This is a genomic window from Synechococcus sp. Lug-A, from assembly GCF_024345655.1.
Classification (GTDB): Bacteria; Cyanobacteriota; Cyanobacteriia; order PCC-6307; family Cyanobiaceae; genus MW101C3.
The window spans coordinates 1-56282 of sequence record NZ_JAGQBN010000020.1; the positions used below are offsets into that span (position 1 = coordinate 1).

Annotated in this window: 54 protein-coding genes and 3 pseudogenes (1 of these 57 running past the window's edge); 31 read left to right on the forward strand and 26 right to left on the reverse strand. The window is 67.0% G+C overall.

The window, feature by feature from the left end; all coding sequences use genetic code 11:
- Positions 1 to 51 precede the first annotated feature (51 nt).
- The 11 genes and pseudogenes from KBY86_RS13260 to KBY86_RS13310 all read left to right on the forward strand — a co-directional run bounded on the left by KBY86_RS13260 (position 52) and on the right by KBY86_RS13310 (position 13585).
- Entirely contained in the window at positions 52 to 933 is an 882-nt protein-coding gene (locus tag KBY86_RS13260; protein ID WP_399221581.1) for a transglycosylase SLT domain-containing protein, read from the forward strand.
- Between the two features lie 83 nt (positions 934 to 1016).
- Entirely contained in the window at positions 1017 to 1274 is a 258-nt protein-coding gene (locus KBY86_RS13265) for a hypothetical protein (RefSeq protein ID WP_255100386.1), read from the forward strand.
- 9 nt (positions 1275 to 1283) lie between these two features.
- Positions 1284 to 2102, forward strand: coding sequence for a methyltransferase domain-containing protein (locus tag KBY86_RS13270; RefSeq protein WP_255141460.1), 819 nt, complete (start codon positions 1284 to 1286; stop codon positions 2100 to 2102).
- A 26-nt stretch (positions 2103 to 2128) separates the two neighbouring features.
- Positions 2129 to 3046 carry an oxidoreductase gene (locus KBY86_RS13275; protein ID WP_255141461.1) on the forward strand — a complete coding sequence of 306 codons (918 nt, stop codon included), beginning with the start codon at positions 2129 to 2131 and terminating at the stop codon, positions 3044 to 3046.
- Positions 3043 to 4308 (forward strand): extracellular solute-binding protein, encoded by a 1266-nt coding sequence (locus KBY86_RS13280; protein ID WP_255100389.1) that lies wholly within the window; start codon positions 3043 to 3045, stop codon positions 4306 to 4308. The genes KBY86_RS13275 and KBY86_RS13280 overlap by 4 nt, the downstream gene beginning before the upstream one ends.
- A gap of 10 nt (positions 4309 to 4318) precedes the next feature.
- The gene (locus KBY86_RS13285; protein WP_255141462.1) at positions 4319 to 5539 is read left to right on the forward strand and encodes a mechanosensitive ion channel family protein; all 1221 of its coding nucleotides are present in this window, start codon (positions 4319 to 4321) and stop codon (positions 5537 to 5539) included.
- Between the two features lie 145 nt (positions 5540 to 5684).
- Entirely contained in the window at positions 5685 to 5990 is a 306-nt protein-coding gene (locus tag KBY86_RS13290) for a hypothetical protein (protein ID WP_255141463.1), read from the forward strand.
- A 93-nt stretch (positions 5991 to 6083) separates the two neighbouring features.
- Positions 6084 to 7267: pseudogene (locus KBY86_RS13295) on the forward strand (IS5 family transposase).
- Positions 7268 to 8037: 770 nt separating this feature from the next.
- Positions 8038 to 10086 carry a diacylglycerol kinase family protein gene (locus KBY86_RS13300; RefSeq protein ID WP_255141464.1) on the forward strand — a complete coding sequence of 683 codons (2049 nt, stop codon included), beginning with the start codon at positions 8038 to 8040 and terminating at the stop codon, positions 10084 to 10086.
- 691 nt (positions 10087 to 10777) lie between these two features.
- Positions 10778 to 12071, forward strand: a pseudogene (locus KBY86_RS13305) (diacylglycerol kinase family protein).
- Positions 12068 to 13585, forward strand: coding sequence for a metallophosphoesterase (locus tag KBY86_RS13310; RefSeq protein ID WP_255141465.1), 1518 nt, complete (start codon positions 12068 to 12070; stop codon positions 13583 to 13585). The pseudogene KBY86_RS13305 and the gene KBY86_RS13310 overlap by 4 nt, the downstream one beginning before the upstream one ends.
- Positions 13586 to 13657: 72 nt before the next feature.
- On the opposite strand, the gene KBY86_RS13315 is transcribed toward KBY86_RS13310, so the two are convergent.
- Positions 13658 to 13978, reverse strand: coding sequence for a hypothetical protein (locus KBY86_RS13315; protein ID WP_255141467.1), 321 nt, complete (start codon positions 13976 to 13978; stop codon positions 13658 to 13660).
- Between the two features lie 116 nt (positions 13979 to 14094).
- Here KBY86_RS13315 and KBY86_RS13320 point away from each other — a divergent pair.
- Both KBY86_RS13320 and KBY86_RS13325 read left to right on the forward strand, forming a co-directional pair.
- A pseudogene (locus KBY86_RS13320) lies at positions 14095 to 14636 on the forward strand (transposase); the annotation flags it as partial.
- 364 nt (positions 14637 to 15000) lie between these two features.
- A complete protein-coding gene (locus KBY86_RS13325) occupies positions 15001 to 15174 on the forward strand; it encodes a hypothetical protein (RefSeq protein WP_255141509.1) in 174 nt (57 codons plus the stop codon).
- A gap of 161 nt (positions 15175 to 15335) precedes the next feature.
- Here the strand turns inward: KBY86_RS13325 and KBY86_RS13330 are convergent, their stop codons facing one another.
- The 7 genes from KBY86_RS13330 to KBY86_RS13360 all read right to left on the reverse strand — a co-directional run bounded on the left by KBY86_RS13330 (position 15336) and on the right by KBY86_RS13360 (position 20598).
- Positions 15336 to 15848, reverse strand: a complete 513-nt coding sequence (locus KBY86_RS13330) for an HPP family protein (RefSeq protein WP_255141468.1) — start codon at positions 15846 to 15848, stop codon at positions 15336 to 15338.
- Complete coding sequence (locus KBY86_RS13335) at positions 15845 to 16120, reverse strand: MSMEG_0570 family nitrogen starvation response protein (protein ID WP_255141469.1); 276 nt, start codon at positions 16118 to 16120, stop codon at positions 15845 to 15847. The genes KBY86_RS13330 and KBY86_RS13335 overlap by 4 nt, the downstream gene beginning before the upstream one ends.
- 70 nt (positions 16121 to 16190) lie before the next feature.
- Positions 16191 to 17189, reverse strand: coding sequence for a sll0787 family AIR synthase-like protein (locus tag KBY86_RS13340; RefSeq protein ID WP_255141470.1), 999 nt, complete (start codon positions 17187 to 17189; stop codon positions 16191 to 16193).
- Positions 17186 to 17830, reverse strand: a complete 645-nt coding sequence (locus KBY86_RS13345; RefSeq protein WP_094511267.1) for an MSMEG_0567/Sll0786 family nitrogen starvation N-acetyltransferase — start codon at positions 17828 to 17830, stop codon at positions 17186 to 17188. Before KBY86_RS13345 ends, KBY86_RS13340 begins: the two co-directional genes overlap by 4 nt.
- A complete protein-coding gene (locus KBY86_RS13350) occupies positions 17830 to 18996 on the reverse strand; it encodes an MSMEG_0568 family radical SAM protein (protein WP_255141471.1) in 1167 nt (388 codons plus the stop codon). The genes KBY86_RS13345 and KBY86_RS13350 overlap by 1 nt, the downstream gene beginning before the upstream one ends.
- On the reverse strand, positions 18989 to 20113 hold the full coding sequence (locus KBY86_RS13355) for a Nit6803 family nitrilase (protein ID WP_255141472.1): 1125 nt from the start codon (positions 20111 to 20113) through the stop codon (positions 18989 to 18991). Before KBY86_RS13355 ends, KBY86_RS13350 begins: the two co-directional genes overlap by 8 nt.
- Before the next feature lie 2 nt (positions 20114 to 20115).
- Positions 20116 to 20598, reverse strand: coding sequence for an MSMEG_0572/Sll0783 family nitrogen starvation response protein (locus tag KBY86_RS13360; protein WP_094511252.1), 483 nt, complete (start codon positions 20596 to 20598; stop codon positions 20116 to 20118).
- Between the two features lie 339 nt (positions 20599 to 20937).
- Here KBY86_RS13360 and KBY86_RS13365 point away from each other — a divergent pair, with 339 nt between their 5' ends.
- The 4 genes from KBY86_RS13365 to glnT are packed head-to-tail and all read left to right on the forward strand — an operon-like array spanning position 20938 to position 25473.
- Positions 20938 to 22203, forward strand: a complete 1266-nt coding sequence (locus KBY86_RS13365; protein ID WP_255141506.1) for an MSMEG_0569 family flavin-dependent oxidoreductase — start codon at positions 20938 to 20940, stop codon at positions 22201 to 22203.
- Between the two features lie 32 nt (positions 22204 to 22235).
- A complete protein-coding gene (locus KBY86_RS13370) occupies positions 22236 to 23204 on the forward strand; it encodes a fatty acid desaturase (protein WP_255141473.1) in 969 nt (322 codons plus the stop codon).
- Complete coding sequence (locus KBY86_RS13375) at positions 23201 to 24190, forward strand: alpha/beta fold hydrolase (protein WP_255141474.1); 990 nt, start codon at positions 23201 to 23203, stop codon at positions 24188 to 24190. The genes KBY86_RS13370 and KBY86_RS13375 overlap by 4 nt, the downstream gene beginning before the upstream one ends.
- Positions 24191 to 24231: 41 nt before the next feature.
- The gene (gene glnT, locus KBY86_RS13380; RefSeq protein WP_255141475.1) at positions 24232 to 25473 is read left to right on the forward strand and encodes a type III glutamate--ammonia ligase; all 1242 of its coding nucleotides are present in this window, start codon (positions 24232 to 24234) and stop codon (positions 25471 to 25473) included.
- 2 nt (positions 25474 to 25475) lie between these two features.
- On the opposite strand, the gene KBY86_RS13385 is transcribed toward glnT, so the two are convergent.
- The gene (locus tag KBY86_RS13385) at positions 25476 to 26030 is read right to left on the reverse strand and encodes an antibiotic biosynthesis monooxygenase (RefSeq protein ID WP_255141476.1); all 555 of its coding nucleotides are present in this window, start codon (positions 26028 to 26030) and stop codon (positions 25476 to 25478) included.
- Positions 26031 to 26059: 29 nt separating this feature from the next.
- Between KBY86_RS13385 and KBY86_RS13390 the strand changes: the two genes are divergently transcribed.
- Positions 26060 to 27247, forward strand: coding sequence for an MFS transporter (locus KBY86_RS13390; RefSeq protein WP_255141477.1), 1188 nt, complete (start codon positions 26060 to 26062; stop codon positions 27245 to 27247).
- A complete protein-coding gene (locus KBY86_RS13395; protein ID WP_255141478.1) occupies positions 27244 to 28512 on the forward strand; it encodes a chloride channel protein in 1269 nt (422 codons plus the stop codon). Before KBY86_RS13390 ends, KBY86_RS13395 begins: the two co-directional genes overlap by 4 nt.
- A gap of 5 nt (positions 28513 to 28517) precedes the next feature.
- Here the strand turns inward: KBY86_RS13395 and KBY86_RS13400 are convergent, their stop codons facing one another.
- The gene (locus KBY86_RS13400; RefSeq protein ID WP_255141479.1) at positions 28518 to 28958 is read right to left on the reverse strand and encodes a hypothetical protein; all 441 of its coding nucleotides are present in this window, start codon (positions 28956 to 28958) and stop codon (positions 28518 to 28520) included.
- On the reverse strand, positions 28958 to 29269 hold the full coding sequence (locus KBY86_RS13405; protein WP_255141480.1) for a DUF3721 domain-containing protein: 312 nt from the start codon (positions 29267 to 29269) through the stop codon (positions 28958 to 28960). Before KBY86_RS13405 ends, KBY86_RS13400 begins: the two co-directional genes overlap by 1 nt.
- 196 nt (positions 29270 to 29465) lie before the next feature.
- Here KBY86_RS13405 and KBY86_RS13410 point away from each other — a divergent pair, with 196 nt between their 5' ends.
- From KBY86_RS13410 to KBY86_RS13420, 3 genes are read left to right on the forward strand one after another with little or no spacing between them, the layout of a single operon-like run.
- Positions 29466 to 30068: a hypothetical protein gene (locus tag KBY86_RS13410; RefSeq protein WP_255141481.1), complete on the forward strand. Its 603-nt coding sequence runs from the start codon at positions 29466 to 29468 to the stop codon at positions 30066 to 30068.
- Positions 30065 to 30328: a MoaD/ThiS family protein gene (locus KBY86_RS13415; RefSeq protein ID WP_255141482.1), complete on the forward strand. Its 264-nt coding sequence runs from the start codon at positions 30065 to 30067 to the stop codon at positions 30326 to 30328. The genes KBY86_RS13410 and KBY86_RS13415 overlap by 4 nt, the downstream gene beginning before the upstream one ends.
- Before the next feature lie 5 nt (positions 30329 to 30333).
- The gene (locus KBY86_RS13420; protein ID WP_255141483.1) at positions 30334 to 30807 is read left to right on the forward strand and encodes a molybdenum cofactor biosynthesis protein MoaE; all 474 of its coding nucleotides are present in this window, start codon (positions 30334 to 30336) and stop codon (positions 30805 to 30807) included.
- A 9-nt stretch (positions 30808 to 30816) separates the two neighbouring features.
- Here KBY86_RS13420 and glp read toward each other — a convergent pair whose 3' ends face one another.
- From glp to KBY86_RS13435, 3 genes are read right to left on the reverse strand one after another with little or no spacing between them, the layout of a single operon-like run.
- The gene (gene glp, locus KBY86_RS13425; RefSeq protein WP_255141484.1) at positions 30817 to 32088 is read right to left on the reverse strand and encodes a gephyrin-like molybdotransferase Glp; all 1272 of its coding nucleotides are present in this window, start codon (positions 32086 to 32088) and stop codon (positions 30817 to 30819) included.
- Between the two features lie 13 nt (positions 32089 to 32101).
- Positions 32102 to 32617, reverse strand: a complete 516-nt coding sequence (gene moaC, locus KBY86_RS13430; protein WP_255141485.1) for a cyclic pyranopterin monophosphate synthase MoaC — start codon at positions 32615 to 32617, stop codon at positions 32102 to 32104.
- Positions 32618 to 32632: 15 nt separating this feature from the next.
- Complete coding sequence (locus tag KBY86_RS13435) at positions 32633 to 33181, reverse strand: DM13 domain-containing protein (protein ID WP_255141486.1); 549 nt, start codon at positions 33179 to 33181, stop codon at positions 32633 to 32635.
- Between the two features lie 30 nt (positions 33182 to 33211).
- On the opposite strand from KBY86_RS13435, the gene KBY86_RS13440 reads away from it, so the two are divergent.
- The 8 genes from KBY86_RS13440 (at position 33212) to KBY86_RS13475 (ending at position 43162) form a co-directional block, all read left to right on the forward strand.
- Positions 33212 to 33808: a sigma-70 family RNA polymerase sigma factor gene (locus KBY86_RS13440; RefSeq protein ID WP_255141487.1), complete on the forward strand. Its 597-nt coding sequence runs from the start codon at positions 33212 to 33214 to the stop codon at positions 33806 to 33808.
- Positions 33805 to 34533: an anti-sigma factor domain-containing protein gene (locus KBY86_RS13445; RefSeq protein ID WP_255141488.1), complete on the forward strand. Its 729-nt coding sequence runs from the start codon at positions 33805 to 33807 to the stop codon at positions 34531 to 34533. Before KBY86_RS13440 ends, KBY86_RS13445 begins: the two co-directional genes overlap by 4 nt.
- A gap of 13 nt (positions 34534 to 34546) precedes the next feature.
- Positions 34547 to 35545, forward strand: a complete 999-nt coding sequence (gene arsS, locus KBY86_RS13450) for an arsenosugar biosynthesis radical SAM (seleno)protein ArsS (protein WP_255141489.1) — start codon at positions 34547 to 34549, stop codon at positions 35543 to 35545.
- Positions 35542 to 37764: an FAD-dependent oxidoreductase gene (locus tag KBY86_RS13455; RefSeq protein WP_255141490.1), complete on the forward strand. Its 2223-nt coding sequence runs from the start codon at positions 35542 to 35544 to the stop codon at positions 37762 to 37764. Before arsS ends, KBY86_RS13455 begins: the two co-directional genes overlap by 4 nt.
- 43 nt (positions 37765 to 37807) lie before the next feature.
- A complete protein-coding gene (locus tag KBY86_RS13460; RefSeq protein ID WP_255141491.1) occupies positions 37808 to 39055 on the forward strand; it encodes an MFS transporter in 1248 nt (415 codons plus the stop codon).
- 52 nt (positions 39056 to 39107) lie between these two features.
- Positions 39108 to 41252 (forward strand): polyphosphate kinase 1, encoded by a 2145-nt coding sequence (gene ppk1, locus KBY86_RS13465; RefSeq protein ID WP_255141492.1) that lies wholly within the window; start codon positions 39108 to 39110, stop codon positions 41250 to 41252.
- Between the two features lie 219 nt (positions 41253 to 41471).
- Positions 41472 to 42449 carry an RpoD/SigA family RNA polymerase sigma factor gene (locus KBY86_RS13470; RefSeq protein WP_094511236.1) on the forward strand — a complete coding sequence of 326 codons (978 nt, stop codon included), beginning with the start codon at positions 41472 to 41474 and terminating at the stop codon, positions 42447 to 42449.
- Between the two features lie 5 nt (positions 42450 to 42454).
- The gene (locus KBY86_RS13475) at positions 42455 to 43162 is read left to right on the forward strand and encodes a diacylglycerol/polyprenol kinase family protein (RefSeq protein ID WP_399221576.1); all 708 of its coding nucleotides are present in this window, start codon (positions 42455 to 42457) and stop codon (positions 43160 to 43162) included.
- Here the strand turns inward: KBY86_RS13475 and KBY86_RS13480 are convergent.
- Entirely contained in the window at positions 43153 to 43467 is a 315-nt protein-coding gene (locus tag KBY86_RS13480) for a hypothetical protein (RefSeq protein WP_315855867.1), read from the reverse strand. The genes KBY86_RS13475 and KBY86_RS13480 overlap by 10 nt on opposite strands.
- A gap of 159 nt (positions 43468 to 43626) precedes the next feature.
- Positions 43627 to 44715 (reverse strand): 3-deoxy-7-phosphoheptulonate synthase, encoded by a 1089-nt coding sequence (locus KBY86_RS13485; protein WP_094511234.1) that lies wholly within the window; start codon positions 44713 to 44715, stop codon positions 43627 to 43629.
- 155 nt (positions 44716 to 44870) lie between these two features.
- Between KBY86_RS13485 and acnB the strand changes: the two genes are divergently transcribed.
- The gene (acnB, locus tag KBY86_RS13490) at positions 44871 to 47501 is read left to right on the forward strand and encodes a bifunctional aconitate hydratase 2/2-methylisocitrate dehydratase (protein WP_255141493.1); all 2631 of its coding nucleotides are present in this window, start codon (positions 44871 to 44873) and stop codon (positions 47499 to 47501) included.
- A 25-nt stretch (positions 47502 to 47526) separates the two neighbouring features.
- Here acnB and KBY86_RS13495 read toward each other — a convergent pair whose 3' ends face one another.
- The 10 genes from KBY86_RS13495 to KBY86_RS13540 form a co-directional block, all read right to left on the reverse strand.
- A complete protein-coding gene (locus KBY86_RS13495; RefSeq protein WP_255141494.1) occupies positions 47527 to 47847 on the reverse strand; it encodes an NIPSNAP family protein in 321 nt (106 codons plus the stop codon).
- A 209-nt stretch (positions 47848 to 48056) separates the two neighbouring features.
- Positions 48057 to 48338, reverse strand: coding sequence for a hypothetical protein (locus KBY86_RS13500; RefSeq protein ID WP_255141495.1), 282 nt, complete (start codon positions 48336 to 48338; stop codon positions 48057 to 48059).
- A 251-nt stretch (positions 48339 to 48589) separates the two neighbouring features.
- Positions 48590 to 49432: an ABC transporter six-transmembrane domain-containing protein gene (locus KBY86_RS13505; RefSeq protein ID WP_094511230.1), complete on the reverse strand. Its 843-nt coding sequence runs from the start codon at positions 49430 to 49432 to the stop codon at positions 48590 to 48592.
- A gap of 40 nt (positions 49433 to 49472) precedes the next feature.
- The gene (locus KBY86_RS13510; RefSeq protein ID WP_255141497.1) at positions 49473 to 49760 is read right to left on the reverse strand and encodes a hypothetical protein; all 288 of its coding nucleotides are present in this window, start codon (positions 49758 to 49760) and stop codon (positions 49473 to 49475) included.
- Positions 49761 to 49809: 49 nt separating this feature from the next.
- Entirely contained in the window at positions 49810 to 50700 is an 891-nt protein-coding gene (locus KBY86_RS13515) for a DNA alkylation repair protein (RefSeq protein ID WP_255141498.1), read from the reverse strand.
- A gap of 339 nt (positions 50701 to 51039) precedes the next feature.
- On the reverse strand, positions 51040 to 51762 hold the full coding sequence (locus tag KBY86_RS13520) for a hypothetical protein (RefSeq protein WP_255141499.1): 723 nt from the start codon (positions 51760 to 51762) through the stop codon (positions 51040 to 51042).
- 61 nt (positions 51763 to 51823) lie between these two features.
- Entirely contained in the window at positions 51824 to 52396 is a 573-nt protein-coding gene (locus KBY86_RS13525; RefSeq protein ID WP_255141500.1) for a CPBP family intramembrane glutamic endopeptidase, read from the reverse strand.
- 430 nt (positions 52397 to 52826) lie between these two features.
- Positions 52827 to 53570: a hypothetical protein gene (locus KBY86_RS13530; protein WP_255141501.1), complete on the reverse strand. Its 744-nt coding sequence runs from the start codon at positions 53568 to 53570 to the stop codon at positions 52827 to 52829.
- 1724 nt (positions 53571 to 55294) lie between these two features.
- Positions 55295 to 56008 (reverse strand): endonuclease/exonuclease/phosphatase family protein, encoded by a 714-nt coding sequence (locus KBY86_RS13535; RefSeq protein WP_255141502.1) that lies wholly within the window; start codon positions 56006 to 56008, stop codon positions 55295 to 55297.
- Between the two features lie 138 nt (positions 56009 to 56146).
- A protein-coding gene (locus KBY86_RS13540; protein ID WP_255141503.1) for a GNAT family N-acetyltransferase crosses the window boundary here: on the reverse strand, positions 56147 to 56282 show its end. Its footprint extends 401 nt past the window's final position; the window shows 136 of its 537 coding nt (coding positions 402–537); the start codon falls outside the window, past its right edge; it ends in the stop codon at positions 56147 to 56149.

Genomic DNA, 56282 nt, shown 5'->3' on the forward strand with positions numbered 1-56282 from the left:
GACCCGGCCAGCACGCCAGCCACCCCGCCGGACCCCGCAGCGGCAGACAGCCTGGCGGTGGGGCCGCGCCTGCCGCAGCTGCCCACCGATCCGGCCCTGCCCACCCACGCCGACGGGCGCCACTACCCATTGGTGCCGGCGGATCCGCGGCAGCTGGCCGCGCTGCTTGCGGCGGTGGAGGAGGCCCTGCGCGCCGAAGCCACCCCCGCAGAGGCGCTGCCGGCCCTCGGCCATCAGCAGCAGGTGATCTACCGGGTGCTGGCGCACCGGCAACCGCTCGCCGCCGAGGTGCGCCGTTCGCTGCCGCCCCGCTGGCTCAGTGTCTACGACCGGCACCTGCTGGCGCGGCGCTCCTTCCTGGCCATGCACCGCAGCGACCGGCGGCCCACCAGCCTGCCCAGCTGGCGCATCCTGCCGCCACCGCCGCTGGAGCAGCTGGTGCGCTCCTACAAGCAGGCCGAGCAGGCCACCGGCATCGACTGGGAGGTGCTGGCGGCCGTGAACCTGGTGGAGAGCGGCATGGGGCGCATCGATGGTGTGTCGGTGGCGAACGCCCAGGGGCCGATGCAGTTCCTGCCCACCACCTGGGCCCAGCCCGGTGTGGGCAAGGGCAACATCCGCGATCCCCACGATGCCATCCAGGCCGCCGCCCGCTACCTGGTGCGACGCGGTGGCCTCAAGGACATCCGCAAGGGCCTGTGGGGCTACAACAACAGCGACAACTACGGCCGCGCCGTGCTGGCCTACGCGTCGTTGATCCAGGAGGACCCCCGCGCCCTGATCGGCCTCTACCACTGGGAAATCCACTACGCCGCCGCCGCCGGCGACCTGTGGCTGCCGGTGGGCTATGCCCAGAACCAGCCGGTCGCGGTGGCGGCTCACCTGCGGCGCCAGCCGGCCAGCGCACCGCCGCCGGGCTCCTCCGGCTACTGAGCCGGGTCGCGACGCCGACCAGCGAATCGGGCGAGGCGTCACCGCCGGGGGCCAAACTGCTCACGACTGCGCCCGACACCTCCATGGCCCTGGATCTCAATGACCCGGAGCTTGAGTTCTCCGACCTCGTGTACGCCTACCAGAGCTGGGTGATGGCGGTGATCAACGACGAAAAGCTGGGCGGCGAAGAAACCCTGCTCACCGACGACATCGCCGAGGACGCCCTCAACGCCATGCGCTTTCTCTCCGGCGAGGTGACCTCCGCGATCGAAACCAGCCTCGCCCGCGTCTACGACGTGGACCCCGACGAACTGGCCAGCCTGCTGTTCCCGGAGGACTGAGCCGCGGCGATGGCCCCCGACCGCTACGTGCTCGGCAGCTCCGACGCGGAGATCGAGCGGTTGCGGCTGCAGCACACGCTGTGGCTGCCTTCCGCCCGTGCCGCCTGGCAGCGCGCCGGGCTGCAGCCGGGTCAGGCGGTGCTGGATCTGGGCGCCGGGCCAGGCTTCTCCAGCCTGGAGCTGGCGCGGCTGGTGGGGCCCGGCGGGCGGGTGCTCGGCCTGGAGCTGAGCCCCACGTATCTGGAGGTGGCCCGCGCCGCGGCCCAGGCCGCCGGGCTGCCGCAACTTGAGCTGCGCGCCCACAACCTCAGCTGTGATCCACTGCCGGCGGAGGGCTTCCAGCTGGCCTGGTGCCGCTGGGTGGCGATGTTCCTGCCCACGCTGGAGCCGCTGCTGGACGGGCTGTCCCGCTGCATGGCCGCTGGCGGACGGGTGGTACTGCATGAATACGTGCACTGGCGCAGCTTCGGGCTGTACCCGAACGGAGCGGCCGTGGCCCGTTTCGCCGAGGCCGCCTACGCCAGCTTCGAGGCGGCCGGCGGTGATCCGGATGTGAACCGGCGGCTGCCGGCACTGCTGGCGGCGCGCGGCTTTCAGATCGACGCCTTGCAACCGCTGGCCCTGGTGGGGCGGCCAGGCGATGCGGTGGCGCGCTGGCTGGAGCGCTTCGTGGTCATCTACGGGCAGGAGCTGATCCGCCAGGGCCGCTGGAGCACCGAGGAGGAGGCGCTGGTGGCCGCCGAGATCAATGCCGCCCACCGGCAGAGTGGCGCGCTGTGGGTGGCGCCCACCGTGCTGGAGCTCCAGGCGACACAGTGGAACGCGTGAATGCCCGCCGCCCAGCAGCTCCCCCCATGCCCTGGACCGCTGACGCCATCCCCGACCAGAGCGGTCGGATCGCTTTGATCACCGGAGCCAACAGTGGCCTGGGGCTGGAATCGGCCCGGGCGTTGGCGGCCCATGGCGCCACCGTGGTGCTGGCCTGCCGCAGCCGGCGGAAGGGCGAGGCGGCCCGCAGCGAGCTGATCGCCAGCGTGCGGGGCGGCGGCGGGCTGGAGGTGCTGGAGCTGGATCTGGCTGATCTGCAGAGCATCCGCCGCGCCAGCCACTGGCTGGCCGACCAGTACGGCCGGCTGGATCTGCTGCTCAACAACGCCGGCGTGATGGCGCCGCCGCGCACGCTCACCCGCGATGGCTTCGAGCTGCAGTTCGGCACCAACCACCTGGGCCACTTCGCCCTCACCCTGCTGCTGCTGCCGCTGCTGCGGGGCCGCAGCGACGCGCGGGTGGTGACGGTCACCTCGGGTGCCCAGTATTTCGGCCGCATCGCCTTTGACGACCTGGCGGCGGAGCAGCGCTACGACCGCTGGGCGGCCTACAGCCAGAGCAAGCTGGCCAATGTGATGTTCGCGCTCGAGCTGCAGGAGCTGCTGGCCGCCGACGGCAGCGGCGTGGCCTCGCTGGCGGCCCATCCCGGCCTGGCGCGCACCAACCTGCAGCCCGCCTCGGTGGCCGCCAATGGCTCGAAGCTGGAAGCGCTCAGCTACCGGCTGATGGATCCCCTGTTCCAGAGCGCGGCGATGGGCGCCCTGCCCCAGCTCCATGCCGCCACCGCGCCCAGCGCCAGGGGCGGTGAGCACTACGGTCCGGATCAATGGGGCGGTATGCGCGGCTGGCCCACCCAGGTGCGGATCGCACCGGCGGCGCTTGATGCCGCCCAACGGCGGCAGCTGTGGGAGGTGAGCGAAACGCTCACAGGGATCGGCCGATGAAGCGCTGGGGGCGGATCGGCGCCGCGGTGGCGGTGCTGCTGGCGCTGAGCGGCTGTGAGGGCGGCATGGCGAACCTGCTGGGCCGTGAGCCGCTGTACATCTACGTGGAGAAGGCCGGGGGCTCGATCGGCAACCCCGCCCAGAACGAAGGCACCACCAGCCAGTCGCAATTGCTGATCGACGGCTTCCGCAAGCTCAACCCCAACGTCGACATCCACGTCAACCACTTTGCGGCCGATCGGATCGTGGAGGCCATGGCCTTTCGCCAGTCGCGCGGCCTGGGGCCCGATCTGGTGGTGAGCCCGGTGGTCACGGCGCTGCGGCTGCACGAGAGGGGGCTCACCGAAGCAGTGGCGTTGAACCCCGTGCAGTTCAACCGCCTGGCGCCCCGCTTCCGCAACGACTTCCTGATCGGCAACCGCTACCTGGCCATTCCGCTGCTGGCCAAGCCCCAGGTGGCCTGCTTCGATCGCCGCCGCGTCAGCGATCCACCCACCACACTCACAGAGCTGCTGGAACTCAGCGCCAAGGGGCTGCAGGTGGGCCTGCCGCTGCAGCTCGCCGACCTGCTGTGGACCGCCAGCAGCTTCGAGGCTGACGACACTCTGTTGCAGCTGGTGGAGCACCCGCCGAGCAAGACAACCTCCACGCCTGTGCTGGTGTCAGCAGACGACCGCAGGCAACTGGAGGAGTGGCTGACCTGGCTGGCCGCCACCAACCTGCAGAGCAATGTGTCCTTCTCGGAAGACGACGCCGATCTGGTGGGCCAGCTGGAGCGAGGCGACCGGGACTGGATCAGCTGCAACGGCAACTGGCTGGAGCCGCTCAGCCGCAAGCTGGGCCAGAACCTGGGCATGTCGGTGCTGCCGGGGGCGGAGGGCCGTCCGGCGAAACCGATCACCGCCTTGCGGGTGTGGAGTTTCGGGCGCCATTCCACGGGCCGTCAACGGAAATTGGCAGAGGCCTTTGTGTTGTTCAGCCTCAACAAGGTGAACCAGCGGGAGATGATGCTCTCCGCCCCCGGCACGCTGCCGGTGAACCCCGATGTGCTGGTTCCCACCAAGAGTTCCCATCGCCTGGCGGCCCTGGCCACGAGCCTGGAGAACTCCCACATGCTGAACTTCAGCAACCCGGAGCAGACCGTGGCGGCCGGCCGGGCGATTGATTTCGTGCTGCAGCGCACGGTGCAAGGAGAGCTCACGCCGGCCGAGGCCACCGCCATGCTGCTCTCCCATCGCCCTGCTGCGGCGCTGGCACCGTGAAGGGCGGCCGATGAACAGCCTGTTGTTTGAATTCACCGGCTGGCTGGGCTACCTGAGCCGGCCGGTGGTGTTGGTGCAATGCCTGAGCGCCGGTGCGCTGCTGGCGTTCTTTCAACTGGTTGTGCGGCCACGGCTGCGCCAGGGGGGCCGCCGGCTGGCGCTGGTGGGAACTGTGGGGTTGCTGCTGGCGCTGCGGCTGAATGCGGCGCTGCTGGAGTGGCTGGGGCAGCCGGCCGGCCTGGCGCTCTACTTCATGCGCATGTATGCGATCTGGCTGTTCCTGGCCTTCCTGCACGAAGCGCTAGTGCTGCGCTTCCCGATCCGCGGGGTGGATCGTCTGTTCAACCAGCTGGTTCGGCCGTTGTACGTGCTGCTGGTGGCGGGATCGCTGGTGAACCAGCTCGATTCGCTCGAGGATGTGGCCGACATCCCCTTATTGCCGGTGTTCGGTGACACGATCACCACCGGCAATCTGTTTCTGCTGCTCACGATTCCCTATTTCCTGGTGGCGATCTCCGCCTACCCGGTGAGCTGGCTGGCGCGCTTGCTGCAGGGGCTGCTGCATTTCAGCGACGGCACCCGCGAAGCCACCACGCTGGTGCTGCGTTATCTGCTCATCGGTGTCGGCGTGCTTTGGCTGATGCACCGGGTGGGCCTCAACACCAACGCGATCGCCGCCATCGCCGGGGGGCTGTCGGTGGGCATCGGCTTCGGCATCAAGGAGGTGTTCTCCAACTTCATCAGCGGCCTGTGGCTGCTGTTCGAAGGATCGGTGCGGCCCGGTGAGATCCTGTTCATCGATGGCGATCCCTGCGAGGTGCGCAGCCTCGGCCTGCGGGCGGCCGTGCTCTGGCGCGACCGCGACAATGCCGAGCTGGTGATCCCCAACCAGGACTTCTTCACCACCACCACCGTCACCTACACCGGCACCGACCGCCTGCGCCGCAGCCAGGTGGATGTGTCAGCCGCCTACCGCCACGACCCCGCCCAGGTGATCCCTTTGCTGGAGGAGGTGGCCCGCCAATCGCCTCGCGTGCTCAGCCAGCCACCACCCAAAGCGCTGCTGCTCAGCTATGGCGATTCCGGCATCCACTACGGCCTGCGCTACTGGATCGAAGATCCGATGAACAACGGCAGCATCAAAAGCGAAGTGAGCATCGCCGTGTGGAAGCGCTTTGCCGAGGAAGGCATCGAGATGCCCTACCCACAGCAGGTGGTGCATCAGGCGTGAAGCAGGGGTGGCTGGGCGCTGAAGCCTGGCCCACGCCACCGCCCATCGCTTGGCAAGCCTGCAAGCGAAGACTGGCTCCAGGTAAGTGCATCCTGCAGCATGGGGATGGCGATCCTTCAGCAGGAACGGGATGAGAAGGCTTCACATGGCGCTCTCAACTGACAACATCGAATCCTCCATTGAGGACTATTCCAAACGCTTGGGTGTTCCGCCATGCGCAATCGTTCAAGGGGAATATGCGCTGTGGCGAACAGAGTCGCTGAATCTCTCTGTGCGGCATGATCCCGCCTTTCCGCCAGGATCGCTGCGCCATCTGGGCTGGGAAGACCCAACAGCCACCGCGTTCTCCATGGAGACGGATGTCAACGGGATTGTGTGGGAGCGATTCGCCGCCCACCATCAGGCCGAGGAGATCCAGGCGCTATGGCCGGAGGTGAGCGTCGAGGCTTGAACAGATGCCGTTGGCCGCGCCACGCACGGTCGCCTAAGAGGCTGCTGAAAATCCCATCCAGCCGCGGGAGAATGACGCAACGGCACTGAGCGGATGCGCGGCCAGCAGGAGAGGACCCGCCCCCTGTTCTCCTACGTCTCTACCGAGGACAGAATCCCCAAGGGCCATCCCCTGCGGCAGGTGCGGCAGTTGGCGGATCAGGTACTCGATCGGATCAACCCCACGTTCTGCCGGCTGTATCCCGAGGGCGGCAGGCCCTCAATACCTCCTGAGCAACTGCTGCTGGCCCTGTTGCTGCAGGCGATCTACAGCATTCGATCGGAGCGGATGCTCATCGAGCAGCTCGATGACAACCTGCTGTTCCGCTGGTGTGTTGGCCTCAATCCTGACGATCCGGTGTGGCATCCGACCACATTCACTAAATACCGTGATCGGCTGCTCAGCGAGGAGCTCATGGCCAAGTTTCTGGAGCTGCTGCTGGCTGCTCCAGAGGTCAAGCCGCTGCTGAGTTCTGAGCACTTCTCGGTGGATGGCACCTTGCTGCGAGCCTGGGCCTCCCACAGCTCCTTGGAGCGGATCGACGGGAGTGACGACGATCCACCACCGCCCAGTGGCGGCAAGGGGTTCGCATCAGCTCCTGCCAAGAACAAGAAGAGGGCCAAAGGAGACTTCCGCAGTCTGCTGCTCTCCAACCAGACACACCGTTCCAGCAGCGACGGAGAGGCCCGGCTGTTCAAGAAGGCTCCTGGTGTTGGGGCTTTTCTGAGCTACCTGGGCCACTGCCTCATGGAGAACCGCCATGGCCTGGTGGTGGCCAGTGAGGTGACCCCAGCGGACGGTTATGGGGAGCGGGCGGCAGCACTGCAGATGGCGCGTTCACTCCCTGGGGCGCACCAGAAAACACTGGCCGCCGATAAGGGCTACGACACCCGGGATTTCGTGGCCGGCATCCGCTTTGCAAGGATCAAGCCCCATGTGGCCCAGATCATTCAGGCCCGCCGCCGCTCCGCCATCGACGGCCGCACCGTTCGGCATCAGGGCTACAGCAAGTCGATCAACGCCAGAAAGCGAATCGAGCAGGTGTTTGGCTGGATCTAGCCGCAAGGCTTCTCCGTAGGCGGAGCCTTCTCGTAGAGAAGGAGTAACAGGCCGCCGGCCTGCGGCAGCTCAAGGCCAGAGGTCGATCTCGGGTGGGGGCGGTGTTCCGGTTGCATGTGGTGGCCTACAACCTGATCCGCCTGGCCAACCTGCTCAGCACAAGGGAGGCGATGGCATGAAACGGGCGGCAAGGGGCGATCGGTGTCGATTCAATGCTCCGCGAGAGGGACAGATGCCAGCAGGAATCACCCGATCGGCCGATCGAACTCCTCCAATCGCGCCGACCATCGCCCGTGGGAGCGATAGCAGGGCAGCAGCGCTCGTTTGGGCGGCAATTTCAGCAGCCTCCTAGGCGGGAGCACGCCACGCTCAGGTCGCTGAGAGAGCAGCTCCATCTCTCCTTCGACTACTGGAACCTGCTCAATGCACCCGTTGGCACCGGCACACCCTGATCACCGTGGGGTTGCAGTTCCACCTGATTCAGTATATTCCGACGGTGGTGGGGCTCAACTCAGTGCAGACAACGATCGCGGTCATACCCTTCACCCTGGCCCAGCTGGCAGTGCTGCTGCTGGTGAAGCGGCGACCCCAGTTTCCGCACCGTAACTTGCTCCGTCGGGGCTGCTGATCAGTGCGGTGGGCGATGCCCCCCTAGGTCTGCTAACCCCCTGGAGGGCATTCTACAAACCGCCGCCGGCCAGACGATGGAGACCACCCTGTTGGTGGCCCTGAGGCTCTGCCTGCTGTGCCTGGGGCTGTCGCTTTTGCTGTCCAAGACCGTCAAAACCTTGGAAGCCCCGATTGAGTAGAAATGAGTAGGAATCTGGAATGCTCATAGCTCTCCTACGGAAAGCTATGATACTTTAATTCAAGCAAGGAAACAGACTGACCCTCCAGCCATAGCCCCTACATAATGAGGAATTATACTAATTCAATGAATAATAGATCGATGCTCGACTTAGAGGCGAGCAATAACACACTGTCAGCCACGGTATGGCTGCTGGCCCACGACAGCCAGATTTCCGACCTAGTCAAATTGATTAGTGAGCGTGCCGACATTCTTCAGCACTATCGATTAAAAACGTCTGCTGCCGTTGCCCATCGCTTGCATCGACTGACTCACGCCCCCATTCATGCTACCGAGCTTAACCAGTTGAAAGCTGAGGTGGCATCAGGCAACGTATTAGCGGTTATTTTTCTCATTGACCCGAGTCTGCAAACTCCATCTGAACCTGATGTGGCAGAGCTATCTCGCCTTTGCAGTGAGCATAACGTTCCCTTTGCCTTTAACCTGCCCACAGCCCACCCGGTGCTCAATTCCTTTTTGCAGACTCGGGTGGCCCATCTTATATTTAACCCGGTCGCCGGTCAGCGTGACTCAACCCAGGACTTATTACAAATTCGCCAGATCCTTTCCCCCTGGATGCACTTGCATATTCATTTCACCAGCCGGGAGGTCGATGCCGACCAACTGGCCCAGCAGGCGGTTGCGGCCCAGCCCGACCTGATTATTGCTTCCGGTGGCGATGGTACGGTTTCTCTTGTTGCCGGTCAGATGTTGAGCACGGGAATTCCTCTTGGGGTGATTCCGAGAGGAACTGCCAATGCCCTATCGGTAGCCATGGGCATTCCGACCACAGTCGCGGGGGCCTGTCAATTGATTTTAGCGGGCACCACTCGCCGCTTCGATGCAGCTTACTGTAACCATCACTTGATGACGCTACTGGCTGGGATAGGGCTGGAGGCCGGTACTGTTGGAAAAGCTACCCGCGAACTTAAGAACCAGTGGGGGGTACTGGCCTACCTGATTGCCGGGTGGGAGCAACTGGGCGAACAGGCCCTGTTTAACGCTGAGTTTGAGATTGAGGGGCAGGTGCATCAATTCGAGGCTTATGCCGTAACCATTGCCAACGCTGCCCCGCCGACATCGGTATTGGCCCAGGGAGTGGGAGAAGTTATTTTTGACGATGGCTTGCTCGATATTACCATTATTACCAAACAGGAGGCCCAGCAACCTACCATCAGAAGTAAACTGCAAGCCACCCGCGACTTCATTAATCTGTACGGTTCAGCACTGGTCAAGACCAAAGCGGATCTGCCCAATCTATATCACTTTAGAACTGACCGATTGACATTAAAGACAACCTATCCAGAGCCCATCGTGGTGGATGGGGAAATGGTGGGCAGTACCCCCCTGGAGGTGTCTTGTTTGCCTTCAGCCTTGACCGTAGTGGCTCCGGCCAAACATCGACCCAGCTCAGTTGAAAAGGTGGCAGGCTTCTGGGTACAGAGGGTCTTCCCTAGCGTTTCAACCTTAATTGCCGCCCTGGGACTAAGTGGGCTCATCGGTCTTCCCCTCGCCTTCTGGCTGGTGAAATGGATGGCGAACGTATGGATGCCGGCTCGAACCCAAGCCCTGGAAGTTAACATCTTGCAGTTTTTTCAGCAGTTCGCCACCCCATCGGGGAATCAGGCGATGCTTGTCATCACCCGTTTTGGCAATCCGGAAATCACGGTACCGATTTTCCTGATAATTTTAGGTCTGCTTTGGTGGCAGCGCGACTACTGGAAACTACTCATGGGCATCACGGCCTTTATTGGAGTTCGGATAATTAACTATGAACTAGACCTGCTGCTGGAGTATTCTCAGCCATCCATTCACCCCCCCTCGCTAACAGACGAAGAGCTAGCTCTATTGTTCCAGGGCAACTATTTACAGGGCGCCGTGTTGTACGGTCTGATCGCCTACCTACTGGCTCTTCGGTTTCCCAAAATGGCCCGATGGTTTTATGTCGGTGCTATCCTTTGGGTGGGTGCCATTGGGTTTAGCCGCTTATATCTGGGGATTCAATGGCCCTTTGATGTCTTAGCGGGGATAGTGAGCGGGTTCTTGTGGCTGATGGTTTGCATTGTGCTGCTGCGCCTGCAGGATATTCGCCAGGCATCAAAGCGTCAGAAGCGGCAAATGGTAGCTGAATCTGGATTCAAAACCCCCTAATCAAAGCAGGTATCCTGTGGGGGCAAACGGCAATTCCCCCCTACAAATCTGGAGTATGCAATCTCGAAGAGTGGGCTAGAACTAGTGCTCTCAGGCAGAAATCAGCCGCCAATTTTTGAATTGGGAACTCTTCTATGACATGCAATTACCTTTGTGGACTGACTTCTTCTAACAGCTATTGAGGGAGAAGGTGCTGTGCTAGCTGCGCTTGTATCTGGCATCCTCGCTTAAGCCACTTGGAATTGATTGTCGTTGCCATCAGATTTCAGCTCACATGCCCTCGTGTAGTCGTTCTTGCTCAAGCCGTAAGCAGGGTGGAAAAGCACGATCTCAGAAGGGCGTCAGGTGGCTATATCCTCATAGGTGTAGGCCTCGTCATTTTTTGTTCTCATACTGGCCGCGACGGCAGTATCATCGACCTTGAACGGCTTCCAAGGAGTTGATCTCCGTCTCGCTCATCTCCCTCGGATGCCGTACCCCGTGAAGGCGCAGCACTTATAACTCCTCCCATTAACGATCCATCAGCCCTGGGGCAGGAGCCTCATCCATGCGAACAACGCGATGCCTCCTTCAGTGCGCCCCGCCGCTCCAGCGCGGTTGCTCGATTAGCCTGCTCACAAAGCGCCTCAGCAGGTGCTGCTTTTGGGTGGGGCACGGAAGATTGACGACAATGCCCCTGAAATGACCATCGATGAGCCTTGCCCTGGTGCTGCTGGCAAGTGAGTCACGCCTTGAGGCGCTGCTCGATTGGCTCGATCGCCAGGCCCTGGCCATCGCAGGTTTTCCGTTGCTCGCCACGTCCGAACTGGCCGGACGGATCCGCAGCGATCCCCGCACCGCCCGGCTGCCGGTGATAGCGCCCGAGGCGCTCGCCGAAGGAGGCGATATCCAGGTGGCCGCCCGTCTGCTGGCCGGTGAGGTAGCGGCGGTGATCGCCTTCCTCGATCCGGAGGCACCTCCGGGCTCAGCGCCCGACAGCCGGTTGCTGATCCGCGCCTGCGATCTGGCCAACGTGCCCCTGGCCCTCAATGCCGCCACCGCCAAGCTGGCGCTGCGCGGCCTGGCCCATGGCCGCTCGGCCTACCTGCTGTTCAACCCCGTCGCCGGCAAGGGAGATGCCAACGCCGATCTGGCCCTGAACCGCTCGATCCTCGAGCCCCAGCTGCTGGTGACGGTGCTGCTCACCAGTGCCAGCACCGATCCGGGTAACCAGTGCCGGGAATTGGTCGAGCTGCTCCAGGCCCGGCCGCCCAGCGACGTGGGGAACGTGATGATCGTGGCCTGCGGCGGTGACGGTACCGTCTCAGCGGTGGCGGGCACCGGCATTCCCCATCGGCGTCATTCCCCGCGGCACGGCCAACGCCTTCGCGTCGGCGCTGTCAATTCCCACCGACATGGTGGCCGCCTGCGAGACGATCCTGGCCGGCCACACCCACATGGTGGACGCCGCCCGCTGCAACGGCCTGCCGATGACCCTGCTGGCCGGGGTCGGCTTTGCGGCCGGAATGGTGGATCGAGCCACCCGCGAGCTCAAGACGATGCTCGGCCCGCTTGCCTACGTGCTCGCCGGCGCCCAGCAGCTGGTGAGCCAGCAGACATTCCAGGCCCGCGTCGAGATTGACGGCACCGTCACCGAAATGGATGCCGCTGCCATCACCGTGGCCAATGTGGCTCCCGCTACCTCTGTGATGGCCCAGGGCTTCGGCCGGGTGATTCCCGACGACGGTCTGCTGGAGGGCACGATCGCCTCGCCCAGCACCCGCCTGCAGGGCCTCAACGCCCTCCCCTCCCTGCTCACCTCCGCCGTGGTGCAGTCGCCCAGCACCCACCCCGATCTTCTGTGTCTGCGGGCCCGCCACATCACGATCACCACCGACCCTCCCCAGCGGCTGGTGATCGACGGCGAAATGCTCGAAGCCGACCCGGTGACCTTCACCTGCCTGCCCGGCGCCCTCACCGTGTTCGCGCCGCTGCCCCCACCGTGAACCTCGCCTCCGAGGCGGACATCGCCATCAAGATCGGCCGCATGGCCGAACGGGTGCGCTGGGGCCATCCCGAGATCGCCCGCCGTGGCATCGATCCCTGCCGCCTGGCGATCGAAGGAGATCCGGGCGGAGCGGAGGCCTTCTCCTTCCTCGTGCTGGGGGACAGCGGCACCGGGCTGCACCGTCGCGACACCCCCCAGCGGCGGGTGGCCGAGCTGCTGCCCGCCCATGGCACAGACGCCCGCTTCCTGCTCCACACCGGTGATGTCGTCTACCAGGTGGGCTCCAGCGAGCAGTACCCGGACAACTTCATCCGTCCTTACCGCGAGTGGATCATGGGCGGCGAGGACTGGCGCCGGCTGCGCTACGACGAGCTTGTTTTCCGGGTGCCGTTCCTGCCGGTGCTCGGCAACCACGACTACTACGACCTGCCGCTGCCACTGGGGCTGCTTGCCGGCCTGACGGCGCCGCCACGGCGCCTGCTGCGCTCCTGGCTGGATCTGGATGTGGGTTGGCACGGTTCCTATGTGGGCCAGGCGTGGGCCCGCGCCTTCCTTGATGTGCTCAGCGGCGTGCCGGAGGCGGACCTGGGCGAGCACCTCGCCCACACCCGCACCGCCACGGTCGACGGGGCCCGCTGCCTGCTCTACCGTCCCGGCCAGTTCACCCGCCTGCCCCACCGCTACTACAGCTTCCGCTGGGCCGGCGTCGACGTGTTCGCCCTCGACTCCAACACCTTCAACCAGCCCCTGCCAGCCGGCGACGACGAAGTGGAGCTGCGCGAGCGCCGCCAGCGGCTCGACGCCGAACGCGCCTCCCTGCTTCTCTCCCTCGGCGGCGACGAGGACGCCCGCGACGACCGGGCCACCAAGGCCGAACAGCTCGATGAACAGATCCTTGACATCGACAAGCAGCTCAGCGGCGGCCCCCGGGCCGTGGATGACGCCCAGCTCGACTGGTTCGCCGACGCTCTGATCGCCTCCTGGCGCAACCCGGCGGTGCGGGGCCGGCTGCTGGTGCTGCACCATCCCCCGTACGTCACCGAGGTCAGCAAGTGGGACCAGGGCCAGACCCTGGCGGTGCGCGCCCAGCTGCGCCGCGTGCTGGATCGGGTGGCCGCCGCCCTCGGCGACGTTCCCGCCGGCCGCCCCCTGCTCGATCTGGCCTTCAGCGGCCATGCCCATTGCCTGGAGTTGCTCAGCACGGGCGATACCGGACACGGCGACGCCCACATCCCCTGGGCCATCTGCGGCGGCAGCGGCCACAGCCTGCGCCGCCAGCGGCCAGAGGGGTCCGAGCTGCTGGAGGGTCCACCGGGCAGCAAGCGTGTGGTGGCACGCTCTCGCTTGTTCCTCGGCCGCAGCGGCCGGGGCTCCGCCCTGCGCCGCACCTACTCCGCCCTGAGGGTCGACGTGGCGGCCGGCACCCCGCTGAAGCTCACGCTCACGCCGCTGGTGGCGGAGAAGGCTGAAGGGAAATGGCGGCCCTACCGCGGAGCAGGGATCGCGCTGTAGACCGGCGGCGCTCCCGTCGTCGAGGGCCAGCTCCTGGTGGCTGGGGCATGGAGGTCCGGCGGCCCCGGGTGATCACTGCAACGCCTTGGCGGCCACCGGCAGTGTCGAGCTGGCCAAGTGCCGAATCATTGGCGTTCCCGCCCTTGCCGTGGCCTCTCCGGTGGCGGGCGACCTGGGCAACGCTCCCAACGCCGCGCCGAGGTGATCGAAGGCAACCTGCCCCTGCTCTTCGACCCGGAGCATCGCTGCACTGCCAGCGAACAGATCGACGAGTGGATCCTGCTCCAGGGTCACCCGGGTAGCGCACCCCAGCAGCTGGTCGTGGAGCGCAGTCTGCTGAATGGTGATGATGTGGTGCTGGATGCCAAGGTGCCGGAACGGCTGAACCCCCACCCTTGCTCACGATTACCCGTGCCGATGCCACCCTCAACGGCACCAACGCCTGGGACCTAGGAGGCTGCTGAAAAACCAACCCAGCCGCGGGAGAATGGCTCAACGGCACTGAGCGGATGCGCGGCCAGCAGGAGCGGACCGGGCCCCTGTTCTCCTACGTCTCTACCGCGGACAGAATCCCCAAGGGCCATCCCCTGCGGCAGGTGCGGCAGTTGGCGGATCAGGTACTCGATCGGCTCAACCCCACGTTCTGCCGGCTGTATCCCGAGGGCGGCAGGCCCTCAATACCTCCTGAGCAACTGCTGCTGGCCCTGTTGCTGCAGGCGATCTACGGCATTCGATCGGAGCGGATGCTCATCGAGCAGCTCGATGACAACCTGCTGCTCCGCTGGTTTGTTGGCCTCAATCCTGACGATCCCGTCTGGCATCCGACCACATATGGCCTCCGGCCAACTTCGTCTAAACCAAAAACCGTGATCGGCTGCTGAACGAGGAGCTCATGGCCAAGTTTCTGGAGCTGCTGCTGGCTGCTCCAGATGTCAAGCCGCTGCTGAGGTCCGAGCACTTCTCGGTGGAAGGCACCCTGCTGCAGGCCTGGGCCTCCCACAGCTCGCTGGAGCGGATCGACGGGAGTGACGACGATCCACCACCGCCCAGTAGCGGCAGGCTCAGGCAGGGAAGAATCCAAGGGAGCAACCAGCAGTGCCAAGCCCAGAAAGGGGCAGGCATGACGCTCATTGTTGCCAAGATCAGGTTATTCGCCCCAACACCAATCGATTCCTGCACAAGCCAGAAGGATGAAACCGCAGCGCAGAAAGGCGCTCGGCAACGCCTCTCAAGAGAAGAACCCTGGCATCAGGCGGGAAGGTACATGGCTGGCAACCGTGCACCGATCGAATCAAGCTTGAAGATCAATCTGGCTAAAATCTGTCGGTACACCCCTGGAGCTGGTGATGAGCGCAGACAAACCCACTTCCCAGCCACTCTCGGGGATCGCGGTCCGCTTCGTTGGCGGAGCAGCCATGGGCGCCCTGATTGTCTCTGTCCCGTTCTCAGCGGGCTATGCGTCCCAGCCGAGCACCCTTCAGCTGGCCGTTGCCACCTTCGTTGTGCTCTCAGCAGGGGTGATGAGCAGCCTTTGGGGAGAACGGTTTCTGGAGGCGATCTCGAAAGCGCTTGACTCCACTTCTGTGTGAACAGGGCCAATGGCGAGCCCGCTCCCGGCCACCACAGCAATCACCACTCCCACCACCATCCGCAGGCCTGACAGAGAGACGTGTTCCTAGGGAAAGTGCACCCAGCACACCTGAGGATTCAGCGCCATCCCGATGGTTTGATCGGACGCCAAGGTTGCCCCTCACCAATACTTCGGATACCTGCCAGCCCTCACGGCGTTGTTATAAAACAGCGCCACTACAGTCACGATCACGGCGCCCAGGGCGGTGGGGAAGAGCAGGAAGCTCCAGCCGGGCTGCAGCAGGAACACGATCACAGGGTTGGAGCCGGCCGGGGGGTGCACGGTGCCGGTGGCCATCATCAGGGCGATCGCGGTGGCCAGGGCGGCGGCCATGGCCCACCACTGGGGGCCGAACAGGCTGAGGAACAGCAGGCCCACGGCGGTGCTGAGCGTGTGGCCCAGCACGATGTTGCGTGGCTGGGAGAAGGGAACGTCGGGGTAGCCGAAGGCCAGCACGCAGGTGGCGCCGAAGGAGCCGAGCACGAAGGGGGCACTGAGGCCGAGCTGCAGCAGGGCCACGGCGGCGATCGCCAGGAAGCCGCCCAACCAGGCCAGGGCGATGGCCCGGCGGGCGGGCCGGGGAGGGAGCGGCGCCCTGTCACCGCGGAACTTGGCGAAGAAAGAGGCATTCATGGGGCGCTGATCTGAACGAACTGGTCGGCGGCGTAGGCGGTGGCGGTGTGGCGCAACTTGCTGCGCTCCTCATCGGTGCGCGTGCAGGCGAAGCCATAGCGGGCCCGCACCCGCTCGGACGCCTCAGCCAGCGCACGCTCGGCGCGCTGCTGCAACTCCGCCACCGGCAGCCGCTCACCGGGCTGGAGGTGCTGCAGGATCACCGTCGAGGGCGAATAGAGCGTGGTCTGGCGGCCATCGGGCCATTCGAGCTGCAGCAAGACTTCGGGCATGGCAGGAAAGCGAGAGGTGACAGTGAACGCTGAAGCGGAACCAGGCCAGCGAGGCTGAGCGCTGCACCCCCTACCCCGACGGCACCGGGCCGAAGCCGGTGAGCGCCTCGGCGCCGCTCCACACGGTTTCCTCGCCGCCACCGGCCCGTAGGCGCACGCCCGGCTCCGCCGTGAAGTGGCCGATCGGCTGGCAGATGAGTGCCGGTTCGCTGCCCTCCGCCGCGACGGCCGCGCGCAGGGCCGGCTCCTGCTGCGGCGTCACCGCCAGCAGGAAGCCGAAGCTGGGGAAGCAGGCCAGCCAGTCGTCCAGCGGCACGCCCGCCGGCGGCGTGATCGCCTCGAGCTCGAGCGTCAGGCCGCAGCCGGCGCTCTCGCAGAACATCACCGCCGTGCCCACCAGGCCGCCCATGCTGATGTCCTTGGCGGCATGCACCACCCCGTTTTCCGCCAGCTGAGCGGGCAGGGCCAGCTGGCGGCGCAGCAGCTCCGGCGCCGCCTGTGTGGCCGCATCCCAGAAGCGATCCGGATGGCGCATGCGGCCGGCGCCATTCACCAGCAGGAAGCAACGGTCGCCGGGGCGGGCGAAACGGGCCGAGAGCACCGCACCAGCGGCGCTGCCCAGCACCGCCACGGCCAGCGCGTCGTAGGGGCTGTTGAGGTTGGTGTGGCCGCCCACCACCGGCACCGCGAAGCGCGCCGCCGCTGCCTGCAGGCCCGCCAGCACCGGCTCAGCCCGCTCCGCACCGCGGCACCAGAGGCTGTTCACCAGTGCCAGCGGCCGGCCACCCATCGCGGCGATGTCGCTGAGGTTCACCAGCACGCCGCACCAGCCGGCGAACCAGGGATCCCGCTCCAGCAGGCCCGGATCCATCCCTTCGCTGGCCAGCAGCAGACGGCCGCTGCAGGCCGGCAGCAGGGCGGAGTCATCGCCGAGCAGGGCGGCCGGGCCGAGGGCGGCGAAGGGCTGGTGGGGGAAATGGGCGGCGGGGCGCTGAATGGCGGTCTTGCCGTGCAGGCCGGCCAGGGCACGCAGCCGTGCCGCCAGCGGCGCCAGGTCGATGCCGCTCATGCCACCGGCCGGCGTTCCCGCGACGGGGTGTAGTAACGGAGGTCGGCCTCCATCAGGTGATGGGGCAGCCCCTTGAGCTCCAGGGTGTCCACCGAGTGCCAGTGCAGGCGCTGGAAGAAGCGCACGTTCTGCTCCTGCACAGTCGCCAGGAAGCGGTCGCAGCCCCAGCCGTTCGCGGTGGTCACGGCCTTCCAGATCAGGCCCTTGCCGATCTGGTTGTGGCGGCGGAAGGCGGCGTCCACGCCGAGCCGGCCGCCGTACCAGAGCCTTGGCTCCTGCTCCAGGATCCGCACCACCCCCACCACCGGCCCGCCGCTGCCCGGGCTGGCGCCCGCCCGGTTGGCCCCATGGGCGATCGCCGCGATCGGGGTGGCCTCCGCATCGCGGGCGTCGCGGTCGGAGGCTTCGAACAGATGCTGCTCCTGGCAGAAGATGCGGCGACGCAGATCCCAGTAGCCGGCCAGCAGCGGCGTGCCGGGCCGCAGCAGATGGAAGGAGAAGCGCTCGGAGCAGGCCGAGGGCGAGAGGCGGAAATCCTCGGCGTCGATACCCAGACCCCAGCGCACCGACGGGGTGAAGGCGGCCGGCGCCGATGTGGGGCTGCGGCCGATGTCGTGGCTGGAGGGATCAATGAAGAACATCAGGAGCTGGAGGGGCCGCAGCCCGTCGGAGTTGGGGCCGATGGGGCGTCGCTCGTGGCGGCCGCCTGCTCGAACAGCGACAGGGCCGAGCAGGCGCCGCACTTGGCGCAGCCCGCCGACATCGCGGCAGCGCGCAGATCCGATGCCGCCAGCTGCTGGGCCACGGCCGTGTAGATCTCCACCATGAAGGCGGCGCTGGGCGCGGGATGGTGCTCCAGCGGAGTGCCGCTGATCGGCACGAACGGCACCACGAACGGGTACACACCAGCGGCGATCAGGCGCTCGCTGCAGGCCACGATCGCGGCGGCGCTGTCGCCCAGCCCCGCCAGCAGATAGGTGGACACCTCGCCGCGGCCGAACACCGCCACGGCCTGCTCGAACGCCTCGAAGTAGCGCTCCAGGCTCAGCTCCGCCTTGCCCGGCAGGATGCGGCGCCGCACCTCGGGCTCCACCACCTCCAGGTGCATGCCGAGGCTGTCGACGCCGGCGTCCTTCATCCGCTGGAACCAGATCGGATCCTCCGGCGGCTCGCACTGGGCCTGGATCGGCAGGTTCACCCGCGCCTTCACGGCCGCCGCCGTCTCGGCCAGCAGGCGGGCGCCGCGGTCGTCGCTGTTGGGGGTGCCGGTGGTCATCACCAGCTGGCGCACCCCATCGAGCCGCACCGCCGCCTCCGCCACCTCCGCCACCTGCGCCGGGGTCTTGCGCACCAGGGTGCGGCCGTCGTCGAGCGATTGCTCGATGGCGCAGAACTGGCACGACTGGCTGCGGTCGCGGAAGCGGATGCAGGTCTGCAGCAGCGTGGTGGCGAGCACATCGCGGCTGTGCAGCAGCGCGATCGAGCGGTACGGCGTGCCGTCGGCGGTGTGCAGGCCGTAGAAGCGAGGCTCCGGCGGAGCCTCCACCACCGCCAGCGGCGTGGCGGACTCCCGCTGCAGCTCCAGCCCGGCGCCACCGGCCGCCAGGCGGAAGGGGGAGCGCTGGGCGGCGCTGCTGTACACGGGCACCATCACCGTGGTGCCATCCAGGGTGAGGGCGCGGTGGTCGGAGGGGCCGGCCCCGCCGCGGCGGCCCTTGTTGCCGGGCACACCGGGCTCGACCAGGCCCTGCACCTGCAGGTCGGTGACGAGCCGCGCCAGCGCGGCGGCATCCCTGGAGTCAGCCATGGGGCACCGCCTCCGGCAAGGAACTGAGCCGTGGCGGAGGAGCGGAGATCCCCGCAGCCGGGGGCGGCACGGCCGTCAGGGGTGACCGCAAGGCTTCCCGCTGGGGCTCCAGCAAGGGCTCCAGCAGTACGGGCAGGTCAGCAGGCATGGCAGGACCAGCGCCACCACCGGCAGCCGTTGCGTTGCCCCCGTCCCGCTCCTGCACCTGGCGCGCCGGCGTGCGATCGAGACGCAGGCCGAGCAGGTCGGGGCGGCTGTAGTGGCCCACGCTGTCCATCATCCGTTTGCGCTTGGTGATCAGGGCCGGGTCGAGCTCGGCGATCGCCAGCCCTTCCCCCTCCGGCAGCGGACCCGCCAGGTAGCGACCTTCCGGGCTGATCACGGCGGTGTGGCAGCCCCCCTGGCAGGCCTTCTGCAGCGCCGGATCCGGCGTGATCTGATCGAGGTCGGCGGGATCGAGCCAGGCGGTGGAACTCACCACGAAACAGCCCGCCTCCAGCGCGTGGTGCCGCAGGGTGACGGCCGTCTGCTCACTGAAGATCGGGCCCACCAGCGAACCGGGGAACTGGGCGCAGTGGATCTCCTCCCCCTGGGCCATCAGGCTGAAGCGGGCCAGCGGGTTGTAGTGCTCCCAGCAGGCCAGGGCACCGATGCGCCCCAGCGCCGTGGGCACCACCGTGAGGCCGGCGCCATCGCCCTGGCCCCACACCATGCGCTCGTGATACGTGGGGGTGAGCTTGCGCCGCTTCAGCAGCAGCGCGCCGTTGGCGTCGATCAGCAGCTGGGCGTTGTAGAGGCTGCCGCCCTCCCGTTCGTTGATGCCCAGCAGCACGTGGATGGCGTGCTCACGCGCCGCGGCCGCGATGCGGCGCAGCGCCGGACCCGGCACCGTCACTGCCTGCTCATAAAGGCGCAGATGGGAGCGCCCCATCAGCGCCGGCGGCTCCACGAAGGAGAAGTAGGGGTAATAGGGAAGAAAGGTTTCGGGGAACACGATCAGCTGCACCCCCTGGCCGGCCGCCTCCGTGATCGCTGCCAGCACCCGCTCCACAGACCCCTCCAGGCTGTGCAGCACTGGACGGATCTGGGCGGCGGCCACGACGATCGGGCCGTTCATCGTCAGAGCGTCCAGGTGTCGAGGATGAAGGCGCCTTCCTTGCGGTGCATCAGCACGATGTCGAGCACATCGAGCGGATTCACCGGGGTGATGCCCGCCATCAGCGCCCCCTCGCCATGGCCGTAGAGGGCCTGAAGGGCGAAGCGGCAGGCATACACCTTGCCGCCCTGGTCCATGAACTTCTGCAGGCGGGCGTTGAAGTTGAGGTGGCCGTCGAAGGCGGCATCACCGAGCTTGGGGAAGCCGCGCTGCACTCCGAGGGTGACGCCGGGCCCGTAGAGCAGGATCGAAGTCTCGAAGCCCTTGTTGATCAGGCGGCTGGCCTGCAGCAGGTTCACCAGGCCGATCGAGCCTTCGAACGCCACGGTGTGAAAGGTGATGAGCGCCTTTTCGCCCGGTTCCGCCTTCACATCGGGGAACACCTTCTCCTCGTAATCCACGAGGAAATCGCCAGGTTGATTGGCGGGGCGGGTGACCTCAGGCATGAACCGGCGACCTGCGAAAGAAACAGCGTCACGACCATGCACCAGGCCTGTGTGAACTTACGTAGCAGCAGGCACCAAACGGCAGAGCCCGTGCTGGCCTGCGATTTGGTCTTGATTGCTACCGGGCCGCCCCTCACGGCAACTCACGATGAGGAGGGTGATGGCCTGGCCGCGCCACTGTCTTCCTCCCCTTCTCTTCCTCCCCTTCGCCGCCTGCCCGTGGGGTCAGCCTCCACCTCACCCGCCGCTTCTGCCGCTGAGACCATCGCTGCATCTCCCGGTGGCACACCTGCGCAGAGCGCGGCAACCGACGGCGCTGCCGCCCCCGTCACGGCGCCGGTGGTGGTGATCGGCGGCGGCCAGGCGGGGCTGTCGGTGGCAAGCTGCCTGCAGCAACGGGGCATTGAGGCGCTCGTGCTGGAGCGCCACCGGGTGGCCCACGCCTGGGAGCAGCAGCGCTGGGATTCCTTCTGCCTGGTCACACCCAACTGGCAGTGCCGCCTGCCCGGCTTCCCCTACGACGGGGATGATCCCGACGGCTTCATGGGCCGTGAGGCGATCGTCGACTACGTGCGCCGCTTCGCCGAACGTTCAGCCATCACCGTGCGGGAGGGGGTGAGCGTGGAACGGCTGGTGCCCAGCAGCAATGGCTACCGCCTGCTCACCAGCGCCGGCGTGATCGACACCGAGCAGGTGGTGATCGCCACCGGCGCCTACCACCACCCGCGCCGCCACCCGATGGCCGAGCGGCTGCCCGGCAAGGTGCTCCAGCTCGATGCCCGTGACTACCGCCATCCCGATCAGCTGCCGGAGGGCCCGGTGCTGGTGGTGGGCAGCGGTCAGTCGGGCTGCCAGATCGCCGAAGATCTCTTCCTGGCCGGGCGTCGCGTGCACCTCAGTGTGGGTTCGGCGCCCCGTTCGCCGCGCCGTTACCGCGGCCGCGACGTAGTGGAGTGGCTGGAGCGGATGGGGGTCTACGACACCCCGATCGACGCCCATGCCGATCCCCGCGCCGTCCGCCACAAGACGAACCACTACCTCACGGGCCGGGACGGCGGCCGCGAAATCGACCTGCGCCAGCGGGCCAGCGAAGGCATGGTGCTGCATGGCCGGCTGGAGCGGATCACCGCAGCGGGCCTGAGCTTTGCCGACAACCTGGCCGCCAACCTGGATGCGGCCGATGCCGTGTACACCCGCATCCGCGCCAGCATCGACGCCTACATCGCCGCCAACGGCCTCGACGCGCCGCTGGAGCCGCCGTACCAGCCCTGCTGGCGTCCTGCCCCGAGCCGCGAGCTCAGCTTGATCGACCTCTACAAGGAGCCGCTGGCCGCCGTGATCTGGTGCACCGGTTACCGCTCCGATTTCAGCTGGGTGGAAGTGCCGGTGTTCGATGGCAGCGGCGAACCGGTGCACCACCGGGGCATCACCCAGGCCGAGGGGCTCTATTTCATCGGCCTGCCGTGGCTGCACACCTGGGGCTCGGGCCGCTTCTGCGGCATCGGCGGCGACGCCGATCACCTCGCCCAACGGATCCAGCAGCAGCTGCAGCCTCGCGGCAGCCGGACGGAGCCGCTGGAATGCACTGCACTGCTCGGCTCATGACGGCTGTGGACCATCCAGCGGCGACCCCTTCCGTGGACGACCATCCAGGGGCGACCCCATCAACCGACGCCAGCGCCCTGATCCCCGCCGCTGAGCTGCGCGAGCTCAATGGCCGCTCCGATCGGGCCGGCTGGCTGCAGACCCTCTCCCATGCGGCGCTGATCCTGGCGACGGGCTGGGTGTGGGGCGACGAGCGGCTCAGCCTGCTGCTGCGCCTGCCGGCCCTGCTGCTGTGCGGCTGGGGCCTGGCCTTCGCCTTCTGCGCCATGCACGAATGCGGCCACCGCACCGCCTTCGCCAGCCGCGCCGTCAACGACGCCGTGGCCTGGTGGGCGGGGGTGCTGAGCTTCTACAACGCCGACTTCTACCGCCGCTACCACCAGTGGCACCACCGCTACACCCACCAGCCGGGTCTTGATCCCGAACTGGAAGACCAACCGCCGACCAGCCGCTGGGCCTACCTGCTCGAACTCAGCGGCCTGCCCTGGTGGAACGCCAAGCTGCGCGGCCATCTGCGCGGCCTGCGCGGTGAGTTCAGCGCCAATCCCTACATCCCCGCCGATGCGGCGCCAGCGGTGCGCCGTTCCCTGCTGAAGCAGGCGGCTGTCTACGGCGTGCTGCTGCTGCTGTCGGTGCCGGGGGGCAACGGCTTCCTGCTCTGGCACTGGCTGCTGCCGCTGGCGCTGGGGCAACCGCTGCTGCGTTTCGTGCTGCTGGCTGAGCACGGCGGCTGCGACACCGGCACCAACGGCCTGAGCAACACCCGCACCACCAGCACCCTGGCGCCGCTGCGCTGGCTGATGTGGAACATGCCGTTCCACGCCGAGCACCACCTGTTCGCCTCGGTGCCGTTCCATGCCCTGCCGGCGGCCCACCAGTGGCTGGCGCCCCAGCTGCGTCATCTGGATCCGGGCTACCTGGCGGTGCATCGCCGCTTCCTGGCCGATCCGTCGCTGCTGAAGCTGCCCGCCGCCCCCACCCTCCAGCCGCAGCCGGTTTGAGCGCCCCGGCGTCCAGCTGCGACCGCCACTTCCCGCTGGGGCCGTTCCGCTTCCACTGCGGCCAGACGCTGCCGGATGCCTGGCTGTCGTACCGGGTGTACGGCACGCTCAACCCGCAGCGCTCCAACCTGGTGCTCTACCCCAGTTCCTACGGGGCCTGGCCGGAGGACATCGAATGGGTGGTGGGCCCGATCCTCGACCCGGAACGCTGGTGCGTGGTGCTGGTGAGCCAGTTCGGCAACGGCCGCTCCAGCAGCCCCAGCAACAGCGCCATGGGGCTGGCGGAAGACGGCTGGGTGATCCACCACAGCGACAACCTGCGCGCCCAGCAGCAGCTGATCCAGGGGCTGTTCGGGGTGGAGCAGCTGGCGCTCGTGTACGGCTGGTCGATGGGGGCGCAGCAGGCGTACCACTGGGGCGCCCTGGCCCCGGCGGCGGTGGAACGGCTGTTCTGCCTCTGCGGCACGGCCCACACCACCCCGCATAACCGCCTGTTCCTGCTGAGCCTGCGCCAGGCCCTCACCGCCGATCCGGCCTGGGACGGCCACCGCTTCCGCGCCAGGCCCGAGCAGGGTCTGCGCACCTTCGCGCTGATCTACGCCAGCTGGGCCGCCAGCCAGGCCTATTACAAGGCGGGACGCCACCTGGTGCAGGGCATCGCCAGCGTGGAGGAGGCGGTGGAGCGCAGCTGGCTGCCGGCCTACCGGCGTCATGATCCCCACGACCTGATCGCCATGCTCGATGCCTGGCTGGCCAACGCCCTGCCGGCACCGTTGAGCGCCATCCGCGCCCGCACCACCGTGCTCGCCGGCAGCCACGACCTCTATTTCCCCCCCGACGACTGCGCCGCCGAGGCCCGTCAGATTGCCGGCGCCCACTTCGCGGTGATCGATTCGGTGCTGGGCCATCGCGCCGGCAACCCCCGCGACGCGCCAGCCGAACAGGCCTTCATCCGCAGTGCCCTGGAGCGGCTCTGCGACGACTGACGCCGGCCCTGACCCCCATCCCTTTCACCCCCACCGCTTCGATGACCGACCTGGCCCGCTTCGCGACCGATCGCGGCATCCGCCACGTGCTCTTCTCGTTCACCGATCTGTTCGGCGTGCAACGGGCCAAGCTCGTGCCGGTGGCGGCGGTGCAGGAGGTGGCGGCCGCCGGTGCCGGGTTCGCCGGCTTCGCCGCCTGGCTGGCCATGACCCCCGCCGACCCCGACGTGCTGGGCCTGCCAGACACCTCCAGCCTGATGGTGCTGCCGTGGCAGCGGGATGTGGCCTGGGTGGCCACCGACCTGCAGGTGGGCGGCCTGCCGCTGGAGCAGTCGCCGCGCTGGGTGCTGAAGTGCCAGCTGGAGCGGGCCGTGCGGCTGGGCTACCACTTCCGCACCGGTGTGGAGGCGGAATTCTTCCTGCTGCAGCCCGGCGGCGCCGCGATCGCCGATGGCGACGACAGCCAGAGCAAGCCCTGTTACGACCAGCTGGCGCTGATGCGGCAGTACCCGCTGATCGGCGGCCTGCTCGATGGCATGGGCGACCTGGGCTGGGGGCCCTACCAGGCCGATCACGAGGATGCCAACGGTCAGTTCGAGCTCAACTGGACCTACGCCGACGCCCTGGTCACCGCCGACCGCCATGCCTTCTTCCGGGTGATGGCGCAGGCGATGGCCGAGCAGCACGGCGCGCGCGTGAGCTTTTCGCCCAAGCCATTCGCCTCCCTCACCGGCAACGGCGCCCACCTGCACCATTCGCTCTGGAACGCCGACGGCCACAACCTGTTCCACGATCCACGCGGGCCGCTGGGCCTGTCGGCGCTGGCCTACAAGTTTCTGGGCGGGTTGCTGGAGCATGCGCCAGCGCTTTGCGCACTCACCAACCCGGTGGCCGAGAGCTACCAACGGCTCGGCGGTCTGCACACCACCTCCGGCTCCACCTGGTCACCGGGCTGGATCAGCTACGGCGGCAACAACCGCACCCACATGGTGCGCATCCCCGACGACCAGCGGCTCGAGCTGCGCCTCGCCGATGGCGCCGCCAACCCCTACCTGCTGCCGGCGGCGGTGCTGGCCGCCGGCCTCGATGGCATCGAGCGCAACCTCGATCCCGGCCCCCGCGAGGATGCCAACGCCTACACCGATCCGCCGATCGGCCGGGCGCGGCCGCTGCCGGGCAGCGTGGAGGAGGCGCTGGAGGCCTTCGCCGCCGACCGGGTGCTGCGGCAGGCACTGGGCGAACCGTTCTGCCAGGCCTATGAACAGCTGCGGCGGCAGGTGTGAGCTCAGGCGCGCGGGTAGAGCCAGCGGCGGAACAGCCGCGTCACCCTTGGCATCACCACGTAGGTCATCAGGGTCACCGTCAAGGCGGTGACCAGCAGGGTGCGCAGCAGGGGGTTCAGCTCCCGCACCAGGGGCGAAAGCACCAGGCTGATCAGGTTGATCAGCAGGAAAATCGTGAGGGTGGTGATCACCACCATCTTGTAACGGGGCGGCGGCGGCACCCCCGGCTGCCGGGGCAGGGTGAACCAGGTTTCCAGCCCGCTCAGCACGGAGATCTGCGGTGGCTCCTGCGTGTGCTCCGCCACACGCGCCAGCAGGGCCTGGCGCTGCGGCGACCCCTCCCAGCGGCGCAGCTGGCTGAGACGCGCGAACTTGAACACGATCCGGTAAGTGGAATCGTGCTCATCCACCGGGCGGTACACATTCACGCCCAGATGGCCCTCACAGCAGCGGGCGGCGGCCACCAGCTCGCTCAGGGCCGCCTCGAAAGCTTCCGTGCGGCCAGGCTTCACCCGCTGCAGCACATCGACAGTGACGGCGGGATCCTCGTGGGGCATGCAGCGCAACCCTCAGCGGGTGAGTGCGGATGAGCAACCTGGCGGTGATTCTGTACGTGTGTCTGGGTGCGGCGCTCGGCCAGACCGGCCTGTTCATCGATCTGCCCTCCCTGCCGCAGCTGGCCAGTGACTTCGGCGTCGATGCCGCCGCCACGCAAACCACCGTCACCGCCTATGCACTCGGCTACGGCGCCTCCCAACTGATCTGGGGGCCGCTCTCCGATCGGCACGGTCGCCGGCCGATCGCCCTGGCCGGGCTCTGGATGTTCATCACCGCCAGCCTGCTGCTGGCCGTGGTGCCGGGCTTCGAGCCGTTCCGGCTGCTGCGGGTGGTGCAGGGGATCGGGGCTGGCTGCGGCACCTCGGTGTCGCGGGCGGCGCTGCGGGATGTGCTGAGCAACCGGGAGCTGGCGCGGGCGATGTCGTTCGCCAGCATCAGCTTCGCGCTGGCGCTCGGCTTCGCCCCCTTCGTGGGCGGTCTGATCGGGCGCGCCACCAGCTGGCGGGTGGATTTCCTGCTGGTGGCGGCGCTGGGGCTCGCCACCGCCCTCTACCTGGCCCGCGCCCTGCCTGAGTCGCTCAGCCGGGAGCGGGCGGCGGCCGCCACCCGTCCATCCGTGGCGGCGATCGGCCGCGGCTACCTGCGGCTCGCCGTGGATGCCCGTTTCCTGCTGCCGTCGCTGATCGCCACCGTCGCCACCGGCATGATCGCCCTGTACGACGCCGCCAGTCCCTTCATCTACGAGACGCGCTTCGGTTTCGACGCAGCGGGCTTCGGCTCCCTCTCACTCGGGCTCACCGTGGCCTACATCGCCGGTGCGCTGATGGTGGTGCGGTTCGTGGTGGCCAGGGGGCAGCCATGGCTGCTGCGCTTCGGGCTGGGGGCAATGCTGCTCGGTGGGCTGCTGATGGTGGGGCTGGGGCTGGGCGGCTGGTTCGACACTCTCTCCCTGTTCCTGCCGATGCTGGTGATCACCTTCGGCGCCAGTGTGCTCGTGCCGATCGGGCTGGCGATGCCGATGCAATCCTTTCCCGCCCAGGCCGGGCAGGCCTCAGCGCTCACCGGCTTCCTGCAGCAGGAGGGCACGGGGCTGCTGGTGCTGATCGCCACCGTGCTGCCCGCCAGCTCCCAGCTGCCGCTGGCGCTCACGCTGCTCGCCCTGGCGCTGGTGCTGGGGCTGCTGGTCCGCTCCTACACCCGCCTCACCCCGGCATGAACCGCTTCGCCTTCCCGCTCTGCCTGTTGCTGGCCGGTGCGCTGATCGGCCTGGCGGAACTGCCCTACCAATGGCTGTCGGAGCTGGGCTTCCGGCTGCAGCGACTCTGGCCACTCGGCGGCGACGGGGCGCTGGATCCCCTGCTGGTGCTCGCGCCGGCTGGGGCCACGCTGCTGTTTGTGCTGCTGGCCTGGGGGCCGCTGGCAGCGGGCCGGGGTGGTGGGCTCACCGGTGTGATGGCGCTGCAGACAGCCCGCAGCGACGCCGAGCGCGAGCGCGCCCTGGCCCCCCTGTCGCTGCGCCACCAACTGGCCCGCCTGCCCCTGTTGGCCCTCACCCACCTGGCCGGGCTGAGCGTGGGCACCGAATCGCCCTCCGCCGCCCTCGGTGCGGCCCTGCTGCTGGCGCTGCGGCGCCGGCTGGTGCCACTGCAGCAGCTGCCGCTGGCGCTCACCGCGGCGATCGGCGGTGGTGCCGGTCTCGGGGCCGCCTTCCGCTCCCCGCTGCTGGGTGCCGCCTACGCGCTCGAAGAGCTCAGCGCGGTGTCGGGCTTCAACCTGGTGATGCCCACCCTGGTGCTCGCCGGCATCGGCACCCTGTTCACCACGGGTCTGGGCCAGCCCGCCCGCCTGGCGGAAGGGGTGGCGGTGGCCATGGCGCCCGAGCTGCTGCCGCTGGCCCTGCTGATCACTGTGCTGGCGGCGCTGGTGGGGGTGGTGCTCGTGCGCCTGCTGGTGCCGCTGGCCCAGTGGCTCGGCCCCTGGCTGCGCTCCAGGCGGCTGCCGCTGGCGGTGGCGATCGCGGCGCTGTTCACGCTGCTGGCGGTGGCCAGCGGCGGCATCAGCCTCAATGACGGCTCGCTGGCGCTCGGCCCGGCCCTGGCCGGCACGGCCGACAGCCCCTGGTGGGCGCCGCTGCCGCGGCTGCTGGGGCCCCTGCTGAGCATCGCGATCGGTGCACCGGGCGGCCTGATGCACGACTCCATGAGCGTGGGGGCGGTGCTGGTGGGCCCCTGGCTGCAGCAGTTGCCGGCGGAGCAGCAGGCGGCGCTGGCCGCGGTCGCCGCCGCCGCGGCGTTCAGCGGTGCCTGCCGCACCCCGCTGTTCTGCGGCCTGTTCGTGTTCACGCTGCAGGGCAATGCCGCTGTGCTGCCCTGGCTGCTCACCGCCGCGGCGATCGCCGCCTCCATCGGCCGCTGGCTCGGCGGCATCAGCTGGAACGAAGCCCAGACCGAAGCCTTTCTGCGGGCAGGCGCCAAAGGCTGAGGCCCCTAGTGCGCGCCGTGGCCGCCGGGATGTTCGCTGCAGGGCATCCACATCTCGCCCATGGCATGGACGCCTTCGCAGCCGAGTTCCTTCGCCTTCTGCAGCGCCGTTTCCTTGCTGGGGTAGGCCATCAGGGCCGCGGGCGGCGGCGCGGCGCCGTGGTGATGGTGCACGCGCGCCGGGATCGGCCCCTGCCGGAATGGCCCCATGCCCTCAAGGCCCGTCCACCACACACCCATCACATTGACGCCGGCCACGACCACCCCCATCCCCACCAGGCAGAGGTTGATCACCCCCATGCCCACGGCCCCGAGGCTCACCACCCCCATCGGCACCACACCGATGCTCACCACCCCCATCGGCACGATGCCGATCGAAATGATCCCCAGGGGGGCGATGCCGATGGCCACCAGCTTCGGCTTGGCGCCGCACGCGGAGTCGTCCATCAATGCGAGTGACCGCCGTGCTGGCCGCCACTCTGTTGACCGCCTTTCTGGCTGCCGCCGGCGGGAGGGTGGCTGGCGCAGGCCATCCAGACGTTGCCCATGCGGTGGGCCCCCTTGCAACCGAAGCGAGGCGCTGCTGCCTCGGCCTCCTGCTGCGTAGCGAACACGGCCTGCACGCCCCCATCCTTGGCAGAGCTTGGGGTGCTGCTGGCCATCGCCGGGCCCGCGCCACCCAACAGCAGGGTGACACCCACGAGGGACAACATCCGCAGGCGCAAGCCGTCTCCGCAGACAACAAAGGATCCGCTCATCGAGGCTGACCAAGATTCATCGCAGGGCCGAATCTAGATAGGGCTGCCTATGGACGAACGGGCTGAGGGACGTGGGTGAGCAGCAAGATGGGAGGACCGCAGGCGGTGGGCTCCCTCCGCTGCCATCGTGGTGGCGAACTGCCTGCGGATGCTTGCTCGCCGATCTGCGCCCTGCCGTGTTCCTGGACCTACCGGCATGAGCCTTTCCGCCAGCACTCCCCCCAACTGGGTCGATGACCGCACGGCGCTGGGGCGGCTGATTGCGGCGGTGCTGGCGGTGGAACCGCTGCGGCAGCTGCTGTTTCTGCAGGCGCGGCGCATGATGATCCGCACCGCCGAAACCCGGGGCATCACCTGGCGGCAGCGCCGGGAGGAGTTGCGCCGCCAGGCGGAGCCGCTGCTGGAGGCCTGCACCAACCCGGCCACGCAGATCCCCGCCTACTACCGCGCCCGCTTCCACGCCTACCAGGAGGGCACCCTCTGCTGGCTCGCCGACTGGCTGGAGCGGCACGGGCATGGCGACGTGCGGGTGAGCGGGCTCGATCTCTCCCCCCAGATGCTGGCGGTGGCGCGGGTGCGTGATGCCGGCGGGCGCGTCCACGCCTGGCACCATGCCGCCGCCGAGGCCATCCGCGCCATGCCGCCGCCGCTGGCAACCCTGCTCAAGAGCACTGAGCCCTACCTGGAGGACGACTTCCGCCTCGACCTGCCGGCGTCACTCACCGAGGCCGGTTTCGTGGGGCTGCGCCGCGTCGCCTCCGACCATCGCCACCGCGTGCTGGTGGCCACACGCCCGTGACCAACAGCGTTAACGCCACTGTGATCACCGTGCGCCTGTTCGCCGCGCTCAGGGAGCAGGCCGGCTGGGCGGAGCGCCGTGTGGAGCTGCCCGCCGGCGCCCCGGCCCCCACCCCGGCGAGCCTGTGGCCGCAGCTGGGGCTGGGAGAGACGCTGCCGGCCCAGGTGCGGGTGGCCGTGAACCAGGTGTTCGCCGGGGTTCACCAGCCGCTCGCGCCCGGCGCCGAGGTGGCCTTCCTGCCACCGATCAGTGGGGGTTGAAGCCGGTGGCGGATCCGCTCCTCGACACCGGCGCCCTGCAGCTGCAGCTGCACCCGGAACCCTTCGATCCACTCGTCACGCTCGCCGACTGGCAGCGGAGCCTGGCGGCCGGCGGCGCCGAGCCCGCCGCTGCCGAAGCCCATTTCATCGGCCGGGTGCGGGGCATCACGGCGGCAGGGGCGCCGCTGGAGGCCCTGGAACTGGAGCATTACCCCGGCATGACCGAAGCGCAGATCGCCCGCCTCGCCGCCGACTGCGCCCAGCGTCATGGCCTGCGGGCGGTGCGGGTGGATCACCGCGTGGGGCGGGTGCTGCCGGGGGACACGATCGTGCTGGTGGCCGTGACCGCCGACCGCCGTGGCCCTGCTCAGCGCGGCGGCCAGGAGCTGCTCGAAGCGCTCAAGCACGAGGCCCCGTTCTGGAAGCGGGAGTGGAGCGGCGGCGTGGGCACCTGGGTGGCGGGCAACACGGCCTACTGAGCTAGGCGCTCAGAAGATCGGCAGGCGCAGCAGCTGGGCCCACAGCTCGCTGCCGGCCGCCAGCGTGCCCAGCTCGGCCGGGATCTCCAGCAGCAGGTCGGCGCCCTGGAGCGAACCGATGCGGGAGGAGGCCTGGCTGCCCTCCACCAGCGCCAGCAGCTCCCCCTCCGGGCCCACCTGCAGCCGGGCGCGGGCCAGCTCGGGGCGGCCGGCTCCACGCTTGAGCTCCGCGGCCAGCCGCACCTTCAGGCGCGGCAACGGCTGCACCGGCGCCCCCTCCAGCACCTGCAGCGCCGGCACCAGCAGCTGCAGGGCGGTGATCGCCGCGGCCACCGGATTGCCGGGCAGCCCGAACAACGGCACGGTGCCGTCTGCGCCGGGCCGCTGCAGCTGCCCGAAGGCGAACGGGCGGCCGGGTTTGAGGAACAGCTTCCAGAAGCTCACCTGCCCCAGCTCCGCCAGCAGCGGCCGGATCCAGTCGCTGTCGCCCGCCGACACGCCGCCGGTGCTCACCACCACATCGCAGCTGGCGGCCAGCTCCAGCAGGGTGGCGCGCAGGCGCTCGGGCGCATCGGCCACCACCCGCTGCTCGGCCACCTCCACCCCCAGGCGCGCCAGCAGCGCCGCCAGCAGGGTGCCGTTGCTCTCCCAGATCTGACCCGGCCCGCGCGGGCTGCCGGCCGGCACCAGCTCATCGCCGCTGATCAGCAGCCCCAGCCGGGGCCGGCGCCGCAGCGCCAGGGTCGCCACACCGCAGCTGGCCAGCCGGCCCAGATCAGCGGGGCCCAGCCGCACCCCGGCGGCCAGCAGTTCCTGGCCGGGTGCGGCCTCTTCGGTGGCGGCGCGGATCCAGGGGTTGGGGCCCGCCTCTCGCACCAGGCTCAGGTGCGCGCCATCGGCCTCCACCAGTTCCTGGGGCAGCACCCGGCTGGCCCCCTCCGGCAGCGGCGCACCCGTGAGGATGCGGATCGCTTCCCCCTCCAGCAGCGGCGCGGCGTAGGGGGCGCCCGGCGCCGAGCGTCCCACCAGGCGCCAGGAGTGTCCCACCTGCGGGACACTGGCCGCGGCCAGGGCGTAGCCATCCATGATCGAGGCGCGGAAGCCCGGCACCGCTGCAGCCGCCAGCACCGGCGCCGCACTCACGCGGCCCAGGGCCTGCGCCAGCGGCAGCGTCTCGCTGCCGGCCAGGGGCGTGAGCGCGGCCAGCACCTGACGGCGTGCCTCGTCGAGCGGCAGACCTTCGCGGGGGTAGGGCTCAAGCGATGCCGCACTGTTGCTCATCGGGGGTGACGGCTCAGGAGGGCACGGCGCCGGGATGGCACCAGGCGCCGTGGCGTCCCCCCGTCTTGCTCAGCAGCCGCACCGGGCCGATGGTCATGGCCGGATCGGCGGATTTGACCATGTCGTAGAGGGTGAGCAGGCCCACCTGCACGGCAGTGAGCGCCTCCATCTCCACGCCGGTGGGGCCGGTGGTGCGGGCGGCGGCTTCCAGGCGCAGACCACGGCCATCGGCGCTGGGCTCGATGCGCACCTCCAGGCCCGTGAGCGCGATCGGGTGGCAGAGGGGAATCAGCTCCCAGGTGCGCTTGGCGCCCTGGATCGCCGCCACCCGTGCCACCGCCAGCACATCCCCCTTGGCGGCGCGGCCTTCGAGCACCAGCGCCAGCACCGCCGGATCCATGGCGATGAAGCCCTCGGCCACGGCGCGGCGATCGCTGGCGGGACGGTCGCCCACCTCCACCATGTGCACCTCACCGCTGGCGTTGAGGTGGCTGAGCTGGGTCGGGGCCGCATCCATGGCGCCGATCATGGCGCCTCCGGGCGCCTATTTCGCGGGCTGGATCGGTGCCCAGGCCATGGTGGCGTTGAACTGGCGGCACCAGATCAGCACCGACTTCTGCTTGCTCAGATCGATCGAGGCGGGGATCACGTAGGTCTGGCCGCCCTTGCTGGCCTTGAGCGGCGCCAGCACCGTGTAGCTGCCGGGCTTGAGCGGGTAGGCAGGCGGCTTGCTGCCGGCCAGGGGGGTGGCCGAGGGGCTGAAGGCCACCTTCAAGTCGGGGGCCATGTCGTTGGTCTTGAAGTCCCTGCTGAGCATCAGCAGCCGCTTGCCACCCTCGTTCTTGATCACGAAGCCGCCGCTCACCGGTGCTTCGGCCTTGATGAAGGTGCCCCGTTGCTGCTGGGGCTCCATGGCCTGCGCCGCCAGCATGGTGGTGCCGCTGAGCACCAGCGCCGCGGCAGCGCGGCTGACGCTGGAAAGGGAAAACGTGATCACGGAACGTTCGAGGCCAAAGGGTGCGGAGGGGATACCGGTGACCGGCAGCGGCGGTTTGCCGGCCGCCACTGGCCAACGCCGCTGGCCCCGCCCCATCCGATCCAGGAGGTCGGCGGTATCCCCACCATGCCGTTCCGATCCACCCTCACCGTGCCCGTGAGCCGCTCCGAAGCGGAGGCCGCCGCCACGCCGCCCCTGCCTGCCGGCAGCGGGCAGCACCAGGATCTGGCCGCCCTTTACGACAGCTGCGGCGCGCCGGTCTACCGGCTGGCGCTGCGCCTGTGCCGCTCCCCGCAGGAAGCCGAGGACCTCTGCCACGACGTGTTCGTGCGCTACTGGCAGCAGGGCCGCTATGACCCGAAGCGGGGCCCGGTGCTGGCCTACCTGCTGCTGATGACCCGCTCGATGGCGTTCAACCGCATCCAGCAACGCCAGAACCGCTGGCAGCTGGTGCAACGCTGGTCGTCCCAGCTGTTTCCGGCCGCCGTGCGCAACCCGCAGGACTGCGCCGAGGCCGACGACCTGGCCGGGCGGGTGCGCTCCGCCCTGGAGACGATCCCCGCCAACCAGCGCCAGGTGCTGGAGATGGCCTATTACGAGGGCCTGAGCCAGTCGGCGATCGCCGAACGGCTGCAGTTGCCGCTCGGCACCGTGAAAACCCGCGCCCGGCAGGGGCTGATCCGCCTGCGGACGCTGCTGATCGATTTCCACCCCCAGCCATGAGCAGCGACCACCCGCTCAGCCACCACGACGCTGCAGGCGAACCACTCGACGTGGAGGCCCTGCTGGCCGGCCACGCGCTCGGCGACCTCGACGAAGCGGAGCGCGGCCAGCTGGCCAAACTCCTGCGCCAGCAACCTGCCCTGCGCCAGCGGCTCGATGAATTCAGCACCACCCTGGAGCTGCTGCCCCTGGCCCTGCCCGCCACCAGCACGCCGCCGGCTGCCCTGCGGCAGCGGCTGCTGGCGCGCCCGGCCACGCCACGGCTGCCCGGCCTGATCGCCGCCGCGCTCGGCCTCGGTCTGCTGGCGGTGGGCGTGCAGCTGCACCGCACCCAGACCCAACTGGCCCAGCTGCAGCAGCAACTGGCCACCAGCGGTGCGCCGCTCAGCGCGGTCAGCCGGCAGATGCCGCTGCGGGCCATGGCGGGCTCAGGCGCGGGCGCCGCCAGCGGCACGGTGATCGTCACCGGCAACCCCAGCCACAACATGCTGCTGGTGGACGGGTTGCCGCCGCCGCCGCCTGATCACACCTACCGGCTCTGGGCCAAGGTGAACGGCCGCCTGGTGGGCTGTGTGCCCTTCGTGCCCGACGCCAGGGGCCATGTGGCGATGCCGATTCCCACCTCCCCCACCAGCCAGGCCAGCAGCGTGTCGGTCAGCGTCGAGCCGCTCGGTGGCCACGGCGCCAGGCCCGCAGGCCGTCAGGTGCTCGGCGACACGATCTGACCCCAGCCGCGCGATGTCCGCCCCGTCCCCCAGCCCGATCCGGCCCGCCATGGCCGCCACCGCCTTCCCGGCGCTGCACCGCCAGGGGCTCGACACCCTGCAGGTGAACCTCACCTACCGCTGCAACCAGGCCTGCGTGCACTGCCATGTGAACGCCGGGCCCAGCCGCACCGAAAGCATGACGGCGGACACCCTGGCGCTGATCCCGCCGGTGCTGGCGGCCCGCGCCGTGCGTTGCCTCGATCTCACCGGCGGCGCACCGGAGCTGCACCCCCAGTTCCGGGACCTGGTGCGCCGCGCCCGCGCCCTGGGGGTGGAGGTGATCGACCGCTGCAACCTGACGATCCTGCAGGAGCCGGGCCAGGAGGATCTGGCCGCCTTTCTGGCCGCAGAGGGGGTCACGGTGGTGGCATCACTGCCTTGCTACCTGCAGGACAACGTGGAGCGCCAGCGGGGCTCCGGCGTGTTCCGGCGCAGCATCGACGGCCTGCGCCAGCTCAATGCCCTCGGCTACGGCCAGCCGGGCAAGGGCCTGGAGCTGAACCTGGTGTTCAACCCCCAGGGGCCGGTGCTGCCGCCGGAACAGGAGCCGCTGGAGGCCGACTACCGGCGCGTGCTGGCGGCCGACCACGGCGTGGTGTTCAACCGCCTCTATGCCCTGGCGAACATGCCGGTGCAGCGGTTCGCGGCGGTGCTGAGCGCCCAGGGGCAGCTGGAGGGCTACCTGGAGCTGCTGCGCCGCAGCCACCGCGACGCCAACCTGGAGCAGGTGATGTGCCGCCGGTTGATCAGCGTCGACTGGCAGGGCCACCTCTACGACTGTGATTTCAACCAGCAGCTGGGCCTGAGGCTCGCGGGCGATCCGGCCGCCACCGCAGGCCCTGACAGCCACCCCCACCTGCGGGATCTGCTGGGACGTGACCCCAGCGGCGATCCGATCCAGGTGGCCGACCACTGCTTCGGCTGCACCGCCGGCAGCGGCTCCAGCTGCGGCGGGGCGCTGGCGGCTTGACGCGCACCGCCGCTGCGGGCGGCGCCTGGCGCTGGCTGCTGCTGCTGGCGCTGGCTGTGCTGGTGGCGCTGTTCTTCCTGCTGGACCTGCCCCAGGTGCTCAGCGTCGAGGGCCTGCGTGACGCCCGCACCGGCCTGCTGGCCTGGCGCCAGCGGGCCCCGCTCAGCGCCGCCGCCGCCTACGCCCTCGCCTATGTGCTGATCACCGGGCTCTCCCTGCCCGGCGCCGCCGTGCTGACCCTGGCCGGAGGGGCGGTGTTCGGGCTGGGGCTCGGCACCCTGCTGGTGTCGTTCGCCTCCAGCGCCGGCGCCACGATCGCCTTCCTGCTGGCCCGCACCCTGCTGCGCCAGCCGGTGCAGCAGCGTTTCGGCGCGCGGCTGGCGCCGATCGAGGCGGGCCTGCGCCGCGACGGGGTGCTCTACCTGCTCAGCCTGCGGCTGGTGCCCGTGGTTCCCTTTGTGCTGGTGAACCTGGTGATGGGGCTCACGCCGCTGCCCGTCCGCTCCTTTTATCTCGCCAGCCAGATCGGCATGCTGCCCGGCACCCTCGTCTACGTGAATGCCGGCACCCAGCTGGCACAGCTGCACAGCCTCGAGGGCATCCTCACGCCGCCGTTGCTGCTGTCGCTGGTGCTGCTGGGGGCCTTCCCCTGGCTGGCGCGGCTGGGGCTGGCGGGCTGGCAGCGCTGGAGGCTCTACCGCCCCTGGAGGCGGCCGGCCCGCTTCGATCGCAACCTGATCGTGATCGGCGCCGGCGCGGCGGGGTTGGTCACGGCTTACATCGCCGCCGCCGTGAAGGCGAAAGTCACCCTGATCGAAGCCGATCGCATGGGCGGCGACTGCCTCAACACCGGCTGCGTGCCCAGCAAGGCCCTGATCGCCACGGCCCGTCAGGCGGCGCGCATGCGCCGGGCGGATCGCTACGGCCTCACCCCCCACAACCCCAGCGTGTCGCTGCCGCAGGTGCTGGAGCGGGTGTTCGCCAAGGTGGCGGCGGTGGCCCCCCACGACAGCGCCGAGCGCTACGAAGGGCTGGGGGTGGAGGTGCTGCGCGGCCATGGCCGCCTGATCGACCCCTGGACCGTGGCGATCCGCAAGGGTGACGGCAGCGAGGAGCAGCGGCTCACGGCGCCGGCGATCGTGCTGGCCACCGGCGCCAGCCCGGTGCTGCCGGATCTGCCGGGCGCCGACGCAGTGGGTCTGCTCACCAGCGAAACCCTCTGGCAGGCCCTGCGCAACTGCCCACTGGCGTCGCCGCGCCTGGTGGTGATGGGGGGCGGACCGGTGGGTTGTGAACTGGCCCAGGCTCTGGCCCGCCTGGGCGCCCGGGTCACCCTGCTGCAGCGGGGCCCGCAGCTGCTCAGCCGCGAAGACCCCGACGCCGCCGCGCTGGTGCTCCAGGCCCTGGAAGCCGACGGGGTGGAGGTGCTCACCGGCTGCACGGTGCGGGGCTTCGAGCGGCGGCCACAAGACGCTGACGGCGGGCAGGCTGACGGCGGAGCGAAGGTGGTGCTGCTCAGCACCGGCCCTGCCGAGGCGCCCGTGCACAGCGAACGACTGTGCGATGAGGTGCTCTGCGCCATCGGCCGGCAGGCGCGGCTGAGCGGCTATGGCCTGGAGGAGCTGGGCATTCCCACCGGCCGCACGATCGACACCAACGGCGCGCTGCAGACCCTCTTCCCGAACATCTACGCCGCCGGCGATGTGGCCGGCCCCTGGCAGTTCACCCACACCGCCGCCCACCAGGCCTGGTACGCCAGTGTCAACGCCCTGTTCGCCCCGTTCCGCCGCTTTCAGGTCGATGGGCGGGTGATTCCGCGCACCACCTTCACCGATCCGGAAGTGGCCGGGGTGGGGCTGAATGAAGCGGAGGCCGCCCGGCAGGGAGTGGCGGTGGAGATCACCCGCTTTCCATTGCAGGAGCTGGATCGGGCGATCGTGGAAAGCGCCGAAACCGGCTTCGTGAAGGTGCTCACCCCGCCCGGCAGCGACAGGATCCTGGGGGTGACGATCGTGGCGGAGCAGGCCGGCGAACTGCTGGCGGAATTCGTGCTGGCGATGCGCTGGCGGCTCGGGCTCGGCCGCATCCTCTCCACCATCCACGCCTACCCCACCTTCTCGGAAGCCAGCAAGTACGCCGCCGGGGTCTGGAAACGGGCCCATGCCCCCCAGCGCACCCTGGCGCTGCTGCAACGCTTCCACAGCTGGCGCCGCGGCTAAGGGCTCCCATGGGAAGGTATGGGCACTGCCGCGCGTTGATGCCATGGGTTGGCCGCGCCCTTCCACCCGCTTCTGTGTCTTTCTCACCCTGCTGAACGACAGGCTGGGCGAGAGCATCGTGTTTCCGCTGCTGCCCTTTCTGCTGGCCAGCTTCACCAGCGATGGCCGCACGCTGGGGCTGCTGGCGGGCAGTTACGCCCTGGCCCAGTTCCTGTTCACGCCGCTGATCGGCGCCCTCAGCGACCGCTTCGGGCGGCGGCCCGTGATCGCCGGCTGTGTGGCCGGCTCGGTGCTCGGCCTGGGCGGCTTCGCGCTCACGCTGGCGGTGCCCTGGCCGGCGGGCAGTGCCTGGCCGCTGCCGCTGCTGTTCGTGGCGCGGCTGATCGATGGCGTGAGCGGCGGCACGGCCGCCACCGCCGGTGCCGTGCTGGCCGACATCAGCCCACCGGAGAAGCGGGCCAAGGCGTTCGGCCTGATCGGCGTGGCCTTCGGCGTGGGCTTCATGCTCGGCCCTGCCCTGGGGGGGCTGCTGGCGGAGATCAGCCTCACCCTGCCGTTGCTGGTGGCCGTGGCCGTGGCGGCGGTGAACCTGGTGCTGGTGCTCACCGCCCTGCCGGAAACCCATCCGCCGGAAGCACGCCAGGCGCTGCCGCGCAAGCGCGAGCTCAACCCGCTCAGCCAGCTGAGCAAGGTGTTCAGCAACCCGCAGGTGCGGCGCCTGTGCCTGGCCTTCTTCCTGTTCTTCCTGGCCTTCAACGGCTTCACCGCCGTGCTGGTGCTCTATTTCAAGGAGATGTTCGGCTGGGGGCCGGGCCTGTCGGCCGCGGCCTTCCTGGTGGTGGGCGTGGTGGCCACGCTGGTGCAGGGGGGCCTGATCGGGCCGCTGGTGAAGCGGTTCGGCGAATGGCGGCTCACGATGGCGGGGCTGGGCATGGTGATCGCCGGCACGCTGCTCGTGCCGCTGGCCACTCCCGCCACCGCCCAGCCGCTGGTGTTCATCGCGGTGGCGGTGCTGGCGGCGGGCACCGGTCTGGTCACCCCCAGCCTGCGCAGCCTGGTGTCGCGGCGGCTCGACAGCGGCGGCCAGGGCGCTGCCCTGGGCAGCCTGCAGGGCCTGCAGAGCCTGGGCAGCTTCATCGGCCCGCCGCTGGCGGGGGTGGCCTATGAACTGATCGGCGAAAAGAGCCCGTTCTGGTTGAGCATCGTGCTGCTGGCGGGCGTGGCGGTGCTGATCGCCTTTGGGTTACCCCAAGCCGGGGCGCAAAGGCAAGCAACCGCTGTACAGAAGTGATGCAGGTTGCTGGCTACGTTGGTGCCGGCACAGGTCCTGAGGGCAGTGGGTGATGCGTGAACCAGTGGTGGCCCCGGAGCTCTACATCAACCGGGAGCTGAGCTGGATCGCCTTCAACAGCCGGGTGCTGGCCCAGGCACTCGATCCCCGCACGCCGTTGCTTGAACAGGCGAAATTCAGCGCCATTTTCAGCAACAACCTCGATGAATTCTTCATGGTGCGGGTGGCTTCGCTGAAGTCGCAGCTGGAGGCGGGTGTGGACACCCTCAGCGACGACGGTCTCACCCCGAAGCAGCAGCTGCAGGCGATTCATGAGCGGCTGCGGCCGCTGCTGGAACAGCAGCAGGCGCACTATCGCGGCCACATGAAGCGCAGCCTGGCGGAGCACGGCGTGCACCTGCTCGACTACCAGCGGCTCAACAAGGCCCAGAAACAGTGGGCCGACGACTACTTCAAGACGGCGATCTTTCCGGTGCTCACCCCGCTGGCGGTGGATCCGGCGCACCCGTTTCCGTTCATGAGCAACCTGAGCCTGAACGTGGCGGCGTTGATCCGCGATCCGGACACTGGCCAGCAGCAGTTCGCCCGGGTGAAGGTGCCGCAGAAGAACCTGCCGCGCTTCGTGCAGATTCCCACCGAGCTCAGCGGCCGCAACGCCAAGGACGTGGTGTATTGCGCCGTGCCGCTCGAGCAGGTGGTGGCCTTCAACCTGCAACTGCTGTTCCCGGGCATGACGATCGAGGGGCACTACTTCTTCCGCATCACCCGCGACGCTGACCTGGAACTGCGGGATCTGGAGGCGGACGATCTGATGGAGGCGCTGCAGGAAGGCCTGCGCAAGCGGCGGCGGGGCGGCGAGGTGGTGCGCCTGGAGGTGGCCGATGAGATGCCCGAGGAAGTGGTGGAGCAGCTGGTGGAAGCCACCGATGTGGAACCGGAAGACCTCTACCGGATCAATGGCCCCCTGGGCCTCGACGACCTGATGAGCCTGCTGGCCATTCCCCTGCCGCAGCTCAAGGACAAGCCGCACATCGGCCGCACCAACGTGGCCCTGGCACGCACCCAGAAGAGCCGCCTGGAGGATGGCTCGCTGAAGGCCGAAGACTTCCAGAGCATCTTCGCGGTGCTGCGCCGCAACGACGTTCTGCTGCACCACCCCTACGACCTGTTCGCCACCTCGGTGGAGGAATTCATCAACCAGGCCGCCGATGACCCCTCGGTCATGGCGATCAAGATGACCCTCTACCGCACCTCCAAGAATTCGCCGATCATTTCGGCGCTGATCCGGGCGGCCGAGAACGGCAAGCAGGTGATGGCGCTGGTGGAGCTGAAGGCTCGCTTCGACGAGGACAACAACATCCAGTGGGCCCGCCAGCTGGAGCGCTCCGGGGTCCACGTGGTGTACGGGGTGCTCGGCCTCAAGACCCACACCAAGATCATGCTGGTGGTGCGCAAGGAGAAGGAGCGGTTGCGCAGCTACGTGCACATCGGCACCGGCAACTACAACTCCAAAACCTCCAGCCTCTACACCGACATCGGCCTGCTCTCGGCGAACGAGGACCTGGGCAAGGATCTGGTGGAGTTGTTCAACTACCTCACCGGCTTCTCCAAGCAGCAGAGCTTCCGCCGCCTGCTGGTGGCGCCGGTCACGCTGCGCAAGGGCATGGAGGGGCTGATCCAGCGTGAGATCGACCATGCCCGCGCCGGCCTCGGCGGCTCGATCCGGGCAAAAATGAATTCGCTGGTGGATCCGCCGATCATCGCCCTGCTCTATGCGGCCTCCCAGGCCGGGGTCACTGTTGAGCTGGTGATCCGGGGCATGTGCAGCCTGCGGCCGGGCGTGCCCGGCGTGAGCGACAACATCAAGGTGGTGAGCGTGATCGGGCGCTTCCTGGAGCACTCCCGCCTGTTCCGCTTCGGCAATGGCGGCGAACCGGAAATGTATTTCGGCAGCGCCGACTGGATGCCCCGCAACCTGGATCGGCGGGTGGAAGCGGTGGCACCGATCAAGGATCCGGCCCAGCACTTAGTGCTGGATCGGCTGCTCGATACGTATCTCAATGACAATGTCGCCGCCTGGGACATGCAACCCGACGGCACCTTCATCCAACGGCAGGCGGAAGGGGAGGAGCATTGCGCCCAGCTGGATCTGATCAACGGCTGGCGCACTTCGCTGCAACCCGCAGCAAACGCCTGAGCCCGGATCAGGGTCCGCGCACAGCGGCGGCCGCTGCCCCTGGCGGGCGGCCGACGCTCAACGTGGCGAAACACAGGCCACCACAACAGGCACGCCGCACGCGAATAATTGAGAAACAAAGATGTGACGACTTATTTGTGGCGAAAGTAACCGATTCATTACCCTTTCATCGGTATGCCTCTGCTATGTTCCGGCCACAACTAGCAGGAGGCCGGGGTGATGGGGACACCTCCGCGATCCACATCTGCAGCTTCGGCTGCGGGCGGCGGCATCAAGCCACCGCCGCGGGTGGGTCAACAGCGGTCCAGTGGGCGCTTGAGCGTCGATTCGATCGGCTGGTATCTCAGCAACATCGGCCGTGTACCACTTCTTACGGCGGCTGAAGAGATTGAACTGGCGCATCACGTGCAGGGGATGAAACGCCTGCTCGAATTGCCTCCCGAGAGTCTCACCGTGCGGCAGCGGCACCAGATCCGCATGGGCACCCGTGCCCGCGACCGCATGATGGCCGCCAACCTGCGGCTGGTGGTGAGCGTCGCCAAGAAGTACCAGAACCAGGGCCTCGAGCTGCTCGATCTGGTGCAGGAAGGGGCGATCGGGCTGGAGCGCGCCGTCGACAAGTTCGATCCGGCCATGGGCTACAAGTTCTCCACCTATGCCTATTGGTGGATCCGCCAGGGCATGACCCGGGCGATCGACAACAGCGCCCGCACGATCCGGCTGCCGATCCACATCTCCGAGAAGCTCTCGAAGATGCGGCGCATCACCCGCGAGCTGTCGCACCGCTTCGGCCGCCAGCCCAACCGGCTGGAGCTGGCCCATGCCATGGGCATGGAGCCCCGCGAGCTGGAGGAGCTGATCGCCCAGAGCGCTCCCTGTGCCTCCCTCGACGCCCACGCCCGCGGCGAGGAAGACCGCAGCACCCTGGGTGAGCTCATCGCCGATCCGGCCAGCCACGAGCCCATGGACCACATGGACCGCAGCCTGCAGAAGGAGCACCTGGGCGCCTGGCTCTCCCAGCTCAATGAGCGGGAGCAGAAGATCCTCAAGCTGCGTTTTGGCCTGGAGGGCTCCGAGCCGCTCACGCTCGCCGAGATCGGCCGCGCGATCAATGTGTCGCGCGAACGGGTGCGCCAGCTGGAGGCCAAGGCGATCATGAAGCTGCGGCTGATGAGCAACTTCCAGCAGGCCGCCTGAGGCCCTTGGCGCTGCCGCTCTGGTGGGAGGAGCTGGGCGAGGAATGGCGGCAGGCCCTCGGTGTTGCCGCCGTTCTGTTGTGGCTGGCGCTGGTGGTGCTGCTGGCGTTGCAGACCCGGGCCCGCTGGCCGCAGCGGGCGGAGTGGAGCCGCAAGGTGCTGCACATCGGCACCGGACCGGTGGTGCTGATCGCTTGGGGGCTGGGAATCGAGCGCTGGATCGCCCTGCCGGCGGCGGCGGCGGTCACCGTGGCGGCGGCGCTCAACCACCGCTTCCGCCTGCTGCCGGCGGTGGAGGACGTGGGCCGCGCCAGCTACGGCACCGTGGCCTACGGCGCCGCCATCACCACCTTGCTGGCCCTGTTCTGGCCGCAGCGCAGTGATGCGGTGGCGGCCGGGGTGCTGGTGATGGCCTGCGGCGATGGGTTGGCGGGCCTGCTGGGGGCGTCGATCGCGTCGCCGAGCTGGACGATCGCCGGCCAGCGCAAATCTCTGCTGGGCACTAGCGCGATGGGGCTGGTGAGCCTGGCGGTGCTGGCCGCGCTGCGGCTGGCCCTGCAGGCGGGCGGCGGGCTTGGCCCGTCGCTGCCGGCGCTGGTGGCGATCGCGGCGGTAGCGATGCTGCTGGAGCAGTTTGCCTTGCTGGGCATCGACAACCTGGCCGTGCCGGTGGCGGTGGGCCTGCTCTGGAGTTTGCTGGGCGCTCAGGCCTGAAGCATGCGCTCGCAGCGGTGGCGCCAGTCGTCGCGGGTGCCCAGACCCGCCACGATCAGCCGGTCGCTGGGCTCTTCCCGCAGCCGCAGCTGCCACTGACGGATCACCTCGGCGCGCTCCATCCACACGTTCAGCACGGTGCGCTGGATGCCTTCAGGATCCCAGCCCCGCTGCTGCGAGGAGGCCAGGGCCCAACCGAGCAGGTCATCGAGCTGAAAGGGGCGGAAGCCGGCGAAGACGGGGCCGCTGTGGCCGGCGGCGGAAGATGTCTGCTCCAGATAGAACATCTGCAGCGGCTCTGACAATCCGCAGAATTGCAATAGATAAGACATACCGCCTTCCCTGCAACGTGGTGAAGGCAAATTAGGGAGATTCACTCCAGCGACTGTTCCAGCTGAACAGTTCGTTGCAGAGCATCAATCTGGCACTCACGATTAGAGAGTGCCAGCTACACAATCAGGTGGTCAGACCGCTGCCAGCACCTCGCCGGTGGGCGCCTGGCGCTGAGCCTCCTTCACCGCTTCGGCCAGGCCGGCGAGCACCTCGCGGGTGGTGTCCAGGTCGATGCAGGCATCGGTGATGCTCTGGCCGTAGGTGAGCTGGGAGAGATCCGCCGGGATCTTCTGATTGCCCGCCACCAGGTGGCTTTCGATCATCACGCCCATCACCGGGCAGGCGGCCTGGCGCAGCTGCTCACCCACCTGAGCCAGCACCTGGCCCTGCAGGCGGTAGTCCTTGTTGGAGTTGCCGTGGCTGCAGTCCACCATCAGCCGCGCCGGCAAGCCGGCCTTGGCCAGCGAGGCCGCCGCCGCTGCCACCGCTTCCGGGTGGTAGTTGGTGCCGCCCTTGCCGCCGCGCAGCACCAGGTGGCCATCGGGGTTGCCGGTGGTGGACACGATCGCCGCATGGCCCTGGCGGCTGATGCCGAGGAAATGGTGCGGGCGGGCGGCCGCCTCCATGGCGTTGATCGCCGTCATGACGCTGCCGTCGGTGCCGTTCTTGAAGCCGATCGGCATCGACAGGCCCGAAGCCATCTCGCGGTGCGTCTGGCTTTCGGTGGTGCGGGCGCCGATCGCCGTCCAGCTGATCAGATCGGCGATGTACTGGGGCACCACCGGATCGAGCAGTTCGGTGGCGGCGGGCAGGCCGAGCTCGGCGAGATGGAGCAACAGACCGCGCGCCAGGCGCAGGCCGGTGTTGATGTCGTAGCTGCTGTCGAGATGGGGATCGTTGATCAGCCCCTTCCAGCCCACGGTGGTGCGCGGCTTCTCGAAATACACCCGCATCACGATCTCCAGCTGATCGAGGTGCTCCGCCCGCACCCGGGCGATGGCAGCGGCGTACTCCTGGGCGGCTGTCACGTCGTGGACGGAGCAGGGCCCCACGATCACCAGCAGGCGCGAATCACGGCCGTGCAGGATCGCCTTGATGCGCTCGCGGGCGCCGGCCACCACCGCCGCCGCCGCTTCGCCGAGGGGCAGCTCCCGGTGCAGCACCGCCGGCGCCACCAGCGGCCGGGTCTCCACCACATGGAGGTCGGAGGTGGGGATCATGGCGGCAGGCGGAGGGGCGCTCGAAGACCCACCCTAGAAGCCGGCTGCCACGCCCCCCTTACCGCCACCGTTCTGCAGCCGATGCCACCGTTGGCGGTCCGGCGGCCGCAAAGAATGGAAGCCTCCCGTACGTTCAAGGGATGACCCCTTCTCCTATGGCTTCGTCCCCCATCGCCGCCGCCGATCTGCTGGCCACCTACCGCACTGCCGCTGCGGAACGTGAGGCCCTCGGCGTGCCGCCGCTGCCGCTCTCGGCGCCTCAGGCCCAGGCCCTCACCGAGCTGCTGGAGCAACCGCCCGCCGGCGAGGAGGCGTTCCTGCTGGATCTGCTGAGCGAACGGATCCCGCCGGGGGTGGATGAGGCGGCCTACGTCAAGGCGGGCTGGCTGAGCGCCGTGGCCCAGGGGCTGGCCACCAGTCCGCTGGTGGATCCGATCGCGGCCACCCGGCTGCTGGCCACGATGATCGGCGGCTACAACGTGGGGGCGCTGATCACGCTGCTGAGCCACGCCGATGCGGCGATCGCCGCCGAGGCCGCCACGGGGCTGAGCGGCACCCTGCTCGTCTACGACGCCTTCAACGACGTGCTGGAGCTGGCGGAGACCAACCCGTGGGCGAAGCAGGTGGTGGAGAGCTGGGCCGAGGCCGCCTGGTTCACCAAGAAGGCACCGCTGGCGGAGGCGATCACCGTGACGGTGTTCAAGGTGGAGGGGGAAACCAACACCGACGACCTCTCGCCGGCCACCCACGCCACCACCCGCCCCGACATTCCCCTGCACGCCCAGGCGATGCTGGAGACGCGCCAACCCGGCGGCCTCGAGCAGATCACTGCTCTCAAGGCGAAAGGCCATCCGGTGGCCTATGTGGGCGATGTGGTGGGCACCGGCAGCTCGCGCAAATCGGCGATCAACTCGGTGCTGTGGCACACCGGCACCGACATTCCCCATGTGCCCAACAAGCGCTCCGGCGGGGTGATCCTGGGCGGCAAGATCGCGCCGATCTTCTTCAACACGGCCGAGGATTCCGGCGCCCTGCCGATCGAATGCGATGTGGCGGCGCTGAACACCGGCGATGTGATCACGATCCGCCCCTACGACGGCACGATTGAGCGCGCGGCGGGTGAAGCCGGGGCCGGCGAAATCGTGGCCCGCTTCGAGCTCAAGCCCAGCACGATCACCGATGAGGTGCGCGCCGGCGGCCGCATCCCGCTGCTGATCGGCCGCTCCCTGACCGACAAGGTGCGCGCCCGCCTGGGCCTGCCCGCCTCCGACCTGTTCATCCGTCCGGTGGCACCCACCGACACTGGCAAGGGCTTCACACTGGCCCAGAAGATGGTGGGCAAAGCCTGCGGCCTGGCCGGGGTGCGGCCCGGCACCAGCTGCGAACCGCTGATGACCACCGTGGGCTCGCAGGACACCACCGGGCCGATGACCCGCGACGAGATGAAGGAACTGGCCTGCCTGGGCTTCTCCTCCGACCTGGTGCTGCAGAGCTTCTGCCACACCGCCGCCTACCCGAAGCCGGTGGATCTCAAGACCCACGCCGAACTGCCGGATTTCATCAGCTCCCGCGGCGGCGTGGCCCTGCGCCCCGGCGACGGCATCATCCACAGCTGGCTCAACCGCATGCTGCTTCCAGACACGGTGGGCACCGGCGGTGACAGCCACACCCGCTTCCCGCTGGGCATCTCCTTCCCGGCCGGCTCGGGCCTGGTGGCCTTCGCCGCCGCGATCGGTGCCATGCCGCTCGACATGCCCGAATCGGTGCTGGTGCGCTTCAGCGGTTCGCTGCAGCCGGGCGTGACCCTGCGCGATGTGGTGAACGTGATCCCGTGGGTGGCGATCCAGAAGGGTCTGCTCACGGTGGCGAAAGCGGGCAAGAAGAACGTGTTCTCCGGCCGCATCCTTGAAATCGAAGGGCTGCCGGATCTCAAGCTCGAGCAGGCGTTTGAGTTGACGGACGCCTCCGCCGAACGCTCCTGTGCCGGCTGCACGATCAAGCTCTCGGAAGAGACGGTGGCGGAATACCTGCGCAGCAACGTGGCGCTGCTCAAGAACATGATCGCCAGGGGCTACAGCGATGCCCGCACCATGGCCCGCCGCATCCAGGCGATGGAGGCGTGGCTGGCGGATCCGCAGCTGCTGAGCGCCGATGCCGACGCCGAGTACGCCGAAGTGATCGAGATCAACCTCGATGAACTCACCGAACCGGTGCTGGCCTGCCCGAACGATCCCGACAACGTCAAGCTGCTGAGCGAGGTGGCGGGCGACCGGATCGATGAGGTGTTCATCGGCTCCTGCATGACCAACATCGGCCACTACCGCGCCGCCGCCACGGTGCTGGACGGGGCCGGCACCAGCGCCGCCCGCCTGTGGGTGTGCCCCCCCACCCGCATGGACGATGAGGTGCTGCGCGCCGAGGGTTACACCGCCAAGTTCGAAACCGCCGGCGCCCGCATGGAGCTGCCAGGCTGCTCGCTGTGCATGGGCAACCAGGCCCGGGTAGAAGACAACACCACGGTGTTCTCCACCAGCACGCGCAACTTCAACAACCGCCTCGGCAATGGCGCCCAGGTGTATCTGGGCAGCGCCGAACTGGCGGCCGTGTGTGCGCTGCTGGGCCGCATTCCCACGCCGGCCGAATACCTGGAGATCGCGGCGGCCAAGATCGATCCACTCTCCGACCAGCTCTACCGCTACCTCAACTTCGACCAGATCGACGGCTTCAGCGACGCCGGCCGCGTGGTGAGCGTGGAGGAGGAGGAGAAGGTGCTGGCGGGGGTCTGAGCGCTGGCAGGCTCGGGGCCTGCTTTCAAAGCGGCAGAAACTCTGTGAGCAACTCCACCGAAAGCAGGCGCTCGGGGGAATCGGGCGTGGCCTCGAACAATGCCCGCCATTCCGGGTTGCTGGCTTCGTAGGCCGTTCGGGCGCCGTAGGCGGCCATGTCGTCGTATTCGATGTGAAGGATCAGGCGCTCCGTGTCAGGCCCTGGCACGGAGCAGCGGAACAGCTTGAACGCCCGCGGCATCACAGGACTGGTGAACCGGGGCGAACCGGCCTGCGCCAGCTTCTCGAGAAAGTCGCCGGTGCGGCCCGGCTTCACTTCGTAAATGAAGCGAGCGAGGACTGTCATTGCGGCCAATGTCGAGATGGTCCGCTGAGCTTAAGCCGCAGGAAGAACGCAGGCCGTTGAAACGTTTACCGAAAGGATTGGATCCCCTCAAGACTGGAGCGTGAGTGACCAGGGGTAGGTGCACGGAGAATCAACCTGTCAGTTCAAGCACGAGAGGTCAGACATTATTAGCGGATCTGAACGGTAAATGCCCCCTTATCCATGAAGCGCTAGATGGAATTGCTGATGCGTATAGCAGCAACGATGACGGGGGGAATTCCCAAAAAGAGTGTCGAACACCAAAGCCCCAGCACTGACCCACGTTTTGCACTGCACGCCAACGCCGTACCCCCCACGCCAACCAACGCCAATGCGAAGAGCAGAAAGACAACGGCATAGGCTATCTCGCCATCTCGAGAACTTGCCATTAGCGCCCATTGCACCATGAAGGCCAATCCAACCGTATCAATCGCAAGAAAAAACCAGCCGAACGCTTTGAGAGTTTTCGCCATGCAACCTGCTCCACGATACTCACGACTGATTCTTGCAAAAGCCGGTGCCGGCATGGCATGAATACCACGCAACCATCACACATACCCGCAGCCTGCGCCGCAAAGATGGAATGACGCAACATCGACACCGATGATCGCGGGCAACCGAACAGCTTGCTGAACAGACACGCTCCACGTCATGTCAGCAGCGCTCGAAAGGGGGTGCCATTCCATCCTCATCACATTCAGCCCATGCTGGGATCCATTGATGCTCAGCGTGCCAGTCGCGCCCGTATGTCCTGGAGCCGGGCGATGTTGTTCACGATCAACGGAGCGCTGTCGAGGCCCTCGAGATAATCGAACACATAGGCGAGCACGGCATAGATGGCGCCGGCACTGAACACCGGCGATCGGGTGAAGTCGATCAGCAGCACCACCAGCGCCACGATCGTGGCGAGTTCCGTCACGGTCCAGGTCCACGACTCGCTGTCGGAGAGCTGCACATGCCAGCGACGCACCCGGCCGAAGTGGCGACGCAGACGCAGCGGGCGCGCCGCCTCAATGTCCGCGATCTCGCGTTCGATCTGGTCGTTAAGGCCGCGATGCAAGCGAAGGGCGCGCCGCCAGTACCAGGCGTTGACGAGCCCCATCGGCAGCAGCACTGCCATCGCGATGAATCCCGCCTGGAGGTCGTAGGTGAACAGCATCACCAGCGAGCCCACCACGGTCACCACCTGGGAGAACATCGCCGGCACATCAGCCTCGAAGAAGCCGACCATGTCGCGCATCATCTCGACCCGCGCCGACACGATGCTCGTGCCGTGGCCGAGGTGCTTCTGCTCAGCGACGGTGAGCACGGCGAGGCGGGCATAGAGGCCCATGAAGACCCGGGTATCGAAGCGCTGCCGTACGAAGGCCGTGACCAGGTGCACGAGCCACACGGCGATCAGCGCCGAAAGGCCCCGGTAGCTGCCCTTCAGCAGCCCGTCCACCGCCCAGCCGGTGATGGCCGGATAGGCCAGCATGCAGAGGTTCTCCAGCAGCGTCAGGGTGTAGGTGCCGGCGATCGACAGCCGTTCACTGCGGGAGAGGGTGGAAAGGAGCGTCTGCGGCATCACCTGGCCCTGATGTCACCAGCCTGACTGCTTGGGAGGCTCAGAGCCGCGACCAGCGCAGCAGGCTGATGCCCCCCAGGGCGATCGGCAGCAGTCCCGTCACCACGATGAACCAGGTGCCGTCGTCTGGCGCACCCATCAGAGCCGCCTTGCCCTGGAGCAGCACCAGCGCGCCACCCAACACCGCCAACAGGCCAGCCACCATGACCCAAGCCAGGCGCCTACGGCCGGGGCGTGTCCGTGCAAAGGCCAGCAGCCCCAAGCCCAGGGGCAACGCGACCAGCACGTAATGAACCACCAGAGGAACAAGGAAGGAGAAGAACGTCATCGCTCGGATGGCATGGCTGGGATGATGGCTCAGGCCATGGTGGAGCGCCTTACAACGCGCTGCCCTTGGCTGCTGCACGTATCTTCAGCGCACGTGCATCTCCCTGCTTGGCGGGATAACGAACCGCATGCCGGATCAGCCACTGCAGGTCAGCGGAGGCACCTTCCCGCAACCAACGCTCACAGGTGGTAAAGACGAGTTCCGGATGGTCTTTGGCGATGTCCCCCAGGTGGTTGGCAACGCTGCGGCGGACGTACAGCGATGAATCGTTCTTCAGAGATTCAAGGATGGGAAGCGTTGGCCTCGGATCGGCCACAAACGAAGGAATGCGTTTCCCCCAAGGGAGCCTTGGCCGCGTCCCCTCGCTGCAGAGGCGCCTTACATGCGGATTAGGGTCGGTGATCCACTGATCAACCTTCTCCAACGTGCGCGCCTGCTGCCGGATCAGAAACGTGCGGATGGCAAATTCCGAGGTGAAGCGCATGGTGAGGGCATGCAAAGCCAGCATCGACGTGTCAAAAGGATCGTTGCCGCTGCTGTGTTGGACATCCTGCCCGTACTCAGAAATAAAGAAGCTGTGTGGAAGATAGAAAAAGCCTGCCAGCCCCATCTCTTCTGCTGCTGACTTCTCCGGCGTCAACGACGCCATGAGGACCTGAACAGCCTCCTGGTAGTTCCCAGGCAGGACGTCACGAAGCGCCCTGGCGATATGCATTCCACGCTGCATGATGGCCAACGGCTCAATGCCTGCCAGTGCGGATTCGCAGAATCGGCTAACCGGAAAGTCTGCATCAACAATCTGCAGGTTGTTCGCCAGACACTCAATGGCCTCCTGGCCCAGCAGGTGCTTCAGAGGCGTGCCCTTCTGAATGGATCGGGGCGCTGCAGGGATCGTGGGTATTCGAGGCGTCATCAAGGCCCGATCAATGCCAAGGCCCATCGAGATGGGCCATCGGCTGTGTGGTGTCAGGTTGGAGCGTTGGCAAGATCGCTGGCCACCTGAGCAAGAATCTCGTTCGCATGGCTGATAGCAATGAAGTGGCCTGCTCCGCTGATGGAACGCCAGATGGCACCAGTTTGTCATCCGTTCCCTGCCAGAAGTGGACCGGAAGCGTGACTTTGGTCATGTCAAACGGCCAAGCCTCATAGAGCATCGTGGCGTCAGCGACAAGCCCCTCAACGCCCTGCCGAAAGCATTCCCGTGATGCCTCCAGAGAAGATGCGGGGAATGGCTCGCCCCGTCGCCCCGGTCACCGATGGGATCGAGCCGGCAGAGGGCTCAGCCCCCCACCACCAGGGCATCGACAATCTCATAGCGTTCAAAGTTCTCCCCAAGACTGAGCACCGAGCTATCCCCGCGACGCTGCACCGAGAGCCGCTCAGGTTGATCCGAAGCAACCGCCTTTCCCTTCACGAACAGGAACTGACGCTTCTGCCCCTCGGGGTTCGTCACCACCACCGTGGCACTGTTGTTGGCCCTGCGGATCACGAAGGCCTTACATCTGGTGGCCTTGCCGCTGCTCCCGGACACACAAGGAACCTCCGCCGAAGCGTGGTACGGAGTGCCGGGGATCAGGGCATCGCGGGAAGCGGGCACAGGCGCGAGGGGAGCACCGCCGATGCCCACCTTCAGGCTGTAGGTGCTCGTTTCGTTGCGGCGCGCAGCCGGCCGCATCAGGTACACCCTCACCCTCACGTCGCCATCGCTGGGCAGGAGGCCACGGAAGCGGTTGACGGAGCTGCTGCCGATAAACAAGGCGGTGTCGGTCCCGGCCGCCATCACGTTGACGTAGTTCTGCGGATTGGACCCCTTGAGCTCCACCGTCAGGGTCTGACCGGCGCCGGCCCGCAGTTTGTAGTCGACGGTCTGGTCGCCCTTGAGCTGGCCCTTGAGCAAGGCGGAATCGGCGCCGGCTCGAAACGTGACCCGTTGACTCTCGATCGCCACCTGGGCCAGGGCGCCCCCAGCGGGGAGGCTGATGGCCAGGAGGCCAGCGCCCAATGAGGCGAGTGGAGAACGCATCGGACGCTTCGGGGGGAGAATTAAATAACCTACTTCGCTTTCACTCCGGAATGTTGCTGATCGCCGATGGCCTGACTTGCTGGGCTTGCGCATTCCGCCCCCAACGAAGGACTGCGATGACGCAGATGATCGCGATGGGGTACACGGAGTATTGAATAGAGGAGGGTGCTGCGCCGACAGCGACGTTCAGGAACAAGGCACTGTCCCAAAGCCCATGCAGAATCATCGATAGAATCAGAGTGCCGGACATGCGACGAATGGCGTAGAAGCCACTGCCCATGATGAATGTCAACAGCACCTGCACAGGCATGGCACATAGCGGAAATCCGAAGAGGACGTTAGGAAGATGAAGTGCGGAAAACAAGAGGGAACTGATCAGCCATACCTTGCCCTCACTAACGCGACTTCGAAGGCCCACGATCAGGCTTCCCCGAGTGATCATTTCCTCGCCGAATCCAACTCCCACGGCTCCGAGCATTGACCAACCAAGAAGCTCAGAGGTGGGCTGTTTCGGTAGCACACCCAGGAAGTTAATCACAATCACCACTGCCATCGCGATAGGAAGGATCCAAACCCACTGAGGGCCGGATCTCGTTTTATCGAACAGAACCATGCGCCACCATCCCAGGGCAGTGATGGCAACCACAAGGAATGCGGATCCGAAAAGAGTTGGAAACGCATACCACAGCTTCGTGGTTAGCGCATTCTCGCCAATCCGATTGTAGTCGACCCTATTGATGATCCATGTGGCAAAGAAGATTGCCAGATAGCCCAGATATAATTGAACTCCGATCCATACGCTTGGCTTGCGGCTCGACGTGTCATGCTCAGCAGGCTGAAGACAGCGAATCGGATAAGCGCGCCTAGCACTGCACTGGCAGGGAAATCACCTCGCGATCGTATTGGCCTTTCCAGAGTCTCCCATTGATTCCGTGGCTGGATTTAAGGTGTTCTATGACATTCTGGGTGTCACAAGTCAAGCCCAAGGCCGCCGTCCGGAGGGCCGGCGGCCAGAGCGATCAATGGCCTGAGTGTTCAGGCGATCACCTGCAGTTGCTGGGTTCGGTATAGGTGATCGACTGATACCGTCCGTTGGTGGTACGCACAGCCACGCAGCTGTTGGTGCGGGGCTGCTCCCAGTAGGAGAAGGCACTGTCGCCGATCTGGTCGCCACCGCGGTAGGTGTACCCCTTGCTGGTCATCTCGCTCTCAGCACTGGCGCCCTTCACCCCCACCAGCGGCTGCAGTGCGCTCACCGGGGCTCCCACGCGGGCGGGTTCGCTGCTGCCGCCCTTGTTCGATCCGGCAATCAGAGCGCCGATCAGCCCTCCCAGCGCGACTCCGACGATGGTTGCGCTGGTGGCCTTCTGGGGCCTGTCCTCGAAATCCACGTCAGGGTTCTGCACGTTGTCGAGCTTCACCGAGAGGCGATGATCTCCCCCATCTGTGTTCCACAGGAACACATCGTGGTCGGGCTTGGCGTTGTGGCGCACGTTCACGATCCCGGCGTAGGTCTGCAGTTGCAAAGCCTGAGGGTTGGGGCCAGAGAAGTTGAAGTCGGTGCCGTCATCGAGCTTCACCACAAAGGCATCGGTGCCGCCGGCCGCCTTGTGCTTGAAGCTGCAGTGACCATTGAAGAGCTCATTGCCCGCTCGCTCCAGCTTGCAGCGGCCCGCGGCTCGCACCAGAGTCTCGGCGGACGCGAGCTGATGGAACGGAGCTGACGCCGTGAACAGCAGGAGGCCAGGACCCAGCAGGGCACCGGCGCGTTGGAGGCGAGTCTTCATCGAGCTGGTAGAGGTAGGGATGTCCCAGTGCGAGTCAACTGGAACCTCCTGAGCGTATGGGCTGTCTGCCGCCTCGATCGAGCCTTGTGACTGAACGCTGAGATCCGCCGGACAGCATCCGCAGCCGGCATCCAGGTCATCACCGTCGCGGATCCAGTGGGGCCCCATCCCGCAGCGTCGGTTCCCTGCTCCAGGTAGCGACGCCCGTCGAACATCTGTCGTATGTGGGTGGCTGGCGCACGGACCCTCCAGACAGGCGCAGCCGGCGGCGGAGGCCAAGGTGGGCAGAATGGGGCCACCTGCGCGCTGGAACGGCTGACCTGGTGGTCAACGCCAACGGGCTACCACCATCCGCCTGGGCCAGACTTGTCTGATGGAGCAGCAGACCGGCACCGATCGCATCCTCGACCTGGCCCTCATAGAGGTCGAAGCTGAGACACCGGCGTTCCTTCAGCCCCAGGATGCAGCTCTTGCTCCTTGCCTCCCCTCTGCCGCTCAGTGCTTGGCTTTCGGTTCGACTCTTGGGTCTGTGGATAAAGACAACTGTGGGCTACCTAATCACTTCCGTTGAGCTGAGCGAATTGGCTTGCCTAACGCTCATGATCAGCGGCGGGCAGCAACCCTGTGGCCTTGAAGATATTGTTGGTCCCGGCCGCTGGATCTTGGTGTTAGATGGTACATGAGGTTTTCGCTAGAGGTCTGTCGCAACTACGCGGATTGGAAACTCAAGCTGGTGCTCCCATGTGTAATAGTCAACAGGGCAAGCGTCAGTGACATCTCCTCTTACCCGAAAGATCGACACCTTCACAGGCTCCTCCCAGTAGGCACTGCCGGAATCCGGCGACAATCTTCGTCCACTCGAGCTTCCTGTGCAGTCAACAGCATTCGTTGCCCATGTCTTTTCACCTGAATATTCGCTATATACAAGATAGTCTCCAGCAGGCACAAAGATTGAATACCTCTTTTCTCCGTCGCTTGTTCTCGTGCAACGCTGCTCAGATCCTGTGACAGAAACTGCGCAGACTCTTTGGCCTGGCATAAAGTCAGAAGGATAGACTAGATTCCCGCTGATTCGAAAGGGCGCTTCTGCAATGCTCTTAGTGGTAACCACAGGAATGGTATCAATGACGGATGAAACCGGAACGCGTGAGTCGGACGTACAGAGGTCATTAACTATTTGACCCCAGCCCGTAGCTAATGAGTATTCAGACCACTGCAGCGCCCCGGTATATCTTAGATTTCCTAGCGGACCATTGCTTCTTGCAAGCTTCCTAGACGAACAATCAACAAGAACCGTCATTCTGCTCGCACTGCCATCTGCATAAGAGACAAAGATATTTCTCCAAGCCTTGCCTGTAGGCTTAGCCCAATAAGCCCAAGGAACCAGGGCACCCGAATAGTTACGCCACTCAGCTGCTGCATTGCCCCTATAGGTGCCCGGCAATTCTTGAGGCTTAACCTGAGCGTTAAAGGCAATCAAAACAACAGCTGCCGCGGCAAATCCAGTGCTGCATTGGGAAAGACTAGTTGCTCTCATCTCAATGGCGACCTGCTGTGGTATTCATGAAATTGTGATTTGGTTGGCTTAGGGGGGGGCATAGGGAGAAATAGTAGCCCGGCTGCATCTTTTGCAGCAATCCATCTAACGCTGCCCCTGAGTGGCAGGCAATAACTCTAAAGCGCTAACAGGAAATCGGGGGTGGCCTGTCCACTCAAGAGGCATGTTAGGCGTCATTGGGCAGATTCACTCGAACTAAGAGAGGCATGTGATCGCTCCATTGCAACCAATTGTCAGATTCACCGACCCAAGCTGAGCAGTCACCTAGCCACATGACAGGCGCGAAAGCGTAATCGATGTGATACGCCTTGGCAGTATTCCGCTGCAAAAAGAATGTTGGCTCCGGCTCTGAACCCTGCGGAATTCCCCGGCTGCGGTGATAGACGCTCTCCAGACCCATTTCCGAAAGCTCTCTGACTACATCAGTGTGGTTCCACCACCGATCCCATTTATCCCAGCGAACATTGCTATTCAGATCTCCAACAATCACCGTTGGCTGAGTTGAAAGCACGGCGCGGTGAGCTTGAATGAACTTCCAGAGCTGTCCAATGTATTGGAAGGTAGGTGAGTTTGCTTGCCGTGTCCAGGCAGCCACGAGCAAGAAGCTATCGTGAATCCGGCAAGGAAGAAACAGTTCGAGTTGGCCTAGATCAAGATCGACAGGGGCAATCTTTACTTCGGGAGCGGCGAACACTCCAAGACCCTTGTGCCTGTTATTTCCAGCCCACAGGTAGTTCTTCGCCCATGCCTTATACGAAGCACTCGTGGAGCGACCGGGGTCTTCGCACTCTTGGATGACGGCTATATCAAACTTCAAGGCGTTTAAAGCATCGAGCTTGTTGCGCAAGGCACCGTTGCAGTTCCAGGTCACGATGTGCATACGCCTAACGTTTGAGCTAACCGGACCGTTGCGGTATGTGGCTAAGGGCCCAGAATGAAATGGAGGGCCTTTAGCCGCATGCCGCAATGGGTCCGGTTGAGCGAATGGTTAGGCCTCACCGTGCTTCGCCGGATTGGTTTACCAGTACGTGGGATTGCGGAATGCCTCAACACAGGAAGGTTTGTCACTTCGCGTTTGGATAGGTTTATCTGTCAGTGACTTCCCCAGCCAGCCAAATGGCATTGAGAGCTCCATAGGTGACTGTAGTACCTTC

Coding starts and splice junctions, on each gene's coding strand:
- KBY86_RS13265 (WP_255100386.1), top strand. CDS start 1,017: ATGGCCCTGGATCTCAATGACCCGGAGCTTGAGTTCTCCGACCTCGTG.
- KBY86_RS13270 (WP_255141460.1), top strand. CDS start 1,284: ATGGCCCCCGACCGCTACGTGCTCGGCAGCTCCGACGCGGAGATCGAG.
- KBY86_RS13275 (WP_255141461.1), top strand. CDS start 2,129: ATGCCCTGGACCGCTGACGCCATCCCCGACCAGAGCGGTCGGATCGCT.
- KBY86_RS13280 (WP_255100389.1), top strand. CDS start 3,043: ATGAAGCGCTGGGGGCGGATCGGCGCCGCGGTGGCGGTGCTGCTGGCG.
- KBY86_RS13285 (WP_255141462.1), top strand. CDS start 4,319: ATGAACAGCCTGTTGTTTGAATTCACCGGCTGGCTGGGCTACCTGAGC.
- KBY86_RS13290 (WP_255141463.1), top strand. CDS start 5,685: ATGGCGCTCTCAACTGACAACATCGAATCCTCCATTGAGGACTATTCC.
- KBY86_RS13300 (WP_255141464.1), top strand. CDS start 8,038: ATGCTCGACTTAGAGGCGAGCAATAACACACTGTCAGCCACGGTATGG.
- KBY86_RS13325 (WP_255141509.1), top strand. CDS start 15,001: ATGGGCGCCCTGATTGTCTCTGTCCCGTTCTCAGCGGGCTATGCGTCC.
- KBY86_RS13330 (WP_255141468.1), bottom strand. CDS start 15,848: ATGAATGCCTCTTTCTTCGCCAAGTTCCGCGGTGACAGGGCGCCGCTC.
- KBY86_RS13335 (WP_255141469.1), bottom strand. CDS start 16,120: ATGCCCGAAGTCTTGCTGCAGCTCGAATGGCCCGATGGCCGCCAGACC.
- KBY86_RS13340 (WP_255141470.1), bottom strand. CDS start 17,189: ATGAGCGGCATCGACCTGGCGCCGCTGGCGGCACGGCTGCGTGCCCTG.
- KBY86_RS13345 (WP_094511267.1), bottom strand. CDS start 17,830: ATGTTCTTCATTGATCCCTCCAGCCACGACATCGGCCGCAGCCCCACA.
- KBY86_RS13350 (WP_255141471.1), bottom strand. CDS start 18,996: ATGGCTGACTCCAGGGATGCCGCCGCGCTGGCGCGGCTCGTCACCGAC.
- KBY86_RS13355 (WP_255141472.1), bottom strand. CDS start 20,113: ATGAACGGCCCGATCGTCGTGGCCGCCGCCCAGATCCGTCCAGTGCTG.
- KBY86_RS13360 (WP_094511252.1), bottom strand. CDS start 20,598: ATGCCTGAGGTCACCCGCCCCGCCAATCAACCTGGCGATTTCCTCGTG.
- glnT (WP_255141475.1), top strand. CDS start 24,232: ATGACCGACCTGGCCCGCTTCGCGACCGATCGCGGCATCCGCCACGTG.
- KBY86_RS13385 (WP_255141476.1), bottom strand. CDS start 26,030: ATGCCCCACGAGGATCCCGCCGTCACTGTCGATGTGCTGCAGCGGGTG.
- KBY86_RS13390 (WP_255141477.1), top strand. CDS start 26,060: ATGAGCAACCTGGCGGTGATTCTGTACGTGTGTCTGGGTGCGGCGCTC.
- KBY86_RS13395 (WP_255141478.1), top strand. CDS start 27,244: ATGAACCGCTTCGCCTTCCCGCTCTGCCTGTTGCTGGCCGGTGCGCTG.
- KBY86_RS13400 (WP_255141479.1), bottom strand. CDS start 28,958: ATGGACGACTCCGCGTGCGGCGCCAAGCCGAAGCTGGTGGCCATCGGC.
- KBY86_RS13405 (WP_255141480.1), bottom strand. CDS start 29,269: ATGAGCGGATCCTTTGTTGTCTGCGGAGACGGCTTGCGCCTGCGGATG.
- KBY86_RS13410 (WP_255141481.1), top strand. CDS start 29,466: ATGAGCCTTTCCGCCAGCACTCCCCCCAACTGGGTCGATGACCGCACG.
- glp (WP_255141484.1), bottom strand. CDS start 32,088: ATGAGCAACAGTGCGGCATCGCTTGAGCCCTACCCCCGCGAAGGTCTG.
- moaC (WP_255141485.1), bottom strand. CDS start 32,617: ATGATCGGCGCCATGGATGCGGCCCCGACCCAGCTCAGCCACCTCAAC.
- KBY86_RS13435 (WP_255141486.1), bottom strand. CDS start 33,181: ATGGGGCGGGGCCAGCGGCGTTGGCCAGTGGCGGCCGGCAAACCGCCG.
- KBY86_RS13440 (WP_255141487.1), top strand. CDS start 33,212: ATGCCGTTCCGATCCACCCTCACCGTGCCCGTGAGCCGCTCCGAAGCG.
- KBY86_RS13445 (WP_255141488.1), top strand. CDS start 33,805: ATGAGCAGCGACCACCCGCTCAGCCACCACGACGCTGCAGGCGAACCA.
- arsS (WP_255141489.1), top strand. CDS start 34,547: ATGTCCGCCCCGTCCCCCAGCCCGATCCGGCCCGCCATGGCCGCCACC.
- KBY86_RS13460 (WP_255141491.1), top strand. CDS start 37,808: ATGGGTTGGCCGCGCCCTTCCACCCGCTTCTGTGTCTTTCTCACCCTG.
- ppk1 (WP_255141492.1), top strand. CDS start 39,108: ATGCGTGAACCAGTGGTGGCCCCGGAGCTCTACATCAACCGGGAGCTG.
- KBY86_RS13470 (WP_094511236.1), top strand. CDS start 41,472: ATGGGGACACCTCCGCGATCCACATCTGCAGCTTCGGCTGCGGGCGGC.
- KBY86_RS13485 (WP_094511234.1), bottom strand. CDS start 44,715: ATGATCCCCACCTCCGACCTCCATGTGGTGGAGACCCGGCCGCTGGTG.
- acnB (WP_255141493.1), top strand. CDS start 44,871: ATGGCTTCGTCCCCCATCGCCGCCGCCGATCTGCTGGCCACCTACCGC.
- KBY86_RS13495 (WP_255141494.1), bottom strand. CDS start 47,847: ATGACAGTCCTCGCTCGCTTCATTTACGAAGTGAAGCCGGGCCGCACC.
- KBY86_RS13500 (WP_255141495.1), bottom strand. CDS start 48,338: ATGGCGAAAACTCTCAAAGCGTTCGGCTGGTTTTTTCTTGCGATTGAT.
- KBY86_RS13505 (WP_094511230.1), bottom strand. CDS start 49,432: ATGCCGCAGACGCTCCTTTCCACCCTCTCCCGCAGTGAACGGCTGTCG.
- KBY86_RS13510 (WP_255141497.1), bottom strand. CDS start 49,760: ATGACGTTCTTCTCCTTCCTTGTTCCTCTGGTGGTTCATTACGTGCTG.
- KBY86_RS13515 (WP_255141498.1), bottom strand. CDS start 50,700: ATGGGCCTTGGCATTGATCGGGCCTTGATGACGCCTCGAATACCCACG.
- KBY86_RS13525 (WP_255141500.1), bottom strand. CDS start 52,396: ATGGTTCTGTTCGATAAAACGAGATCCGGCCCTCAGTGGGTTTGGATC.
- KBY86_RS13530 (WP_255141501.1), bottom strand. CDS start 53,570: ATGAAGACTCGCCTCCAACGCGCCGGTGCCCTGCTGGGTCCTGGCCTC.
- KBY86_RS13535 (WP_255141502.1), bottom strand. CDS start 56,008: ATGCACATCGTGACCTGGAACTGCAACGGTGCCTTGCGCAACAAGCTC.